The sequence below is a fragment of the Yoonia sp. 72 genome (genome assembly GCF_034652275.1).
Classification (GTDB): Bacteria; Pseudomonadota; Alphaproteobacteria; order Rhodobacterales; family Rhodobacteraceae; genus Yoonia.
The window spans coordinates 57,672-115,342 of record NZ_JAXIWG010000005.1 but is presented as its reverse complement, the minus strand read 5'-3'; the positions used below and the strand labels follow the sequence as shown (position 1 = coordinate 115,342).

At 56.6% G+C, this 57,671-nt stretch carries 42 protein-coding genes and 3 pseudogenes (2 of these 45 cut by a window edge); 19 read left to right on the top strand and 26 right to left on the bottom strand.

Annotated elements, in window-relative coordinates; translation table 11 throughout:
• Both VCK47_RS17625 and VCK47_RS17620 read left to right on the top strand, forming a co-directional pair.
• Window positions 1-1,009, top strand: the 3' portion of a protein-coding gene (locus VCK47_RS17625) for a HipA domain-containing protein (RefSeq protein WP_322890058.1). 299 nt of this gene lie to the left of the window's left edge; 1,009 of the gene's 1,308 nt are visible here — the last part of the coding sequence; its start codon lies off the left edge, out of view; the stop codon is at window positions 1,007-1,009.
• Between the two features lie 45 nt (window positions 1,010-1,054).
• On the top strand, window positions 1,055-4,414 hold the full coding sequence (locus tag VCK47_RS17620; RefSeq protein ID WP_322890057.1) for an AAA domain-containing protein: 3,360 nt from the start codon (window positions 1,055-1,057) through the stop codon (window positions 4,412-4,414).
• Window positions 4,415-5,035: 621 nt separating this feature from the next.
• On the opposite strand, the gene VCK47_RS17615 is transcribed toward VCK47_RS17620, so the two are convergent.
• From VCK47_RS17615 to VCK47_RS17580, 8 genes are all read right to left on the bottom strand, one after another.
• The gene (locus VCK47_RS17615; protein ID WP_322890056.1) at window positions 5,036-8,872 is read right to left on the bottom strand and encodes a hypothetical protein; all 3,837 of its coding nucleotides are present in this window, start codon (window positions 8,870-8,872) and stop codon (window positions 5,036-5,038) included.
• 746 nt (window positions 8,873-9,618) lie between these two features.
• Entirely contained in the window at window positions 9,619-9,876 is a 258-nt protein-coding gene (locus tag VCK47_RS17610; RefSeq protein WP_322890055.1) for a hypothetical protein, read from the bottom strand.
• Window positions 9,876-10,550, bottom strand: coding sequence for a YcbK family protein (locus VCK47_RS17605; RefSeq protein WP_322890054.1), 675 nt, complete (start codon window positions 10,548-10,550; stop codon window positions 9,876-9,878). The genes VCK47_RS17610 and VCK47_RS17605 overlap by 1 nt, the downstream gene beginning before the upstream one ends.
• Before the next feature lie 156 nt (window positions 10,551-10,706).
• The gene (locus tag VCK47_RS17600; RefSeq protein ID WP_322892308.1) at window positions 10,707-11,027 is read right to left on the bottom strand and encodes a hypothetical protein; all 321 of its coding nucleotides are present in this window, start codon (window positions 11,025-11,027) and stop codon (window positions 10,707-10,709) included.
• Window positions 11,027-11,749, bottom strand: a complete 723-nt coding sequence (locus VCK47_RS17595; RefSeq protein WP_322890052.1) for a DUF2793 domain-containing protein — start codon at window positions 11,747-11,749, stop codon at window positions 11,027-11,029. Before VCK47_RS17595 ends, VCK47_RS17600 begins: the two co-directional genes overlap by 1 nt.
• Before the next feature lie 77 nt (window positions 11,750-11,826).
• Window positions 11,827-15,813 carry a baseplate multidomain protein megatron gene (locus tag VCK47_RS17590; RefSeq protein WP_322890051.1) on the bottom strand — a complete coding sequence of 1,329 codons (3,987 nt, stop codon included), beginning with the start codon at window positions 15,811-15,813 and terminating at the stop codon, window positions 11,827-11,829.
• Window positions 15,814-15,816: 3 nt separating this feature from the next.
• Window positions 15,817-16,344: an NlpC/P60 family protein gene (locus VCK47_RS17585; RefSeq protein WP_322890050.1), complete on the bottom strand. Its 528-nt coding sequence runs from the start codon at window positions 16,342-16,344 to the stop codon at window positions 15,817-15,819.
• Window positions 16,341-17,225: a DUF2163 domain-containing protein gene (locus tag VCK47_RS17580; RefSeq protein WP_322890049.1), complete on the bottom strand. Its 885-nt coding sequence runs from the start codon at window positions 17,223-17,225 to the stop codon at window positions 16,341-16,343. Before VCK47_RS17580 ends, VCK47_RS17585 begins: the two co-directional genes overlap by 4 nt.
• Window positions 17,226-17,631: 406 nt before the next feature.
• On the opposite strand from VCK47_RS17580, the gene VCK47_RS17575 reads away from it, so the two are divergent.
• Window positions 17,632-19,308: an AAA family ATPase gene (locus tag VCK47_RS17575; protein ID WP_322890048.1), complete on the top strand. Its 1,677-nt coding sequence runs from the start codon at window positions 17,632-17,634 to the stop codon at window positions 19,306-19,308.
• A gap of 53 nt (window positions 19,309-19,361) precedes the next feature.
• Entirely contained in the window at window positions 19,362-20,183 is an 822-nt protein-coding gene (locus VCK47_RS17570) for a hypothetical protein (protein ID WP_322890047.1), read from the top strand.
• A 372-nt stretch (window positions 20,184-20,555) separates the two neighbouring features.
• On the opposite strand, the gene VCK47_RS17565 is transcribed toward VCK47_RS17570, so the two are convergent.
• The gene (locus VCK47_RS17565; protein WP_322890046.1) at window positions 20,556-21,479 is read right to left on the bottom strand and encodes a hypothetical protein; all 924 of its coding nucleotides are present in this window, start codon (window positions 21,477-21,479) and stop codon (window positions 20,556-20,558) included.
• On the opposite strand from VCK47_RS17565, the gene VCK47_RS17560 reads away from it, so the two are divergent.
• Window positions 21,454-21,726 (top strand): DUF3489 domain-containing protein, encoded by a 273-nt coding sequence (locus VCK47_RS17560; protein WP_322890679.1) that lies wholly within the window; start codon window positions 21,454-21,456, stop codon window positions 21,724-21,726. The two genes, VCK47_RS17565 and VCK47_RS17560, sit on opposite strands and share 26 nt — an antisense overlap.
• A 119-nt stretch (window positions 21,727-21,845) precedes the next feature.
• Here VCK47_RS17560 and VCK47_RS17555 read toward each other — a convergent pair whose 3' ends face one another.
• Together VCK47_RS17555 and VCK47_RS17550 are read right to left on the bottom strand one after the other, a co-directional pair.
• A complete protein-coding gene (locus VCK47_RS17555; RefSeq protein WP_322890045.1) occupies window positions 21,846-22,697 on the bottom strand; it encodes a restriction endonuclease in 852 nt (283 codons plus the stop codon).
• Window positions 22,698-22,841: 144 nt separating this feature from the next.
• Window positions 22,842-23,201, bottom strand: a pseudogene (locus tag VCK47_RS17550) (DNA-methyltransferase); the annotation flags it as partial.
• Between VCK47_RS17550 and VCK47_RS17545 the strand changes: the two are divergent.
• The 7 genes from VCK47_RS17545 (at window position 23,109) to VCK47_RS17510 (ending at window position 37,010) form a co-directional block, all read left to right on the top strand.
• Window positions 23,109-23,753 (top strand): RHS repeat-associated core domain-containing protein, encoded by a 645-nt coding sequence (locus VCK47_RS17545; protein WP_322892307.1) that lies wholly within the window; start codon window positions 23,109-23,111, stop codon window positions 23,751-23,753. The pseudogene VCK47_RS17550 and the gene VCK47_RS17545 overlap by 93 nt on opposite strands.
• Window positions 23,754-23,761: 8 nt before the next feature.
• Entirely contained in the window at window positions 23,762-24,127 is a 366-nt protein-coding gene (locus tag VCK47_RS17540) for a hypothetical protein (RefSeq protein WP_322892210.1), read from the top strand.
• A 185-nt stretch (window positions 24,128-24,312) separates the two neighbouring features.
• The gene (locus VCK47_RS17535; RefSeq protein WP_322892214.1) at window positions 24,313-24,660 is read left to right on the top strand and encodes an RHS repeat-associated core domain-containing protein; all 348 of its coding nucleotides are present in this window, start codon (window positions 24,313-24,315) and stop codon (window positions 24,658-24,660) included.
• 497 nt (window positions 24,661-25,157) lie between these two features.
• Window positions 25,158-34,781, top strand: coding sequence for a PKD domain-containing protein (locus VCK47_RS17530; protein ID WP_322892209.1), 9,624 nt, complete (start codon window positions 25,158-25,160; stop codon window positions 34,779-34,781).
• Window positions 34,741-35,325, top strand: coding sequence for a hypothetical protein (locus VCK47_RS17525; RefSeq protein ID WP_322892208.1), 585 nt, complete (start codon window positions 34,741-34,743; stop codon window positions 35,323-35,325). Before VCK47_RS17530 ends, VCK47_RS17525 begins: the two co-directional genes overlap by 41 nt.
• A gap of 151 nt (window positions 35,326-35,476) precedes the next feature.
• Entirely contained in the window at window positions 35,477-36,697 is a 1,221-nt protein-coding gene (locus tag VCK47_RS17515; protein WP_416236690.1) for an RHS repeat-associated core domain-containing protein, read from the top strand.
• A gap of 7 nt (window positions 36,698-36,704) precedes the next feature.
• Window positions 36,705-37,010, top strand: coding sequence for a hypothetical protein (locus tag VCK47_RS17510; RefSeq protein ID WP_322892207.1), 306 nt, complete (start codon window positions 36,705-36,707; stop codon window positions 37,008-37,010).
• A gap of 189 nt (window positions 37,011-37,199) precedes the next feature.
• On the opposite strand, the gene VCK47_RS17505 is transcribed toward VCK47_RS17510, so the two are convergent.
• On the bottom strand, window positions 37,200-37,880 hold the full coding sequence (locus VCK47_RS17505) for a hypothetical protein (protein WP_322892206.1): 681 nt from the start codon (window positions 37,878-37,880) through the stop codon (window positions 37,200-37,202).
• Between the two features lie 15 nt (window positions 37,881-37,895).
• Between VCK47_RS17505 and VCK47_RS17500 the strand changes: the two genes are divergently transcribed.
• Both VCK47_RS17500 and gspG read left to right on the top strand, forming a co-directional pair.
• A complete protein-coding gene (locus VCK47_RS17500) occupies window positions 37,896-38,438 on the top strand; it encodes an A24 family peptidase (protein ID WP_322892205.1) in 543 nt (180 codons plus the stop codon).
• Between the two features lie 9 nt (window positions 38,439-38,447).
• Complete coding sequence (gspG, locus tag VCK47_RS17495) at window positions 38,448-38,879, top strand: type II secretion system major pseudopilin GspG (protein ID WP_322892204.1); 432 nt, start codon at window positions 38,448-38,450, stop codon at window positions 38,877-38,879.
• Here gspG and VCK47_RS17490 read toward each other — a convergent pair.
• The 8 genes from VCK47_RS17490 to VCK47_RS17455 are packed head-to-tail and all read right to left on the bottom strand — an operon-like array spanning window position 38,876 to window position 45,410.
• A complete protein-coding gene (locus VCK47_RS17490) occupies window positions 38,876-39,460 on the bottom strand; it encodes a prepilin-type N-terminal cleavage/methylation domain-containing protein (protein ID WP_322892203.1) in 585 nt (194 codons plus the stop codon). The genes gspG and VCK47_RS17490 overlap by 4 nt on opposite strands.
• Window positions 39,457-39,813 carry a type IV pilus modification PilV family protein gene (locus tag VCK47_RS17485; protein WP_322892202.1) on the bottom strand — a complete coding sequence of 119 codons (357 nt, stop codon included), beginning with the start codon at window positions 39,811-39,813 and terminating at the stop codon, window positions 39,457-39,459. The genes VCK47_RS17490 and VCK47_RS17485 overlap by 4 nt, the downstream gene beginning before the upstream one ends.
• A complete protein-coding gene (locus tag VCK47_RS17480) occupies window positions 39,810-40,181 on the bottom strand; it encodes a pilus assembly FimT family protein (RefSeq protein ID WP_322892201.1) in 372 nt (123 codons plus the stop codon). Before VCK47_RS17480 ends, VCK47_RS17485 begins: the two co-directional genes overlap by 4 nt.
• Window positions 40,168-41,382, bottom strand: coding sequence for a type II secretion system F family protein (locus VCK47_RS17475; RefSeq protein WP_322892200.1), 1,215 nt, complete (start codon window positions 41,380-41,382; stop codon window positions 40,168-40,170). The genes VCK47_RS17480 and VCK47_RS17475 overlap by 14 nt, the downstream gene beginning before the upstream one ends.
• Before the next feature lie 5 nt (window positions 41,383-41,387).
• On the bottom strand, window positions 41,388-43,388 hold the full coding sequence (gene gspD, locus VCK47_RS17470) for a type II secretion system secretin GspD (RefSeq protein WP_322892199.1): 2,001 nt from the start codon (window positions 43,386-43,388) through the stop codon (window positions 41,388-41,390).
• Window positions 43,385-43,879, bottom strand: coding sequence for a hypothetical protein (locus VCK47_RS17465; protein ID WP_322892198.1), 495 nt, complete (start codon window positions 43,877-43,879; stop codon window positions 43,385-43,387). The genes gspD and VCK47_RS17465 overlap by 4 nt, the downstream gene beginning before the upstream one ends.
• Window positions 43,876-44,415 carry a GspMb/PilO family protein gene (locus VCK47_RS17460; RefSeq protein ID WP_322892197.1) on the bottom strand — a complete coding sequence of 180 codons (540 nt, stop codon included), beginning with the start codon at window positions 44,413-44,415 and terminating at the stop codon, window positions 43,876-43,878. Before VCK47_RS17460 ends, VCK47_RS17465 begins: the two co-directional genes overlap by 4 nt.
• Window positions 44,412-45,410 carry a PilN domain-containing protein gene (locus VCK47_RS17455; protein WP_322892196.1) on the bottom strand — a complete coding sequence of 333 codons (999 nt, stop codon included), beginning with the start codon at window positions 45,408-45,410 and terminating at the stop codon, window positions 44,412-44,414. The genes VCK47_RS17460 and VCK47_RS17455 overlap by 4 nt, the downstream gene beginning before the upstream one ends.
• Before the next feature lie 102 nt (window positions 45,411-45,512).
• Between VCK47_RS17455 and VCK47_RS17450 the strand changes: the two genes are divergently transcribed.
• Complete coding sequence (locus VCK47_RS17450; RefSeq protein WP_322892195.1) at window positions 45,513-47,105, top strand: GspE/PulE family protein; 1,593 nt, start codon at window positions 45,513-45,515, stop codon at window positions 47,103-47,105.
• A gap of 293 nt (window positions 47,106-47,398) precedes the next feature.
• Here VCK47_RS17450 and VCK47_RS17995 read toward each other — a convergent pair.
• A pseudogene (locus tag VCK47_RS17995) lies at window positions 47,399-47,791 on the bottom strand (type IV secretory system conjugative DNA transfer family protein); the annotation flags it as partial.
• Between the two features lie 4 nt (window positions 47,792-47,795).
• Between VCK47_RS17995 and VCK47_RS17440 the strand changes: the two are divergent.
• The 3 genes and pseudogenes from VCK47_RS17440 to VCK47_RS17430 all read left to right on the top strand — a co-directional run.
• Window positions 47,796-48,491: pseudogene (locus VCK47_RS17440) on the top strand (integrase core domain-containing protein); the annotation flags it as partial.
• Window positions 48,492-48,600: 109 nt separating this feature from the next.
• Window positions 48,601-50,355, top strand: coding sequence for an ABC transporter ATP-binding protein (locus VCK47_RS17435; RefSeq protein WP_322892194.1), 1,755 nt, complete (start codon window positions 48,601-48,603; stop codon window positions 50,353-50,355).
• Between the two features lie 26 nt (window positions 50,356-50,381).
• Window positions 50,382-51,254 carry a glycosyltransferase family 2 protein gene (locus tag VCK47_RS17430; RefSeq protein WP_322892193.1) on the top strand — a complete coding sequence of 291 codons (873 nt, stop codon included), beginning with the start codon at window positions 50,382-50,384 and terminating at the stop codon, window positions 51,252-51,254.
• Here the strand turns inward: VCK47_RS17430 and VCK47_RS17425 are convergent, their stop codons facing one another.
• From VCK47_RS17425 to VCK47_RS17405, 5 genes are all read right to left on the bottom strand, one after another.
• Window positions 51,255-52,145, bottom strand: coding sequence for a glycosyltransferase (locus VCK47_RS17425; RefSeq protein WP_322892192.1), 891 nt, complete (start codon window positions 52,143-52,145; stop codon window positions 51,255-51,257). It lies immediately after the preceding gene.
• A gap of 153 nt (window positions 52,146-52,298) precedes the next feature.
• On the bottom strand, window positions 52,299-53,369 hold the full coding sequence (locus tag VCK47_RS17420; protein WP_322892191.1) for a hypothetical protein: 1,071 nt from the start codon (window positions 53,367-53,369) through the stop codon (window positions 52,299-52,301).
• A gap of 29 nt (window positions 53,370-53,398) precedes the next feature.
• A complete protein-coding gene (locus tag VCK47_RS17415) occupies window positions 53,399-54,490 on the bottom strand; it encodes a hypothetical protein (RefSeq protein WP_322892190.1) in 1,092 nt (363 codons plus the stop codon).
• Between the two features lie 14 nt (window positions 54,491-54,504).
• Window positions 54,505-55,620, bottom strand: coding sequence for a hypothetical protein (locus VCK47_RS17410; protein WP_322892189.1), 1,116 nt, complete (start codon window positions 55,618-55,620; stop codon window positions 54,505-54,507).
• A gap of 409 nt (window positions 55,621-56,029) precedes the next feature.
• Window positions 56,030-57,157, bottom strand: coding sequence for a DUF418 domain-containing protein (locus tag VCK47_RS17405; protein WP_322892188.1), 1,128 nt, complete (start codon window positions 57,155-57,157; stop codon window positions 56,030-56,032).
• 77 nt (window positions 57,158-57,234) lie between these two features.
• Between VCK47_RS17405 and VCK47_RS17400 the strand changes: the two genes are divergently transcribed.
• Window positions 57,235-57,671: the 5' portion of a TetR family transcriptional regulator C-terminal domain-containing protein gene (locus VCK47_RS17400; protein WP_322892187.1), read on the top strand. It continues 142 nt past the right edge of the window; 437 of the gene's 579 nt are visible here — the first part of the coding sequence; the start codon lies at window positions 57,235-57,237; the stop codon falls past the right edge of the window.

The window sequence follows — 57,671 nt, the reverse complement described above, 5'->3', positions numbered from 1 at the left end:
TCTGTCCTTCGGGGAGCCCGCTGACAGCAGCCGCTGGTCATATACGCCGCTGACGGACTTCTACGGCACCGATGATCCGCAGGATGCGCTTGACCGCCATTTCGAGGACCTAAGCCGCCGACCGTTTCTGGTTGGTGAGGAAGGGGTGCGCCAGTCGCTGGCAGGTGGCCAGAAAAAATCAGCGCTGGCCTTACTTGGTCCTAACGGTGCACCTGTGCTGCGATTGCCGGCAGCTGGTGACGTGCTCGCAATACCTCTGAACGGCGCACCTTCCACACTGATCGTGAAGCCGGAAAATCTCAACCTTCCCGGCATCACAGAAAACGAGGTCTGGTGTCTGCGGATGGCGCAGGCGATCGGCATCAATTCAGCGCAGGCGACAATCCTGCGGGCGTCAAACCGCACTGCAATTGGTGTATTGCGTTATGATCGCAGGGAGGGGCGCAATGGGCAGCTTTTACGCTTGCATCAGGAGGATTTTGCGCAGGCCAATAGTCTGCCCCCCGGGCGGAAGTACGAGCGTGGCACGTTGCGGGGCCTGGATCTGAAAGCCTTGCTGGAAACGGGACGCTACGTTAGCGCAACAGATGCCTTGGCGCTACTTGATCAGATTATATTCAACATCCTCGTCGCCAATACCGATGCACACGCCAAGAATTATTCGCTCATTGTGCCGGTTGGAGGCACACCACGTCTGGCACCGCTCTACGATGTGTCCTCGGTCTTGTCCTGGCCGCATGTGGTCCAGAGCTATGCCCAGAGCATTGCTGGCAAGAGGCGCACGCCAGACATGATCGCAGGGCAGCACTGGGAAGCGATGGCGCGCGAGATCGGCTACCGACCTACCGATGTGCGAAACCGTGTTCAAGAGTTGATCGACAAGCTGGTGGCGAACCGGGTGAAGGTTACGGCCGAGGTGGTTGCATTGCACGGCGCTACCGAAGGGTATGTCACACAAACTGCCGCCGCGGTTGAGGCAAACGCGTTGCGCATGGCGGGGAGACTGTAGATGGTAACTAATCAAAGCAATTTACTGCGATATTGGCGAACCTCATTGGCTGACGGCGCGCTGGGTGAAGGAAAGTTCACCCAGTCTGACCGCAAGCGCTTTGTTGAGGTCCCAGGCGATGCAGTGAAGTCCGGTGTCCTGCCGCGCGAAGCCATTGAGCGGGTGTTTCGCGGGCAAGCAGCAACCAAGACGATCGGTATCCGGTTCTGGCCTTTGGTCATGGCGCGGAAGTCGTCACACGGATCAGCACGGGCGGGTGGGTTGCCTGAGCTTGTGGCGCCGGTGGTGACCGAGGCGACAGTTGATCGGGATGGGCGGATCACGCCTATGCGAAATGCCTTGGCGCGGGATCTACTGACGCCCTTGCCCTCTGGCGAATTTGCAATCGGAACGGTTGAAGCGCTTGATGTGTTCCTGACCGAAACGCCGCTGCCCGAGATGTCTGGCGAACTTGCTTGGCAGGAGTACCTTGGTCATTGCCGAAAAATGGTCGATGCCGTCTCGCAGGGCTGGCCGCGCGGCGATGCTGATTACCAAGCCATCGGGTCAGGCTTTCTCGAGCTGGCTGAAGATGCAAATGCAACCGTCCGCGGTATTCTGGATCTTTATGACAAGCTGCTGGCTGAGAAACCTGAAGCGCAACTGCTTAGGCAAGTTGCGCGGCCCGAGCGGGTCGCAGCGAACCCGGACCATCGGATTGAACAGGAATTTGCCCGGCGGCTTGGTCATTCCAACTCGACCTTCCCATTAGCAGAACACCAACGGCAGGTTCTGGCCTGGCTTGACGCCTCGACCTCGGGAGAGGTGATCGCCGTTAACGGCCCGCCCGGGACAGGGAAAACTACCATGCTGCTTTCGGCGGTTGCGGGCCTTTGGGTGCGCGCTGCTCTTCGCGGCGAGGCACCACCAGTGATTGTTGCGGCGTCATCGAATAATCAAGCGGTTACAAACATCATCGACGCTTTCGGCAAGGATTTTGGTAAAGGAGAAGGGCCTTTTGCCGGGCGCTGGCTGCCGGAGGTGGACAGTTTCGGGATGTTCCTAGCGTCACATTCCCGACGCCTGGAAGCGGCACGGCGCTATCAAACTGAGGAGTTCCAGGTCGAACGGGAGACAGTCGCCTACGTCCAGCGCGCGAAGGATGCCTATCTCGAAGCGGCAAGGGCGGCTTTTCCCGCGCTCCCCAATCCCGATTTAGCAACCGTGGTAGCAGCCCTGCAGACTCGGTTGGCAGGTGAAGTAGAGAAGCTGGCGCAGATTGATCGTGCCAAAAATAATCGGCAGACAGCTATCTCTGCTTTAAAGACGGCCCTGGGTGTTGATCCTGATGCTGCTGAGGCAAAGTTTGGTGAAGAGGCGGCGACACGACAGGCCGCTGTCGAAAAGCTTCGTGCCGCAAAATCTGCTCTCGACCAGTATCTGGCATCGGAATCGTCGCTGACTGCTGTGGTTGGATTTTTATCATCCGTCAAAGAGAAGCGCGCCTTGCGGGCTCGGCTCGCGATTGGCGACTTGATGCTGGGGCTGGAGACAACCAAGCGGGTTTCAGATATTGAGGACCGGGTTCGGACCGACCTTCGGGCTGCAGAAGAAGCGCTGCAATCCGCCGAGCAGAGACTGACAAAAGCCAGATCTATGCGTCTGAATTTTCAAGAAGCGGAAAGCAACTGGGCTCAGGCGACTGAGGCCTTGGGCGGGAGCGATGATCTGGACGCACTGGAACGCCGGGCCGACCTTGACGTCCGGTTTCCCCTTTTCCTTTTGGCAACGCACTACTGGGAGGGTCGCTGGCTTCTGGCAATGGAGGCCGACCTCGCCGGAATCGTAGCCTCAAAAGGAAAGAACGGAAAAGCGACAGTTATTCCTCGTTGGCATCGCCGTATGATGTTGACGCCTTGCGCTGTGGCAACCTTTGCCAGCCTGCCGGGTAAGATGACCTACACCCGCCGCGACGGGGGCAAGTGGGCGACCGAATACCTCTTTGATTTTATCGACCTCTTGATCGTCGACGAAGCCGGTCAGGTTCTGCCTGAAGTTGCAGGCGCTTCTTTCTCTTTGGCAAAGCGCGCCCTGGTCATCGGTGACACCCAACAGATTGAACCGATTTCATCGGTGCCCCGACCGGTGGACGTGGGCAATCTTCGAGACAGTGGGGTACTCGCAAGCGAAGCCGACATCGATACCCTTTCTGATCGGGGGATCTGCTCTACCACTGGCAGTGCCATGCGCCTTGCACAGCAGGCTTGCCGCGTATCGCCGTATCCGGACCTCGAGAAAGGACTCTACCTGTTCGAACACCGGCGGTGCTATGACGAGATCATCAGCTTTAGCAATGCTTTGTGCTACAAGGGAAAGCTGCGGCCGTTGCGCGGCAATGCCCCCTCAGACGCTGGTCTTCCGGCACTTGGGTACCTGCATGTCGATGGCCGTGCCGTCACTTCGGGGAGTAGTCGGGCCAACCTGCTAGAGGCACAAACCATAGCTGCATGGCTCGATGCCAACCGCTCTCAACTGGAAGCCCGCTATGGCAAGCCCATAGAGCAGATCGTGGGCATCATTACCCCCTTTGGCCGACAAGTTCGCGAGATCCGCGATGCATGTGCCGGTCGCAAGATCGCGGTCGAAGGACGCGAAGGCATGACCATCGGAACAGTCCACGCGCTACAAGGCGCCGAGCGACCCGTGGTGATCTTTTCGCCTGTCTACTCCAAACACGCAGACGGAGGTTTCATTGACGCCTCGCCCAGCATGTTAAATGTGATGGTTTCCCGGGCAAAAGACAGCTGCCTTGTATTCGGGGACATGGACGTTCTGGCAGCGGCTCAAGCCGGATCGCCACGGGCCATCCTCGCCGACTTTTTGTTCGCGTCAGAGACAAACGCTCTTGAGTTTGCGGCTGAGCCGCGAACAGACCTGAAGCAAGGAAGCGGCCAACTTCAGATGTTGCGCGACGCAGTAGGGCATGATGCTTTCCTTCTGGATGCGCTTGCGGCCGGTGGGCGCCGCTACACCATTGTCAGCCCGTGGGTGATCGCAACCACAATGGAACGCGTTGGACTGCTTGCTGCTTTCGAAACCGCAGTCCGGCGTGGGGCCGAGATCGATGTCTTTACTGATCCGCTGCTCAACATGGGCCAAGCTGCTGGTGGAGTGACCCAGATGGAAGCAGTCGAAAAGGCGTTCTCAAAGATCGGTGTAAGACTGCACAAGCTCCCGAAGTTACACAGCAAAATCGTGGCGATCGATGCAGACCTTCTTTGCATAGGCTCATACAACTGGCTCAGCGCCGACCGACACGGCCAATACGCGCGACATGAGACATCGTTCGTTTACAGGGGCCAGCATCTTGAAGAAGAGATTAGTACCATCTTGGGCAGCTTAAAACGCAGGGAGCAGACTGCATGATCGCGTCCTTGGTGACCGCCGTCGTGCAGTTTCGTTAGAAACAATTCGATTGCGTCAAAATTGACAAACGGCCCTTTCCGGACTTTCAGAAGTGTGCAGGTGCTGCAGTGCCGCACCCCAAAAGCAGCCGTTGCTTCACTTGATCTGAATACGCATACTCATTCGCAAAAGAGTATTGGAAGAAAGCATGGCTAAATATGATTGCATCTGTGGATGCGGTGAGAAAACAAAGGGTGGGAAGTTCTGCCCAGGTCACGATCAAAAACTTAGGAAAGCGATAGAGGACGCAGTCGGAGGCTTAGAAAGCTTACGGTCAATCGCTGAAGGCCATGTCGGGAAGCCGATTTCTACTCGGCCTACTGAGTGATGTCGGCCTATTTCAGTTACTCATCTCTGAGTGCGTCGCTGCAACGCGGCGTGCGCATAGCTGCCATGGATGATGGTCAGCCTCGATAAGCCACCATCTCCACAGTTGGGACATCTTTGTTCGATTTAGCCCTGCTTGAAATGGAATTGCTCTGGTTTCACACGCTAATCTGATCTGCCAGAAATCGGGTGTTTTGACGTTAATGGAACTTGGGACGAAGCTTTCTGACTGTGGGTTGATCCTACTCACCTGTTTCAAGCACCCTTTGTTCGTTTATTGACGGCCTCGATCATCGACTGAGGTCGAGATACGTCCAGAACCACAACCGAGAGCTTCTCCCTCAAATGAGGCGGAAGATCATCTACTAACATCGCCTCAAGTGCCTGAGCACTATCGGGACCGTCGGCGCCATCGCTTCTCTTCGGCGCCTTGAACTCGGCACCGAACCAAAAGACGAGATAGATTCCGAAACCGCAGGCGTCCGGATCCGCTGCGTAACCCGCGAGCTGGGTCGAAGCGGCTGTCCAGAGCTCGCCATTGTAGTGCCGTTTCGCCTCGATCGGCAGATTCTTGCCCCCGTGGCTCAGCATTAGGACGTCGGCCCTGGTGTTTTCGCCGCGACGGGCTTCGGGAAGGCTCGCTGCAATTCCGTATCCTTCGAACCGAGGACGAAGCAACTCAAGGAGGCGGTCCCTATCCTCGTTCTCAATCTGTGGTTCGGTCGCTGCCCCGTACTCATCGGTGTTCCAGAACCGCTTCCAGGGCGTCTCACTGCCGGTCCTGAGCGAGCTCTTGTACCTTTCGACCTCTTCGAGAACGATGGCCGAAAGGTCCGATGGTGTCGCCGGTGCGCCATCTGCGAGCGCGCCTATCAGTTGGCTCACCGAAGGCGCCTCGAATTGCGCATCGCGCAACTTGCGGGCATGTTCTGCGGCCGCATGCGCGATATGGGGCGCCCAGGTCGGGTCTACCCTCGGAGCAAGCTCTTTCAGGTGCTCTCCGGCTGCGGCCAAATTTGAAGCTCCGAGACGCCGGATCGCGGCTCTGACAATCCCGCTCACACCATCAGAGTGCCGCCAATCATTGTCGTGTGCAGGGTGTTTTTTCCCAAGAGCGGCAATCCTGATTCTGTCCAGCAGGTCGATGTCTGGGCTCAATTCGTTGAATGTCTTAGCCAAATCTCCGTTCGGAGCCACCAAAGCAGCTTCGAGGTCTTCTTCCGAGAGCCGATCGGAAAGTTCCTCGGGCGTCAGCGCCAGACCGACGAACGACCAAATATTTCGTTGGGTCTGTTCGAGGTCATCACGCTCCAATGTGCGGCGTGCGAGTTCGACTAATTCTCCGATTGTCGAACTGCCGGCGCACGCCCTGATCGCCTGGCTTAGGGCGGGATCTGGCAGCCCCGGCCTATCGCCAAGCAAGTTGAGCATGCACAGAGAGACAAGTGCCGGTTGATCCGCATTCGTAAGGTGATGAATGGCGTCAAGATCATCATCGCCAGCATCAAGAGCGGCGTTCCAGTACCGCAACATCATGTCAGCACCTTGCTCAGGATCCTTGGCAAGGCGGGCGGCTGCCCAAACAGCAATCGAAGGATCGTCGTCGGCACTGAAGTGGGCTTCCCGAAGCCCGACCAAGGCGATGATCAACGGAGAAGCGTCGATGTCGTTTTGACGGCCATGCAATAGCGCTTGGTGCAACCCTGCCGCTACGACATACTCGTGAGGGTAGGTCCCAAGCTTAGCTTGGGCCTCGCCGAGATCTTCGACACCAACCTTGATGTCGGTATTGATTGCAAATTGGACGAAGCCTTCCGCGATCGCCGCGGCGATCTCCTCATTTGTGTACTTGACGATGTCTTGGAACGGCGATTTATCGTTGCTGATCCGCGCGTTACGGTAGTGCCCGGCAGCCCAATTCAAGACGTAATATTGATCCGGTGCGCCACTTGAGATTCTGTCAATTACCGGGGTTAGCTTGGCGATATTCGCCTTCTGCGAGTTTGCCGTTTTCTTTTCCAGGTTGGCTTTTCTCTTCGTCTCCTTCCGTTTCCATCCCGCGTTCGGGTCGGAGAGGAGAGACTTGATGAACCCCTTGAAATCTCGTTCCTGCTCTAGCAGAGACACGATCGGCTTTTGCCATTTCGGCCAGAGTGTTTCGCCCCGGGCGGCATACGCGGCGATCTGAAACATTCGTTTTCTGGCTTTGCGCTCATTCGTTGCTTGAGCCATATCCAACAACTCCCGGATCAATGCGTCGGAGGGTAGCCTTCTTGCGGTCGAGATGTAATCGTTGCACACCATCCACGCGCCTTCTTCGCCGGAGCTTTGGTTCTCGACGGCGAGGAATAACTCCAATTCCCGACGATCCGAATCGCAGTCAATCCACATTCCAATGACTTCAGCAACATCTCTGTCGAGCATGTCCCATCGATGTTCTCGGAGATTGCCGAGCCACGATAGAAGTCGAACGGCGGATATGTCCGGGTTGGCTTTAACTGTGGCGACAAACGCACGATCTAGGAGCGACTGGACCTGAAATTTGTGCCGGCGGGCAACATCGCTTCTTCCAATCCCCTTGTCGAATAAATCCGGTCGCGGAGACCGCGCGATCGCTATGCTCAGAGAGACCAACGAACCAGTGTCGTCGTTGTCCTCCCCATCACGGGTTTTCGCAGGCAAGCTGTCGAAATCCTCGAGCAACGCGTGGATATCCGAGAACTGAACATCCTGTGATGACATGCTCGACAGGACGTGGGCACGGATCGCCAATTGGCCCCAATCCGCCGTCGTGTCGACCAGATCGTCCAATAGATCACGTTGAATTCCATTCCTGTCGCTGGCTTGGGAGACGAGAACTTCAGCCGCTCTCTCCCGCATCCACAGAGGTCGGGTAGCGTCGAGCACGATCTCACTCAGCTTACCCGACATGTGTTTAACGGGCGGACCGTCCGCGAGGGCCTGAAGCACGGTGACCTGCAGATGACTACGGACCTCAGCGTCGAGAATGGTTCTGAAATCGTCAGCGAGATCATCGCCGGCGAGCCCGCCTACGACAGTCGCATCGTCCTGCGAGGCGAGGAAGAACGGGTCATCACGATCCAGGTGATAAAGAATTTCTCGTCGTCCAGCCGTATCGAACGCCGCGGCGTCGCCATACGCCAGCACCGTGGCGGCATCATGCTGAATGAGGCGTCTCGCCCCGCCGGAATCTCCTTCCGATTGCAGGTGGGCAGTAAACCACGCATACAGCCCCCTGAGCTCGCTCGGAGCCCTCTGGTCGTGTCCGGTAATGAGGCTAATCGCCCGCCGCAACGGAAAAGCGAGCGTTGCTCCAGCGCCGACCACCCTTCTTGCCAGAAATCGGCCTGCCAAAAACTCAGCGACCGTTCGGTGAAACGGCGCGAATGTGTGTCCTTCGCCCCTGAAAAGCGGGGTGTCCAATGCGGCTTCGAGAACGCGCGTATCGAGCCCCAGGGAATGCGTAGCTATATATTCGTTTTCAGCTGACCCAAGCGGTAACGCGTTTGAACGCCAGAGCCCTTTCGCCCCGGAAGCGAGGACGTAGAAGCTCATGGCGGTGGCGGCGGAGAGGATTTCGTCCGCTCCAGGTCGCGGGTCTGTTTCGCGCTCCGGGTCGTATTCGTGGGCAAGCGCCGATGTGGCTCTCGCGAACAAGTCAAAGCGCGAGGTCGGCCATACTCCGTTTGAGACGACAACCGAGTAAAGCAATCTAAGACTGAGCGGATTTTCTAGAAATGCACCGGCACCCCGGTTCCGCGCTTCACCGATGAACCGCTCTGGATCGGTTTCTCCCAGAGAGACCAAGACCAATTGCGCTTCATCGTCGTTCAGCGGCAGGAGATGAGCCACAACGATGGGCTCGTTGTTCGCCGCACGCCGCATCGCGTTGATGTCCGCTGTTACGCGCCAGTCCTCAGCGCGGCAGGTGAGGCGCCATCTGCGTGCACTGCTCTTTGAAATCGCGTTAGCGAGACGCAGGAGTTTGTCTTTTCCACCATCACCTGAACGATATTCATCAAGGGCATCAAGATAGGCAGTCCCAGACCCGCCAATCGGAAAGCCGTTCATTACTGCCCTGCAAGTTGCGACCTCTCCACCCTCGGCACGAGCCTCTTGTTCCAGAGCCGTCGATTTTCCCGCGCCGGGCTCGCCGAGCAACACAACATATGGCTGGCCGCGCAAATGGCTCAACGGTTGAACCACAGTCTCGTGATGAACTTGTACGGTGACTCGCCTGTCTAAGGATGCGTTTTCCATTTTGAGAAGATACTGACCCTAGGTTGCTTTGAAAACATGAAACAGTTCCAATTCATAAAGCGAGTCCGACGTCGGCTTTTTCTCAAAACAGCTTGTATCTTGAGGCAGCAGCGAACGTCGGTGACCTGCCCTCTGGGTAGGTCACGCCTGGTTCGGCGGTATGACCCGGGCGGAATGTCTGCTTCTGTGTTGAGGCAAGAGCGCGTTTGCTTATGCGGCGAACGTCCGGAAACCGCCCTTCGGGACAATCATAAGCGAAGCTTTGTGATGTCGAAGGCTAATCGAATGGGCACAATTGTGCCCATTTCACCATGCGGCGAGGCTGGGATCCAGTCGTGGACACTGGTCGGCGGTTGCTGCCTGCGACAGGGTCGCCGGTTACAAAAGCTTGGTTCTATCTTTGCCCGCACTCCCGCACCTGGTCCCGCAACACAGCATAATCCGCCAGCCATTCTGTGATCAGCGCCCTGTCTGGCAGCGCAGCAACTTCCTCCGCCATCTGCGCCTGCTCAGCCCGACTGTATTCCGCAACGGGCGGGCAGGCGCTGGACACTGTATCAAAACCCGCCCCCGCGCAGCCGGTCAACAAGATCATCGCGGTTGCGAGGGCGGCGGGCGGCTGCAACGAGCATTTGGCGTTGGACGGCATTGGTCTTCTCCATCGTCGTGATCCGTTCGGCAGCGCGGCCCGCACGCTCGGCCGTTTGGCGCAGGTTGAGAATGAACAGGGTGATGGTGAGTGCTGCGAGGACGAAACGCGCCACCCGCAGTACGCATGGCTTCGCCAAAAGCCGAGGCAGCAAACTGGCCCACATCAGCGCAGCCCCTTTTTCCAGTCATCGACCCGGGCATGGATGGCCACGACGATACCGGCGAGCGCCAGTGCGATAAAGACCCAACGCAGCGTGTCGAGGTAGGGCACAAGCGGCAGGACCGCGCTTTGTGCCTCGGCCAGAATGTCTTGTGCGACCTCGACCCCGGCTGCGCCGATTGTTGCGACACCGGCGGCGCCGGTTCCGCGCAGGGTGCGGCTTTGTGCCAGTACCTCGCGGGCAAGCGGGGCTTCTGGAGCGAACGGTACGGCGCGAGGCGGAAACCTTGTGCCCCAGCTGCGTGCCGGCCCAAGGTCAATGTGCATGAAGCCGGAGCGGGGATAGTGCCCGATGCCTAGAAACCCGACAGCGCGTGCCGCCGCCTCGGACGTGGCAGGGTCATGATTGGCCATCGCGATATCAAAGGCCGTGCCTTCCATATGTTTGGAGAAAGCCGCCCCGCCGACGGCGCGATTGTGGCTCGGGCTGCGGTAGGCCGACCGGATAATCAGGGGCTTGCCGAGGTGGTCGCGCAGCGCCTGCAGCTTGTCGAGGGCGTCGGTGTTGATCTTGATGGCACCAGTGCCGCGGCAGGCAATTTCGGCGGGCGAGAAGTTGGACCAGCGCCATGCGCCTTTGGGAACATCGCGGAAATGGGTGTAGGATGTGGTGGTCATTGGTAAGTCTCCAGACATAAAAAAACCCGCCTGCTGGCGGGTGAGGTTGGTGTTTTGGTAATGATGTGAGGCATCGCCGGCGGCTGCGGTCGGCGTCCGCATCACGGTGTTCGCGCTTGTGTCGTCGTCGCCGATGATTAGCGCCCTATGTCGCCGTCAGTCCTCGCCCATTTTGCGATCGAGCCGGTCGAGGGTTTTGCCGATGCCGATCAGGCCTTCTTCGATGCGGCCGAGCTGGACGGCTTGCAGGGCAACGGAGGTGGTCTGGATATCGACCTTGGCTTCCAGCTTGGCGATATCGCGTTCATTGGCATTGCCTTGTTCACGGTTCTTGCTCACGCCGACCTCTATCCTTTCCCAAAGGGCGGCAATGCCGAGCAGGAGCGGCCAGACCTCCTGCACTGATTCCCAACTTGGCATCCGGTTGTGCCTCCTGTCTTTCGTCTGTGTGGTGATGTCATAAGCAGCGCGCGCCATCAGTTCGGGATGCCAAGGGTCATGTAATGCACGGAAATGCGCACAGCGCCGCTGGTGAATGCACCGCCCTTGGCGGTCAGGACGATGGGCGTGTCGGCATAGAACGCCTGCGGGCCGATGACACCGGCATTGCTGCTGCCAGCCGCTATGCCCAGCGCTGCCCCGAACTTGTCTGGCTCACCTGCAATCCCGCAATCATAGGATGCAGCACCGGTGATCGCGGTCACAACCCGACAGGCGACGCCGAAGACGATGGCGCGATCCGGGATCCGGATCGTTGTTTCGCGCGATGGTCCTGATAGACCCGCAAGCGTTTCTTCCAGCACCCCGACACTCGTACCTCCACCATGCGGGCTTTGCGCGAGTGTGACGAAATCCCCCCGCAACAGCGACATCCACCCGGCCGCAGTCTGCACATAAAGCGCCTGTTCATCCACGACCCATGCCTGCCAACCGGGCTGTGCGGGCAGCCGCATCCAGGCGCCATCGACCCAGAGGGCGACATCTCCTTCCCAGCCTGCCCAGAGGCCTGTTGCACCGGACGCCACAATGTAGCGGACACCATCTGCTGGCATTGCGGGCGGAGCGGCCAGATCCTTGGCCTGCACGGCGAGCTGCACGATGCCATCGAGCAGGCGCAGGGCTTCGTTATGGGTGACATGCTTTTGGGCCTGCGCTGCCATGATGAATGGCAAAAGCAGGTTGGTCGTGGTGTCCGACATGATGTGTCCTCAAAATGTAGGGTGAAGTAGGGATGATCGGATGCGCCGGTCACGGCAGAGTGCCGGGCGAACGTTTGTCAGAAATGCAGCGTGACAGCGCGCATTGCCCCGCGCCCGAGCAGTGCAGACAACTGGGCAATCCGGATGGTGAGCGTATCGCCCGGACCCAGCAGCCTGCCGAAATCCGCAACCTGATCTGCAGAGGCATAAACCACGCTGGTCGTGCCTGTCGCGAGCACCCGCTTTCGCGTTACCCCGTCCATAATATCGACCTCATAGGCCTCGATCGCTTCTGACTGCGGCACCTCGACGGCGGCCCAGCTGTCGGCAACAAGCGCGCGGTCGCGCCGCGTCCAGCGGAGGATCAGATCGCCGGGAACACGCCCGATCATGCGGGGCTGCGCCACATGCGCCACCGCAAACTGCCGCAGCCCGACACTTGCTGGTGTGAAGCTTTGGTCCACGTAGCTGTCATCGGTGAAGGGCAGGGAGGCCGGCCCGATCCGCCAGTTCCACGGCAGACCAAGGTCGGATTGTGCAACAGGCATGCGTGCTAAGGCTGCATCCAGCACAACGACGCGCGCGCCAGCGGGCACCATGTTGGCGATCGCATATTCCGTGCCGCGCTGCCCGCGCAACAACCGAGTGAGGCGGTACTGTCCTGTGCCGATCAGCTCTGCCCGGCCGGCCTGCACGATCTCCCATGTGCCTGGCGCACTCTCGACGGCAAACGCGTTGGCGCCGCCAAACAGGGCAAGGTCCGTCACACTCTCCAGTGCGCTGCTGCCCATATCCACCACCAGCGCATTGCTCAGATCGAAGCGCGACACCGGCCCGGTGTCAAAGCTTTCGATCAATGTGCCAATCCGCGCGCGGCTGCCGAAGGTCTGGAACAGCGCGAAGGCATCCGCTGATGCGCTGCGCCAGACAGCAATGGTGCCAGGCCATGGACGCGCCGTTGCGGCAATGAGGGGTTGGTGTGCGGTATCTGCATCTGTGAGCTGTGGCAGATCCAGAAACACGACCTGTGTTCCGCCAAAGACCACTGGCGCTGCCAATGTGCTGGCCCGCGGCTGACCTGGCGGCAGGTCATAGATGGCGGCGTCTTGCAGGATGCCGCTGATGGTGCGCGCCTCGTTGTCGGCAATACTCAGGACACGGATATCCACCAGCCGCCCGTCATGCTGCAAGGCCAGCACATCGCCAGGATCAAGGGCCAGCTGCGATGGCGGCAGACGCAAGGCTGCCGTCTCGCGTCCGACCCAAGCCTCCATCAGCGCGCGCCGGCAACGCCGGTCGGCTTCTTCTGGTGGGACAGCAAAGGGAAACATATCCGCGGCGATCCGCGTCGAGGACACTGTGATGCGACGCGCCTCGACCATGGCGGCATCATAGTCTTCATCAGAGCGTGCCAGCTGCCACTTCAGGGCTTGCGGCAGTTCGGTCTCTTGCGCGCGGGTGAGCTCGAACGGTTCGGCATCGGCACTGCCAGTCACAACCAGATCGTCATAGGAAAAGGTTGTGACCGGCCTGCCGCCGCGCATCACGAACCGTAGCACGCCCTCGCTTTCCACCGCATCGTAGCCGAAATGCCGCGCCAGCGTGGTGATCGATGCCCGCGGCGCCTCCAGCGAAGTGATGACGTAGCCCTCAACTGCCCCCCACAGCCCACTGACATCGATCTGGCTCGACGGCATGCCCGCGCGCAAACACAGGGCACGGACCAGCGATTGCAGTGACACCGACCCCAGCCGACCTGCCAGCCAATGCCCTAGCCGCCAGTTGCCACCGTCGGACCAGATGTTTTTCTGGTGCGGAAAGAACGGATAAGGCCGCGCATCCCAGGTCCAAGCGGCGCATTCAGCGACATTGACCATGCGCGGGCCATATATTCCTGAAACCGGATTGTGAGCGGGATCACTCCAGTACGACAATGTGGCCTCCAGATAGGCGCGCTGGATCGCATCATCGCGCCAGCCGCGGGAGTGGTGCGGCACGGCGGTCTCGGAGGACTTGGCATCAACAAAGACATTCGGCTGGTTGGTGCCACGATCGATTGCAGGACAGCCGAACTCGGTGAACCAGAACGGTTTTGATTGTGGCACCCAGACGGTGGGCGTTCCACTCTCGACGCCGCCGATCCGGTTGACGTGCGGGTTGGACCACCAGCTTGCCAAATCCTTGAAGCGGTACACCCATGGCTTGCCATAGGCACCATCCGTGATCGGGGTGCGGGTTTGCTCCGCGCGATCGGCGTCATCGGCGTAAAACCAGTCAAAGCCTTCACCGCCAGTAATGTGCGATTGCAGATAGTCGCGGTCATAGATGGCGGGCCACTGCGCTGCATCGCGATGGTCATTCCCGTCGCGCCAGTCCGACAGCGGCATGTAATTATCGATGCCGATGAAATCGACATTGGGATCGGCCCAGAACGGGTCCAGATGAAACGCCAGATCGCCTGACCCGTCCTGTGGCTGATGCCCGAAATATTCCGACCAATCGGCGGCATAGCTGATCTTGGTGCCGGGCCCGAGAATGGTGCGCACATCCGCAGCGAGCACCCGCATCAGCTCAACGGCCGGATAAACACCCGCAGCAGAGCGGATTTGTGTGAGACCGCGCAGCTCGGAGCCGATGACAAACGCGTCGACGCCGCCAGCCGCTTTGCACAACAATGCGTAATGCAACACCATGCGCCGCAGGCCCCACTCCCAACCGCCTTGCCAAATCACCTTAGTGCCCGAAACCAAAAATTGCTCGACACGCGCTGTCCCGAAAAACTCTGCAACCTGCGCTGCTGCGGCTGCTGTTTTGTCGACGGTGCCTGCATAGCCTGGTGCAGGCGAACACGTGATCCGGCCACGCCAGGGAAAAGCCGGCTGGCCGATCTGGCTGGCATTGTCGCTGTAAGGATTGGGTCGGGTATTGCCGGGCGCTACATCCATCAAGACAAACGGATAGAATGTGACACGAAGCCCGCGGGCTTTGAGTTCGTGAATGGCCTGCACCACTGAGAAATCAGCAGGCGTACCACCATAGGAGGGCCGACCCGGCGCTTGCTGGCTGACCAGATAACCGGTGACAGTGCGCAGCGTCCCATTGACACTCCAGCTTTGCGGTGTTGTCGTCTTGTTGCGCACTTCCACACCTGGTCGCAGCTGGCACTGGTCAGCGCGCAAGTCGGTCCCGAACCAGGACACGACAAGCGATACAATTTTAACTGCAGGCGCTTGTGCGCGCAGCCGGTCCACAGAGACGACGAAATCAGCCTCACCTGCCAGCGCATGGGCGTTCTCGGCTGTCGTTGTGGTGCCATCTGTTTTGCGGATGATCTGGGTCGCATAGGCAAACTCGCCCGAGGCCGGGATCATCGCAACGGCGCCGATCATGCCTTCGGCGCAACCCTGATCGACGAGGGGGCGGAACACCTCAAAAGAGATCTGTGGCAGGCGGTTGCCGTAAGCGGAAAGTGCGAGGTTCTCGAACACCACATAGGCAAGACCGCGGTAAGCGGGTGTTGTCATGGCGCCCATTTTGGCGCGGATGAACGTATCTGGTGCTTGGGTCTCATCCCCTGGATACCAGCGCCAGGTTACACCGGCCATGTCCATGGGCTTGCCATCAGCCCAGATGCGCCCGATCCCCGTAACTGGTCCTTCGCAAAGAGCGACGGCGAAAGAGGCTGAATACAAATACTCGGTTGTTGTGATGGTGCCGCCGCCACCGCCACCACCACCTTTGCCACCGCCGCCGATAGTCTCGGATGTTGTGTTGACGCTTTCGACAAAATCCGTGGCCCAGATGATATTGCCGCCGATGCGCATCCGCCCGAACAATTGTGGGACGACCGCGCCTTCGGTCGACGAGGTGATGCGAAGGGCATCCAGACGTGCGCCCTCGAATGTCTGGTTCGGTGTGGACGGCGCAATCAGCCAGCTGTTGATGCCGGCACCAATTGACGAGCCGATAAATCCACCGATGGCAGCCGCACTGACCCCCAAAAACGAGCCACCAATGCTGCCGCCGACGGCAGTGCCAACGACACCGAGAACAAGGGTTGCCATGGATTACTCCGATTTTGGTGGGATTATGGTCGAAGCCGCAAGGGCAGGGCGCTTCTTTTGCGTTGGGCACTCTGGCCGTGGAAAACGAAAAGCAAAGGCGATGCGCCGGCGCCAAGCATCAGTGAGTGGTTCCTCAACGACGCCCAGACGGTCATAGGCGTGAATAAAGTGATCGGGGCTCGTCAGAATGCCGATGTGCTTGGCGATCGCTGCACGGTGCATCCGGAACAGCAGCAGATCGCCCGGCCCGGCATCGCTGACTTGGACGGCAATCAGTGCTTTTGCGGCCCCTTCGACTAACACTTCGCGTGCACCAGCCTCGCCCCAATCGCGGCTATAAGGCGGGATGGCAAACGGCTCGTCACCGATCACATCGCGCCAGACACCGCGCGCGAGACCAAGGCAGTCGCAGCCAACGCCGCGCAGGCTGGCTTGATCGTGGTAAGGCGTGCCTAGCCAGGCACGGGCCGCAGCAACCAACTTTGTCGGATCGGCGCTGGCCGGTTTTTTGTGGCGCGAAACCCGGGTCAAAGCACGTCACCTTCATGGCCACCGGCGCGTGTGGCATAACGCAGCACAGCGTCTTGTCCGGGGATATGCGGAAAGCCGCGAAAGTTGGCGATATTGCCGAACTTGCCGCCGCAGGTCTCCGCACGCTTGTCGCAGCCCGCACGGATTGTGAAGGCATCGGTGATAGCGACCGGACGCACGGGCACTTCCAATAGTGTGATGGTGACGAGGCCGCCGGTGCGCGCGTGCAACATGACTTCGGCGATCCGGCCGAAGTTGGTGCCCGATGCCCACGACAAAGTACCGCCAGTGAACCAGCTGTCAGCGAAACCGCCAAGACCCGCCGCGTGAAACGACCCCTCGCGCAGAACATTGGCGACAACGGCACTGCCGCGATAGGCGGGTGTATCAAGACCAATCCCGCAGCGCGCATCACCCAGAGCCGCATCGCATGTTGCCTGAAACGTTCGGCCAGTTGTCTGGCCCAACGCATGTGCCAGACTGCGCATCTCGGCCACAAAGGCGAGCCGGCCGCGTCTGATCTGCCCGATCGCACCGCGGCGCATCATGACGCGCTGGGATGTGTCGGCCCAGTTCACCCACCAGACCTCGACCTGCGCATTGTCCCAGCGGCCGTCGCGAATATCCGTCTCGGTGATCCGCTCCGAGGTCAGCACACCGCTGGCGTCTTGCGCGTCCACTGCAAGATCGGAACTGCTGCGGATCTCGGAGGGGATCAGCCCGCTCTCGCTCTCGAATGTGGTGCCATCGAAGGCGAGCGGCCGGTCGTGGTCGGTGAAGCCAAGCACCACGCCATCGTTGCGGGTCAGGCGCCAGCACCAGGCAAGCGTAGTTGTTCCCGCGCGCAGATGCGCGTGCAGGGCAGGGTTCAGGGCTTTCATGGGGGGGCTAGTGGGGATAAGGAGGATGTTTGCTTGTGGACGTCACCAAGCAAAAGTTACCTGATACAAACTGGGCATTATTTTTTGGTGCGGTGTCATTTCATGAACAGTGAGATTGCGCCTCGGCTGGCCCAGTTCAAATGCAGCGGATACATCCTGCAGATCGAGCCCCTTAGCGGACAGTCATGCATGGTGCAGCATTTGTAGTGTCAGCGAAAAACAGGGCGGGAAGCAGACTCGCGGCGGTGCTGCATTGCAGCTCCAATAGCCTATAAGAACAGCCGTTCGGGCGAACCGTAACGAGACCACAGTCAGCTCGCGAAGGAAACAGAATCGACGAAAGACTCGCAATCAGAAGGGTAGTCTGGTTACGGTATCGCTGTGGAATGGCCTCCGGCCTACCACCATGCGCGAGGAAACGATTACATTGGCCATAGCGATCACGCCGCCGTCGAGACAACTGCTTAAGCGCATGGACACGAGGTTCGCGCTTCAGCAGGATGACTGGGACGATTACAGTTTCAGGACCCTTTACCATCTCCATTATCGGAACCAGAAGGACCCGCAGGACGTAACCTATCTGGGTGGGGTTAAGATTCTGCGCAGGGGGCAGAAGGCCAACGGGCAACGGCTTATTGAGGAGCCATTTAACAAGTTATCTGACGAGTGGGTGTCCGTCGGCACCAGCCTCGACTACTACCAGCGCCTGAACGAGCTTCCACCCGTGAATCGGAAGTCAATCATGGATGCTCTCAACGATGCGGTGGCGCACCCCGAACTCGTTGCGCTTTTCGAGGGCGAACGCGGTTGGAAAAAGTCGCTCTTCCGCAACAATTCCGATTGGCGTAGCTTCCTCGACGACGCCCGGGTCCTCTTCGAGGGCAACTTCTCCGCTCTCGCCGATATTGAGGAGACGTTCTCCTACACGCCTGCAGGCGCGGAGGAGCCAATCCATTTCGACTTTAGCTCACCTGAGCCCCCCTTCTACTTCGGTCCCTACCGGCGGCTTGGGCCACGGCAGCGCAAGACACTTCTGCCCAATCGAATCATTGTGCTCGTGGGCCGAAACGGGTCGGGCAAGAGCACGCTACTGTCCCGTCTTGCTCACGTGGCATTCGCGTCGCCACAGGAGCGGACCACTAAGCCAATGAAGGCACTCGGCATCCTGCAGCCAATGTCGATCGGCTTCATGCGGGTGATCACTATCTCATACAGTGCCTTCGACAGTTTTACGGTGCCGGGCTTGGACGCCAAGGAGCTGTCGCAGACGACGGAGGACCTTGCCAGCGGCGAGGGGAGATTCGTCTTTTGTGGGTTGCGCGACGTCGTGGCGGAGGCCCGTGCGGACGTAGAAAGGGGGGAAGCTGTCCAGTCAGATGAGGATAGCGAGGAACGGGTTGAACGGCGCACAACGACTTGCCTCAAGCCGGTCGAACAGCTCGCTGATGAGTTCTCGGCACTGATCAAGCGTATCCACAAGCAGGACAGAACTGAGCTGCTGAAGGCGGCACTTGAGCCCTTGCTCGGGGATCCCTCGTTCGCAGAACTGAAGGACCAAATGGACCGTCTTCTTACGCCGAGAAAGTCGGTTCGATCAGTTTTCTTGGGCTGGAGCACCGGCCACAAGATCGCCCTGCATGTCGTGACGTCGCTGGTCGCACACGCGCGGCCTCGCTCTCTCGTCTTGTTCGATGAGCCTGAGGCGCATCTTCACCCACCGCTAATGGCGGCACTGATGCAGTCGGTGCGTATCGTCTTGACCGAATTGAACGCTCTGTGCGTTGTCGCCACGCACTCGCCCGTATTGCTTCAAGAAACTCTGTCGCGCCACGTCCGACGGGTGCGCAGGACGGGCAAATCGATAGAGATCAAGCAGCCAGGTCTCGAGACATTTGGGGAGAACGTGGGGGTCCTTACCTATGACACGTTCGGGCTCACCGCATCCAGTACCGACTTCCACAAGGTCCTAGACCTGCTTGTTCAAGGCTGTGGCTCGCCCGAAGAGGTTGACGCCTTGTTCGACCCCGGCCTCAGCGCCCAGGCTCGGGCGTACGTTCTCACTCAGTTCGCGCGCACAAGATGAGGAACCTGCCACAGCCTACCCGAGAAACCGACCGGGTCGACCTGCGGACGGCCGTGCGCGAATACCGTTATCGTGGCCAAACCCGCGGCCACGAGATCACAGATGAAGAGGTCGAGCAGATTGTGGCCCTCTACGACCGATACGAACAAAACCGGGGCGCGCCCTGCGTTGAACTTAGGGGCGCGGACCTGCCCGACACGCTGCGCGATACGATCCACGCAGCCTACGCTAAGACGCAGGAAGGGCGCACCCTGCAGCCTTTGAGGGGCCGGCTATTCGAGGGCGTGGACCTATGCCCTGTTTGCGGTATCGATCCCGCCACTGAGCTTGATCATCATCTTCCCCAGTCGGAATTTAAACCGCTTGCCATCCACTCGCGCAACCTCGTGCCGATGTGCCACCCCTGCAACCACACTAAGCTGGCCGGAGTCGACGAAGCTGGCGAGGGCGTTCTTCATCCTTACTACGACATATTGCCGGACCTGGACTTCCTCGTTGCAACCATCAGCATCGACGGAGCGACGCTAATGGTTTCGTTCGCAATCGACCCGATGGCGGCGCTACCTGCTGGCTTCGCCGACAGGCTCACCACGCAGATGGAAGCACTGAACCTTGATGCGCGGTACCAGCAGGAGGTTAACACATACATCGCCTCGCACGCGGCGGCCCTGCACCTTGCGCACCGTGCCGAAGGCCAGGTCGGGGTTCAGCGGACGCTGCGGCTCCAAGCGCGATATGAAACTCAGGCGTTTCACCGAAACCACTGGCGGCCGACTCTGCTGCGCGCGCTGAGCGAACTCGATGAATTCACCGGGGGAGGGTTCGCTGCTGTATTGTCGATACCTGACAACATGCTGGACGACCTCGACGGCTGACACCCTAGAATGAGCCCCACTTAAAGGGGCCGATAGGAAGGTTAGTGCGTTGTAGACCTTTTCTCTGTGGGAATGTTACTTTCGGGTGTCACCGGAAGCTTTTGCGTTGCTGCGGTGCGACACCGAAAGCCCTCGGTTCTGACCGCTATGGGCCGGTAACGTCACGAATGATAGCCATAGTCGGCAGCGCTTTACATTTCGCTGATGCCAGAAAGTCGCCGTTCAGTTCTTATCACGTCGCACCCGCAGCGAACGGCGGCTCGGCAAACCTGACAGTCGATATGTCGGCAGTACGCCGGTCGCTTACGCCTGCTAGTCGGCTGACTTTTGTTGAGTGGCGCCCAAAGTTTATCGGGCAGGTTATGAAGGTGTTCAGCTCACTCCAATCTGGTAGACCGCTTCCCAGTCGATGACGCTGCCGGCGGTGACGGCCGTCGCCCCGCCAACCGGCACAACGCTGAAATACACCTTGTTGCGCGCAGGCACAGCGATGGCATCGATGAAGGCGCCCGCGATGAATTCTGCGCCACGGATCACCTCGATCTCGCTGCGGATACCGGCACCGGTGGTGATCAGACGCGCGGTATTGCTGTTGGGAAAGCCGTGGCCTGCCACCTCGATGTTGACCGGAGCATAATCGGGCGCGGCATAGCCTTCGGTCGACACCGATCGCAGGATCGGCAGCATCGCGAGGTAGGCCGCCTGCAGGGTCATATTCCGTCGCCACGTCAGATGATGGGCCAGCCGCATCTCGCTGCGTTCCCAGACCCAGCGGGCGACCAGATCCGCGGCCAGCACATTGGCCGCATTATCCACCTCCCAGAGCTGCGCTTTCTGGATCGCTTCAATGCGCCGCGCGCGCAAAGCGGTACTGCCGTCCGGCACAACGCGTTGCCCATCGACCAGTAGGATCAGCGGGCGGGTCTCCTGCATATCGCCATGCGTGCTGCCGCCCATAAAATCTGATTTCCCGACTTCACGGATGGCCACCTCGAACTCACCGCTGTCAGTGAGCGCGATCCCTGTGGAAAACGAGGTCTCACCCGTGCGACTGACCGTGGTCAGCGATGTCAGCCGCCGGCCCAGAGCGCGGGTGGCGGGATCGTCGTAGCGGGTCAGCGACCAGCGGATGTATTTGGCTTGCTCGCCTGCGCGCTGCGCGATCTGGATCGCACCCGCACTCTGGGTGAGGACCAGTTCATCGTCGGGGAATGTATCGGCGGCAGGGGCGGGCAGACGGGAAGGGATCGAGCCGGTGGTCGAAAAGACGATGGCGGCGATCCAGTTACATGCCACGAAGCAGTCAGATGCCAAAACCCCTCGTGTCCGCAGTGGCACAAAACAGGCACAGGTCATTGCTCTCCTACAGCGGCCAGAGGGCGCGACCATTGCTGAAATTGTCGAGGCGACGGCGTGGCAAGCGCACAGCGCGAGGGGCATGATCTCGGGAGCGCTGAAGAAGAAGCTGGGGTTGGCGGTCACTTCGGCCGAAGTCGACGGAAGAGGAAGAGTGTACTGGATCGGAGCATTTCAGCATTGTTGAACGTTCAGTCAGAACGCTAACGCTCTTTTCATTCCGCGCCTTTGCGTTGAGTGAAACAGTTTGTTTAATGACGGCGTTGTGGAAGTTGGACTGGTTCGTGGGGTTAAACTTGTTTACGATCAGTCAGCTGCATGCACGCGCTCCGGGCTGAGTGCGCTAGCCACATCGACGTAGGTTACCAGCTTCACTCCTGTAGACGCAGCAAGATCATTCGCCGCTCGCGTGAACGTTGAATTTGTCACCACAGCCGCATAGTCCGCGCGGTAGTGGTCTCGTGCAGCGGCGATTTCCTGGACAGCCTTGTTTCCGACGGGCCGACCATATAGTTTGCACTGCACTACGAGGGTCTCGTCCTCGAAGGTCGCAACGATGTCGGCCCCTTGGTCACCGCTATTCTTTGTTGTCCTCGCATCCCAGCCGGCCTCTGCGAGTTTCTCGACGCAGAGTACCTCGAACCCAAGCGGCGTAATCCCCTCCAGATCGCGTGATGTATTCTTGAGTTCGGCGACTGCGCCTTCAATCATCTGATGGATGGCGCGACCAAGAACATGCTTGCTGCGATCGGGGTACTCACCGAGTATATCGCGATACGATGGTGATAAAGGCACGCCTGCACTGAGGCATTTTCCTGGGAGGATGAACCGCCAATAGTTGTCCCATTCCGAAAACCAGCGACCTTGGTCTACTACACCATAGTCGTTCTTTGAGGAGAGCTGGAATTTTTTCCGCGCTAGGACGGCTACGTCCTTTTGAATGACATTTAATAGCGCCTGTTCGAATAAGTTGACCTCAGTTCTAGGTCTTGCCCACTTAATAAACGCGATACAGCTTAGAATTAGGAATATACCCCCAAATACTAAAGCAGTCCAGAAAACGAATCCAGCCAAGCCAGGAAATAAACCCAAGGCTCCCAGACCTTTGGCTACGATAGCTGCAAAAATAGAACCAATAAACCATACAAAGTTTTCCAAGCTCGAGACCTTCCCAAGGTGCATTAGCATTATAGCAGAGCAGTATCGTATTTTATATAAACTACAAGTACTTAAGGGTGGTCGTTTCAGCGCGTCGAGCCGGTCATGGCCATGTGTAAAATCCGCTTGGCGTGACTGGCTCAATCAAGCGACCAGACCCCTTGCCTTCCGATCGGCAAAGGTCTCGCCCGTATTTGCCAGTCTGGCGCTCATTCCTGTGAACTGCTGCCAACGCTCGATTGCGACATCGACATAGCCCGGGTTCAGCTCGATGCCGTAGCAGACGCGGCCGGTGGTTTCCGCTGCGATTAGGGTCGTCCCTGATCCCATGAAGGGCTCAAACACTGCCTGTCCGGGGCTGGAATTGTTCAGGATTGGTCGGCGCATGCATTCGACCGGCTTTTGTGTGCCGTGCACAGTCGTGGCATCCTGATCCTTGTTCGCAATTTGCCACAGCGTTGTCTGCTTGCGATCGCCAGCCCAGTGCCCTTTGCCTGTTTTGCGTCCGCAGGCCCCAACCCTGACCTCCGTTTCCCCGGCCAGTGGTTCCAGTCCGAGACTGGCTTGCATCAGAACTGGATGCGGGACTACGATCCAACCACAGGGGGGTACATGCAGGCCGACCCACTGGGGTTGGTCGACGGGGCGAGCGTCTATGGCTACGCCCTGCAGAACCCGGGGCGGTATGTCGATCCTACCGGTGAGTTCATTCCAGTTTTGATTGGGATTGGTATTGGTTTCTTACTGGACACCGCTATAAATGCGATTGAAGAATACTGCGGTTGCGAGCCCGGTATTCTGCCAAGCAACAAGTATACGGCTGCTGGAGGAGCTTTTGGTGGAGTAGGACCATTTGCGACAAAGCCACGGGGTGGGATCGCAGGAGGGGGAAAATCGGGAGAGCGGACCAGTTGGACTAGTACCGGCAGCTTTAAGCAACGAACACGATTCGGAAGGGACGCCGGACCACGCTTCTCGTGGGGCATCCCAATCATGGGTGCCGGCTTTCTTTTGTATAATGCTTATAGGCTTTGGCATTGTCTTGAGCAGAAATGACAATAGATATGAACATTGAAGACATCAAGGCAGTTATGGATAGGTGGGAGTTAAAGCCATTACGTCCTAGTCATCAAATATCGCTCGATTCAAGGCTAGTTCACGATCTTGGTATTTCAGGAGATGACTTTGATGAGTTGCTTAGATGTTTGGGGATAGACGATTTAGAAAACGATAGATGGTCTCCAATCAAAAGATACATACCAACTGAACTAAGTTTCGAATCGTTCTTCATCGCTATGGCTAGGACCAAGCTAGCAAGAAAATTTCCGTTGATACGGGAATTTTATCTCAATCAGCTGAAATCACCAGATTTATCTGTAGGAGAGTTTTTAGAGTTAGCCGGTATGGCAAATATCAGATGCTGTAAATGATGATCTCTTGCCCCAAGCGGGGCAGACGATCCACTCCCTGCATGACATGGGTGGCAACCGGATTGCCGAATATCTTTATGACGCAAGCACCGGCTCCAGCAGCCTGATCCGCGAGTATATCTGGGCGAACGGACTGGTCGTAGGCGTGGCCGAGGCGGGGGTGCTTTACTTCGTGCGCACGGACCATATCGGGCGGCCGGTCTTCGCCACCGACGCGGGGGGGCGAGGGTCTGGGAGGCGAGCTATCTGCCGTTCTGAGGCGTTCAGGCGTCCGCGGGCTCCAACCTTGGCCTTCGCTTCTCGCTCGGCGGGGAAACGGTCCCCCGGACCGTTTCCTGTTCCGCCTCGAAAAGTGGTTCCAGTCCGAGACTGGCTTGCATCAGAACTGGATGCGGGACTACGATCCAACCACAGGGGGGTACATGCAGGCCGACCCGCTGGGGCTGATCGACGGGGCGAGCGTCTATGGCTACGCGCTGCAGAACCCGGGGCGGTATGTCGATCCAAAGGGGGAGCAGGTTTCCGCGTGGTGACCGGTGCCCCCTTAACTCCTGAACGAGGTCCAGTTGGCAATCATCAGGACGCGAAAACGCCGACTGGCCGACGATATACAGCCAAACATGTACCCCGCAACTAGGTCGGCAACAGCAATCATGAAATCCACCAGAGGCGACTTGAGCGCCCCAGCGCGGGCTTGAAATCGCTCCAAACGAAAGGAGGCCGTGCGTCATTCCCTCAGTTTATGCTTGGCCAAGTCTGCTCACGCCATTCGTATCAGATCACGGACCGACGTGTGAAACTTTCATGGCCAGATTTCTGCAAGAGCGCCATGGGAGTGGCGCAATACAAGGTGAAAAACGTATCTTGAAGTAGGAACTTTTGGTTGACGCACGTTAAGCGGACATTAATGTAACCCCTGATTGAGTTGACCTTTCGTTGTGTCAGCTAGCTCTCTCGACTTGAAGAGGAGTTCTGGCTGCCTACGACTACTTCTTTACCTCGTCGTAGGCGCAGACATACTTGCATTAAATTGGAGCTTTTCATGCGGTTCGTTTCTACATTTTTGGCTGCCTTGTTTACTATTTTTTGGGCCGCTGCCGCATTTTCTGACAATTTGACCAGTCTGGGCCTTCGCGACGACGGAGTAACCGCTTGGCGTCTGCAGAATGATACTTCCGCCACGCAGGACGTCACACTCGGGCGTTACGGTGGGGGCTTCGAAGAAATCTTCAGCGTACCACCGGGACGCACCGTAGTCTTTGGAGGTGATCCGGGCACTTACATCGCGCAGTTCGCCACCAGTGGCAGCACAAATACAAAAGCTTCAGGACCCCAGCCATTCGATGCCTGCTATCATCTTGGTCAATGCATCGACGTAGAGATAAAGAGCGGCGTTGCAACACCAATCAAAGCGACGATTGGGCAGACGATATTGCTGGATCCGACAGCCGGACTGGATCTGTTGGACGGAAAAACGCTTCGTGCTGACTGGGTGTGGTCTGATCGGCCTGCCACGAGTGTTGCGGCTTTCTCTGATCCTGCTGCCTTGCGACCAATGGTGATCATTGACGTAGCAGGCACATATCTGGCGCGGGTCAATTTTTACGATGCATCAGCATCATCAGCGGTTGCGCCGCTGTATGCAGCAACTGTCGAAATCAGTACCGAGAACCTGCACCCGATAGCGAAAATCGTAGGGCGCAGTACGCCTGGAGTTGATGCGCCGTTTATCTTGGACGGTAGCGACAGCTTTGACGTTGATGGCGACTTGCTGACTTATGCATGGGCTGTCGTCGAAGAGCCATCTGTTGGCAGCGCCATGATCGCTGATCCGAGCGCACCTCTTACAGCAGTCAGCTTTGCCGACTTCGGGCAATATCAGATCACACTTTCTGTCCAAGATTCGACAGGGCGCGTGTCTGAGCCTGCAACGTACCTAATCGACTTTGCTGGCGATACCGCTGCTGCACTCAGCCTAGGCGAGACGCTTGGCACTTTCAATCTGGTGACAAACGCTTTGACTAGTACGCAAACTGTGCAGGGTCGCAGCTACATTGGCAGCACGATGACCGGCGTGTCAGGTCAGTTCGGGACAAATCTGCCAAACGATGGTGCCAATTTTGCGACACTGTCGATTGACGGTGATTTGCAGAATTCCAACATCAATTTAGTGCAGGGTGCCGAGGCCCGTATCACCGGGCTTCGCGTTCAGTCCAATGTAAATAACGGTGTTCTCATCGAAGGCGTGACTGACCTGCCGATATTCGACTTCGAAGAATTCAAGGCGACTTCGGCATTCTTGGCAGGTTTGACAGGTTCAGCACCTAATTTGTCGGATCAGAACCACAAGCGTTTTGGAGGTGCCGCCAATATCGATCCGACGCAGGCTGTGTTCGGCCCGCGAACGCGCGTTGTTACGACGAGCATGCAAGACCTGCTGACAGGTGGATACTCGGTAGACGTCAGCAACGTGGATACTGTGATCATAAACGTGTCTGGGACAACCGGCACTTTCCAAATAAATCCGCTGGGTGGCACCGCGTGGGCGCCCAAGGTTATCTGGAACTTCTTTGAGGCGACATCGCTGAACATAAACTCTGTCGTCGCCGGACATATTCTGGCACCGCATGCGGAGCTTCGCGGGTTCTCTGGTGGATCAGAGGGCAGTGTAATTGCGCAATCTGTGCAGCTTTCTAACGGCCCATTGCGGCAGCGCGCATGGCTTGGCGATGTTCCAACATCTGATGACGGAGTAAGGCGCAATGTCGCACCACGGGCAGCGCTGTTTTTTGCACAGATGCTCGGTGAGGGCTCCTTTACGGCCAGTGCGCACGACAGCACGGATCTGGATGCCGATCCTCTATCACCGTCATTCGACATCGTATTTGGCCCAGACGTGTCCTTAACGTCTGAAGAAGGATTTGCCAGCATTGATTTAAGTGGGCAGGACGACGACCTTCTCTTGTCGCTACGGGTTAACGATGGCTTGATGGCCGATGGTGATGTATTACTCATCGCTCCCGCTGGCGGGGCTGTGCGGCCAAAGGCGATGATCAGCTCACCAGTTGTCGGAGTTGGTGGCTCAATCACGTTGGATGGAACACAAAGCTACGATCTCAATGGCGACTTGTTGACCTATGAATGGGCGCTGATCGCGCGACCTTCGGGAAGTGCGTCAACGTTAAATGCAACTACGCCATTTGCTGAGTTCACCGCCGATGTCGATGGCACATATATTGCCCAACTCACGGTCAGTGACGATATCGCGGCATCTGTCCCGGCAACTGTGATCATCCAGACACCAGTCGGTTTGCCTACTGCGAATGCAGGTCCTGACGCGCTTGCCAGTATTGGAGGTGTGGGATTTGTCGACGCCGGTTTGTCTGTTGCAGACCAACCAAGTTATCTGTGGTCACCAACGAATATCACTGGTGCCTCCGGACTACTTGGTACGCCAACTTCGGTCGGAACTGATGTGACTTTGGAGGACGACAACGCAGGGGGCTTTCTGTCCTCGGCAGTACAGTTGTTCGTGACCGACACGCAGGGCATCGCGAGACCGACAACGGTTTTGGTCAGCGATGGCAACCTGCGCCCTATAGTGAACCGTGGGACCGAAGTAGCAGCGCAGAGCGGTGCTGCCGTCACGTTGAATGCGTCCAGTTATGTCAACGACCCCAATGCCGATTTGCTCTCTTTCACTTGGTCTTTGCTCTCGCGTCCTGCCGGTAGCTCTGCGGCTATAGATCCCAGCGCACCGGATGTAACGCGCGTTTCAAGTGATCAACTCATCTTCACAGCTGACGTCAGTGGACTTTATCTCGTACAGTTGGTAGCACAGGACGCTCAGTTGGTCTCGCGGCCGGCCGTTCTGATCGTGCGTGTTGAAAACAGCCCACCGACGGCGGTTGTGGGTACGTTGTCAGAGGCTTTCGTTGGTGAGACTGTCGTTCTAGACGGGACAGCGTCGTTTGATCCGGATGGAAATGCGATCAGCTATCTGTGGAGCGTAACGAACCGCCCCACCGGTAGTACCGCGTCGATCAGCAATGCCACGGGAGCCGCCCCTTCATTTACACCTGACGTAAAGGGTACGTATACCTTTGCGTTGGTCGTATCGGACTTTGAGCTAAGCTCAGCGGTAGCCACGACAACCCTGACAGTACCCAACCGAGCCCCAGAGCTTGTCGTTAACGGCCCAGATAGCGCTATTCTGGGGGAGGTTGGTGTGTTCGATGCGTCAAACTCATTCGATCCTGATGGCGATGAATTAGCGTTTTCAATTGAGGTTTTCGCTCCAGCTGGCAGCGCAATTCAGACCGAGGAACTGCCGGGTGGCGTGTTTGGTGTGCTGTTTGATGTCACCGGAAGCTATACAGTCACAGTAACGGCCACGGATGGAAGTCTATCGACATCCGAGACTCTGACGCTTGCAACAGCAACACGAAACAGGCCACCTGTCCTTGGCAGTCTTCGCGACGACTATACTGTCGAACTTGGGCTGGAACTGGCGCTTGAACTGACTGCAGTGGACCCTGATGGAGATGTCACGACCTTCTTTGCCAATCTGTTGCAGTTACCGGCCGGGGCCAGCCTTGATGCGACCACGGGCAGTCTGAGATTCCGACCTGAGGCCGGGCAAGAGGGCAGTTATCCACTCACACTCGGTGTGTCCGACGGTGCGTTAACAGATCAGGCGACGATAACGATCAACGTTGTTGCCGGTACCGCGAGTGATACGTCGGTCTTCGGTTTTGTGCGAGATGCTATCGATTTCGCCAATGGCGTTGATACCCCACTGACTGGTATGCCGGTCAGACTGGATGGTGCTGCCCTCGAGACTTCAACAGATTCAGATGGGCGCTTTGCCTTTGGCAGCCTGACCGCAGGACGCGACAAGATCCGGATTGATCCGGATGCAGTCGGCGGACCGGGGGGGTATCTGCCGTTAGAACGCCTCATCACCGTCACCGCAAATCAGGACCGTGATCTTGCGCCCGACTTTTTGCTGGTGCCGCTGAATGAGGGTTGCGCCGAGGTCATAGCTGGCCAGGCGACTGCGCTGACAGGGGTATTGACCGGGGTTGAGGTAACGATTCCTGCCGACACCATTCTCGCTGCCGATGGCAGCGCGTTTACAGGCGAAGTTTGTCTGGGAGCCTTGCCTCAGCAAACGCCATTACAGGGTTTCCCTACTGACACGCTGGCGTGTCAAGTCTATGGCCTGAGTGCACCGGGTGCAATTTTCAGCTCGGGCGCATCTATTGTTGCCCCGAACTACGACAACTTGCCCGAAACGACTCGACTGACCTTATGGCAGAGCACGAACGGTGCAAGTTTTCGTCGTGCAGCAAATGCCGACGTTGATGTAGGTGCTGCCACTGTCAGCAGCCAAAGCGTGCAAATTGCAAGCGGCAGCTTTTTCAGCTTTCTACCGCAAGCACCGCGGACGGTGCGCTCTGGTGATCAGGCAACAGGAAACCGGCAGTTAAGTCCGTTCGAGGGCAACCTGAACGAGGTGTACACGCTGCCGGGCTACTTCGCCTTCAATCGACAACAACAGGTCGGGCTAAGCTATAACTCTGCAGCGGCCGACCCGACAATTATCGTTGCAGGTGACGTCACCGTAGCTGACGATGCATCCTTGCCAGTTACACTGAGCACGCGGATCAATGTAAGGGGGCTGTCGATAGCCTCTGACGTGCGCTGGACACCGCGTGAGGCTGCGAGCGGCACTACTCCGGCCCTTGTCGGGCAGGCTCTGAGTTTGCGCCAGTCAATGCCGGTGGATGCAACAGGGTTGGCTTCAGGGAGATATCCGTATGACTTCATTGCGCAAGCGAACTACGAGTGTTCGACCGTCTCAGCACAGCACCAAGCAAACCTGTACGTACAAAACGAGACAAACAGTCCCTACGGAACAGGCTGGTCAATCGATGGGCTGCAGAAACTGACGCAAAACCCAGACGGGTCTGTCGTGATCATCGATGACGACGGGATTGTCGTCTTCAACCCGCAACCGACTTTCACCGAATTTGAAGATGAACCCCTAGTGTTTCCCGCACGTGGACCACAGGACATCAAGGTAGCAGATATTGATCTGGATGGAGATCTTGATGTCGTTTTTGGGAACAGCGGGACTGGCACGATCAACGTTTTGATTAACAACGGTGATGGTACCTTTACCGCGCAGGAGCCAGTTCAAGTTGCCGATCCCAACAATGTTCCCGCGACGGGTACGTATGCACCAAATCTTGCTTCCATCGATATTGGCGATCTGACGCAAGACGGAGCAAGCGACGTTGCCTTCGCTTTGCAATTGCAAACCTCCGTCGGCTATGTGGAAAATGACGGATTTGGCAACTTGGTCGAAGGTAACCGTTTCAATAGCGGGCGGGCCGCGCTTGCGCTAACTGTCGCTGACATTGACGGTGACGGCCTTGACGATATTATTACTGCACAACGTGGTGGTGGGCTCGTTAGTCGAAACGAGGTCTATGTGAACTACGGTGGACCAACACTGGGCGACCAGATTCTGATTGCATTGAGATCAATTTTTTCACTTGGTGTTGCACCGCTGGAAGTATTTGTTGCCGATATTGACGGTGACGGCCTTTTAGATGCGGGATTTCGTAACAGAGCGGGCATCTATGCCGTCTTTAACCAAGGCAACAGAAGCTTTACAGCGCTACAGACCATCGTCACCATCAACACTTCTGATACGTTAGGGAAATATGCCCAGTTCGCTGACTTTAACGGCAACGGAAGGCAAGACCTGGTTGTAAGTGGTACGACTAATCTCGCTGTGTATCTCAACAATGATGGTCGGCGCTTTGCTACAACGCCAATCATACTGCAAAGACCACCGACTGTATCAAGATCCGAGCCAGTTTTCGCTATTGATGCAAATGGCGATGGTGTTGTCGACATAATTCTTCGAAATGCCGATGGGGTTTCCGTTTACGAGGGCCGCGGTGACGGTACGTTTCTACCATTCCGAGATGGATTTCTTGATTATCCACTGACAACAATTGCGATCGCTGATCTTAATGGCGACGGCAGCCTTGACCTGGTTTCGACGCAACGGTTCACGGTCACGGTTCACTTTTCCAAGCCAACAGAAAGTGGTGAATTTCGCGCAGCGGCTGGCGAGTTTTCTCAATTGAGCCGCCTGTCCGATGGGTCTTGGGAAAGGCGCTACAAGGATGGAATGATCGTCATTTTTGACGCGACAGGCTTGCAAACGGCAGAAATCGACCCGCAAGGAAACCGCCGCCAATTCACCTATGCCGATGGTGGCCGTCTGGCGGCAGTGACCGATCAGGTTGGGGGGGTCACATCGTTTACATATGATACGTTTGGACGGATGGCGTCGACGACTTACCCCGACGGACGTACGACGACATTTACCTATGACGATGCTGCAGGGACACTTGATCAAGTGACCGAGCCGACGGGAAGCAAAGTCAGCTTCGCCTATGACGAAGACGGCCGTCTTGTGTCGACCACCAATCAGAACGGCAATAGTACGGCCTATCGTTTCGACGCGGTAGGCCAGCTAAGCGCGGCAACGCTTCCTGATGGATCAAATATCGCCATCAGTATCGCCAAAAGCCTGGGCTTAGCGGATGGCTTGGGCAGCACTGGGCCCCTGTTTTTTGTCGCGCCGGAGGATCGCGTAACAACTGTGACGGACCGCAAAGGCGAAATCACCGAAATCATCGTCAATGAGTTCGGGGCGCCCGTCCATATAACGGACCCGCTAGGGCGCATCACACGCATAATCCGCGACGAAAACAATCTGGTCACGCGCGTCGAACGCAATTCTGATGTGATCCCGGGCGGCGTACGTGTGGATGAAATCACTTATGATCTGCGGGCCAATGTAACCTTGATGACCGAAGCGGTAGGGACGCCACAGGAACGCACGACGCGCTATACCTATGAGCCAGTCTTCAACCGTGTTCTATCCATGACCGACGCGGACGGATTCACAACAAGCTATGCCTATGATGCATTTGGTGAAGTGACGCAGATCACGGACCCTGAAGGGGGTGTCCGCCAGATGGTGTATAACCCCGAAGGTAAGGTGACATCGCGCATCGATGAGAACGGCAACGAGACGACGTTCATCTATAACGCGAACCAGAACCTCGCTCAGATGACCTATGCCGATGGGTCAATCAGCACGATGATCTATGACGCGCGCGGCAACACGACTGCGGTAAACGAGGCTGTGGGCACATCCATAGAACGTCAGATACAGCGAACTTATGATGCCTTGAACCGTGTCCTGACGGTCGAAGTGACCGGCGCGGACGGGGTCCAGATCGACGGTATCACGCAGTACAGCTATTTCCCCGCAGGCAACCTTGCGACTGTCACAGATGAAACCGGGTTGGTCACATCGATGACCTACGATCGGCTTGAACGCTTGGTTGCCCTTGATGACCCGGCAGAAGGGCTCATCCAGCGGACCTACAACGATGCCGGTGAAGTCACCTCTCATATCAATGGCGACGGGGACATCCACCAATACGCCTATGACGAGGTCAGCCGCCTGATCCAGACCATCGACCCCGAGGGCTTTGTCAAATCCTTCGGCTATGACAGCCGCAACAACGTGACCTCGGTCACCGACGGGCGCGGGGGTGTCACAACCTTCGGCTTCGACCCGCTTGACCGGATGACGACGCGGACCAACCCCATCGGCCAGACGATGACACGGGCCTATGACCGGCGCGACAACCTCGCCTCGCTCACGCGCGAGGATGGATTGACCGAAACAGCGCTCTATGACGGGCTGGGACGCCGGACCGAAGTGGTGACACCGGATAACCGGCTCACCTATGCCTATGACCCACGCTCGAACCTGACAGAGGCCGCCGATAACGACAGCCGCGTGACCTTTGCCTATGACGAACGCAACCGGCTGATTTCCACAACGACAGACGGCACGGTCGGCCCGCAGCCGGAGGTGACGATCACCTATACCTATGACGAACTGGACCGGCGCCTGTCCATGTCCGACAGCCTTGGCGGGACCACCACCTATGCCTACGACGTCGAGGACCGGCTGGTTGATCTGACCGCCCCCTGGGGCACGGTCTACAGCTTCGGCTACGACGGCGAAGGGCGGCGGACCTCGCTAACCTCGACCTCGGGGCGCAACACGACCTATGGCTATACCAACGGCCTGCTGACGGCGCTCAGCCATGTGCAATCCGGTGTGGCGCTGACCGATCTGGCCTATGATTACGCCGTTGACGGCCAGTTGACTGCGATCACTGATAATCTCGATCCGGCGCGGTCGCTGGCGATCAGCTATGACGACCTGAACCGTCTGGTGCAGGTGGCCCGCGGCGCGCCGGGCGATGTGGGCCTGCCGGTCGAGGATTACGCTTATGACGGCGAGGGGAACCGGACCGCCTCGCATCTGTCGTCGCTTTATGCGTCGAACGCGCATAACCAACTGCTGGAGGATGCCCGCTATACCTACGCCTATGACGCGCGGGGCAATCGGATCAGCCGGACCGACAAGGCCACGGGCGCGGTCGAGACCTACAACTATGACAGCCAGAACCGACTGATCGGCTATGCATCGGACACGACGACCGCCAGCTACGCCTACGACGCGCTCGACCGGCGGATCGCGAAAACGGTAGATGGGGTCGCAGAGGCCTTTGTGTACAACCCCTGGGATACCTACCGATCTACCTCATCAGACGTAGTGCTCGACTTCGTCGATGGTTCGCTTGCCAAGCGCTGGTTGCGCGGCACTCGGGTCGATGAACCGCTGGCGTTCGAGGCTTACAGCGCGACAACAGCAGGTGGCTCGGGCGAAGCCTACGAGCTTTACGCCGACCGCCTCGGGTCAATCCTGCATGTTGTAGATGCAGCTGCCGGCCTAATAGCTGCGGATTATGGCTACGATAGCTTCGGGGTGCGGAATCAGTCAGGTGTGCTGGAACAGCGCTATGGCTTCACCGGACGTGAGATCGACGGTGAAACGGGCCTGATGTACTTCCGCGCACGTCATTACGATCCGATGATCGGGCAATTCATTCAGCGTGACCCAATTGGGTTCTCGGGCGGGGATTTGAATGTCTATGCCTATGTTGGGAACAACCCGCAGAACTTCATCGATCCTACCGGGTTACTCAAAGGACACGCGAGTTTCAATCTACCTGGACCAAGCACGGCAGAACATCAGGTTGCGCTCAAAAGAGACGCTGCTATCCGCACAGGCGCTCTCGTGCCAATTATGGGCCGTGTTGCTGCCCTGACAGCTTACACCGTAGGTATTCTCGATGCGATTGACCTTGGGCTCGATCTGGAGGAGGGATTGCCGGATGAAGAACCTATGCCAAGCAGCCAAGGCAGTGGTGGGAACCATAATCACCATTGCCACCCCACCGCTTATGGTGGCGCAGATGAAAAAGGCAACATAGTTCGAATCAGTATTGTTGATCACAAAAGGCTACACAGTTTGATGCAAGCACGCTTTAAACAAATCATCGATGATGTGACGGGCAGATCTATGGCAACGAGCGGCAGGCGGGATGGCGCATCGGTTATCAGGGACTTCGGTCTAGATCGGATTAAGGAAGAACTTGAAAAATTCTACGCTGATTTTCCAGAATTTGGATGTTAACCAAATGGCATTTGTTCTTGGTACAGATTTTAACGGGATTGACCTTTTAAAGAAAGATGGATCGGTACGGTGTTGTGTAAAATGCGGTCAACCGACGCACAAATACTCCGAACCGATCGATACGCGAAAAAAGTCGAAGTGGGATTTTTCCGTAAGCCGTGACGGTTTCTATATGGTATCCGAAAGGGTAAAATCACTGTTCGAAGAGAACGACTTCCGGGGCTGCCGTTTCATTTCACTTTCAGGTGGAGACTACGTATTGATGCCTGAACGCTGTGTCGACCTCGACCTAGACGCGATGGCGACATGCGAAGCTCGGATCTGTGACGCTTGTGGTCAATTCATAAAGCTGACAACGGACTCTGAAAAACCAAAACTGGCAGCGAATCGAAGCCCCATTGCAAAGAATGAGTTTGTCCGTAGCTGCCAGGAAACCCCGATGGTCGTTGGCTGTGATTTTTGGTTGATCGCTGGGCAGGCAATTGTTGCTTGCCTAAAGAAACACTGTATTCAACGCGTTGTTCCACATAAGCTCTTAGATTGATTGTGCATAGCATTTTACAAATGGCATTTTGCTGCTGCCTCGACAATCGCTAATACGGGAGTGACAGAGCAGAACTGACCGAGACTATCAGGATAGAGCCTATGACGCCCGCGGCAATCGGATCAGCCGGACCGACAAGGCCACGGGCGCGGTGGAGAGCTACAGCTACGACAGCCAGAACCGGCTGATCGGCTATGCCTCGGCCACGACGACCGCCAGCTACGCCTACGACGCGCTCGACCGCCGGATCGCGAAGTTGGTGGATGGGGTCACCGAGGCGTTCGTCTTCGACCCCTGGAACCCCTACCGGCCGGTCGCCAATGACGTGGTGCTGGACTTTGTGGCAGGCGCGCTGACGCGGCGCTGGCTGCACGGGGCGCAGGTGGACGAGCCGCTGGCCTTCGAGAGCTACACCGGCACGGTGGTCGCCGGGACCGGGACGGCCTATGACCTGCACGCCGACCGTCTGGGGTCGATCATCAGCGTCGTCGATCCCGCCACGGGGACGGTTGCGGCCAGTGCGACCTACGCCAGCTTCGGGACGCGGACGCAGAGCGGCCCGGTGGAACAACGCTATGGCTTCACCGCGCGCGAGCACGATACCGAGACGGGGCTGATCTACTACCGCGCCCGGCACTACGACCCGGCATCAGGGCAGTTCATCCAGCGCGACCCGATCGGCTTTGCGGGCGGAGATCTGAACCTCTACGCCTATGTCGGCAACGATCCGTACAACTGGACCGATCCGAGCGGGTTGTACTCCTCCTCTATCGAAATGCGGAACTTGGCGCGCGGTGTAGCAGTGGGATCAATGGCTGCGTTCGCACAAGCAACACGGGCGTGTTTGGCAAATCCTGCTTGCCGGGTTGCGACCAACAACGCTATGCAGGCCGGCGTAGGTGCGCTGGCAGACGCGTTGGAGATCGGGCAACCGTCAGGCGCATCCCCCGCGAATGGCGCAGCCCAAGGCGGGCTAGGCGGCCTGTTCGGCGCGATTGTGGGGCTTGGCCAGAAGATTGGGCAGGCACTTGAAGATCTGGGGAATGTGCTCAAGAGCGAGAGTGAGGGTGGAGAAGGTAAAGGAAAAGGTCGAGATGAAGAGGCAGACAATGAGTCGGATGTTCAATTTGGTGACCCAAATGACGCAAATAAGCAGCACCATATTGATAGGCACCTAGATGGTACTGGTATCTCGAGAGACGATGTAGAAGACGCGATTAAGGGCCACATAGAAGGTGCACGTGCGAACGGTGAGCTACAAAATAAAGGTGATGGTTATCGCGGGAACGTAACTGTTGACGGACAGGAATTTGAGTTCAGAGCTCACAACATTGGAGGCAGGATAAATGTTGGGACCATCTTCCCAATCTAGGACTGTAATGAGCCAAGAGTTCAAGCTTGCTATTGCATTTGTCAAAAAGGCGGAACTTAAGTGGGAACTAGCACCTGATTCATTTTTGACCTATCCCGGTAGAGGAACAACAATTATAAAAACACAGAGTAATAAGGGTAAACGCAAGATGTTGAGTGGCTACTTTTTCGATCCAAGTGATAATAAGAAAGTCCATGTTGATATGCTGATTGGTTCTGAGGTGGCTGAATTAGAGATCTGGCTTTGGAAACCTGAACCGAGCGATGATCCGATCTGTGTTCCCAAATCACCTGAGGTTATGTTTGACCCATAAGTAACTGATGTCGTCGGTTGATGGTGCAATCTTTTCCCCAAATGGGGTGCGCCGATTGATTGGGTGCGTTCTCCTCTCTGCGACAAGCTATTGCAACTCTAGGTTTTTGATCCCATGGTTCAAAGGTGCGATCCTTTCGTTAGATTGGGGGCGCTAATCGACGTCGTGGGTTCTCGGTTCTGCGACAAGCTACCGCAGTTCAAGGATCCGTCCTTGGGTGCCACTACTAGGATAGCTTATGATCCCGATTAGTCTCTCGCGTCCATTGCTCTGCAAAAAGACAGCGAAGTTCGCCTGCGAAGGCGCTGTCTGTGGGAGCCCCGCCGCGAGAGCACGCACGTTGTCTTGTGCGACAGCATCGGCAACACCGTTACGTCCCGAATGAACAGTTGCCATCGCGAGGAGCGCCTCGCGTTGTTCTGTATCAATATCGGCAATGCGGATTAAATCTTCTACCCGTTGCAGCCTTCGGCCGTCACGTCGCCAATCCCAGAAATTAGCGGCAGCGGTGTTTGGAGCATTAAGGGCGGAAAACAACCGTGCCAGCAACTCTGGGCGGCCAGTGTTCAGGTCAATCAACCCGCCGACATCCTGTATACGCAGGCCGACTCCGTCGAACGGGTAGGGTAGGCTGACTACATCAGATAGACTTGAATCAAGATCAATTGAAATCAACAGCGTCAGGATCTCAGCATTCACAAACTGTCTTAGAGAAAGTGTACGTTCGCCCGTCTGCATCTGAATTTGCGCGAAGCTGCGGTTGCTGGCGATAGCGAAGACCGTGGTAAGTATCAGGAGCGAGGCAAGAACAACGATGATTGCAAATCCAGCTTGCCTTGGGTGCCCCTGTTGTCCAAGTGCGAAATTCATTCTAGTCCTTTTCTCATGCTAGAAAACAAACCCTCTCGCAACGTGCTAGTTGCGCTGCATCTTGCAGTTTACTCCGGCTTTGCCCTTTGGGGAAACGGGTTTCAGGTTGTTCATCCAATCTTTGCTCCGATCCTCGCTGCTTTGCTTATCTGGATCAGCGTGATCGATATCATACGGTTTGAGATTCCTGACCTGGGTGCTGGGCTGCTTGCGTTGACCGGGGCCGTGTTCGTCGTAGTCTCGGATGCCATCATTCTGGACCATGCGCTTGGAGCCATGATATGGCCGCTGCTGTTTTGGTTCGTGGCCACCGGATATATGAGAATGCGTGGCTGGCAGGGGCTTGGGTTCGGCGATGTAAAGCTGATGGTTGGAATCGGTGTCTGGCTTGGGTTTCATCAGGCAACGCAGGTAGTTTTTGCAGCAGCGCTATCAGGTATCCTGGCGGTGGTTGTATTTGGGCTTATGAAAAGAAAATCATTTGCCGATATTGGCTCACGCGCTGTTGCTTTTGGTCCATTCCTTTGTCTTTCTGCTTGGGTGACTTGGGTTGTATGAGGGGTTGTCATGAAATCCACAAAGAATCTCAGATGGACACCAAAGTCCGGTATTACGATTCTGGAAGTTTTGATTGTACTGTCGATCATCGCCCTGATCGCTGCCGTCGCCGGACCACGGTTAATCGGGTATCTCGGTCGCGCGAAGACAGAAACAGCAGAATTGCAAGCAACACAGCTTCGCCAAGCCGTACAGTTATTCTACATTGATGTGGGTCGCTACCCGTCTGACAGTGAAGGCTTGCGAGTGCTAACAACGGCGCCGCCCGGTGAGACATCTTGGGCCGGTCCTTATCTGGAAGCGCCGTCCGCGTTGATAGATCCGTGGGGTCGCGACTATATCTATATCGCACCTGAGGTGGGCCGCGATTTCAGCATCATCTCACTTGGTTTGGACGGTCAGCCCGGAGGCACAGGCGAAAACGCCGATGTTGGACGCTAGCGTTCTTGTGCAAGAGCTAGTCTGACCGTAAATTCCGGCCATTCTGGAGTGCTTGCCTCATCAGCAACTATTCGAACCAAAATTGGCAACTTGTTGGGATCATCCCAAGTCCCACGCCAACCATCGCCCGTAGGGTCATCCGTATAATAGCTGATAGACAGGTTCGCCAAATCTTCTGCAAGGACCCGTTCATATGTGGTGATGGGGATGCCCGCGTCATCTACGCCAGTGACAAGGAGTCGTAAGTCTTTTCCTGCCACAAATAAGTTCACCTGCAGTGCTGCATTTTCTTCGGCAAATTGCGTCGGGGACAAGGTGGTGAAAGTCATGCTCGTCGCATCGCCTGTCAGGCGTGTATCGAAATTCGCCAGCACTGAAGGGGGGGTGGCGGCGGTCAGCCAGTGCCGAAGGCGTGTGCGGAGCGCAATCTGTGGATTTGTCTGATCGAGCTTGTCTGTCCGGTCCAGCACTTGCACACCAAGATTGGTTGAGGACGCAATTCCGACTGCGATCACTGCTACTAAGACAAGTGACACGAGAACTTCCAACAGGGTCATACCGCTGCGTTTGTTCCAGGTCACGGGATTGCTCTGAGTGTTTTGACCTTCGCCATCTGCCTGTTTTGCATGTCGCGGATCGTGACGGTGATTTGAAATATCTCTGTCACGGTAGATATCATGTCGCTGGCCTGCACATCGATTATGACAGACCAATCGCGGTAGCGATCTTCGACAATGCCAAGGGCCAAGGGCTCGGCAGTACCCAAGAGTGCTATGCGCGACAAAGCATAGTCATGTGCAAGGGACTGTTGTTCCTGCATGGTCGCACGTATCAACAGTTGCGATTGGCCTGGGATCAATGCCGCTAGTATTACGGTGAGGATCACAAAGGCGATCAACACCTCTAATAGTGAATATCCGGCGCGACCCTTCACTTGTTGTCCAAAAGAGAAAGCTGCGCTGTAAGCGGATCAAGCCGCACGTGCTGTTCCACGGTACCGACGGTCAGACAGATATCTGCTTGCTGTGCTGTACCATCGGCAAAAAAAGTGAGTGAGGTCAAGCTGCCAGAGCAAGTTGGCGCGGTGAGGTGGATCGTGTGTGGGATGTTTTCAACAACGGCGACGCTGCGGGCGGAGGCTACTTCTTTGTGCAACTCACTTATATGCGCCTTGAGTTCGAGTGACGGCGATCGGCCAAGGTCTGTTGCCGTGAGAGTAGCTACGGTCAAAGCTAAAACAGCTAGAACGACGAGCATCTCCAACAGGCTGAACCCGGCTTTGCGCTTCTCAAAGAACCGCATCGTTCAGATCCATGATTGCAGAAACAGTCGAGAGAATGATGGCCCCCACAGTCGTACCGATAATTAATGTCAGGATCGGTGTCAGCATTTTTGTAAGCTGAGACATCATCTGGGATGTCTCAGCTTCAAACCTTGCAATTGCCGGTTCGAGAACCGCCACCAATTGGTCGCTCTCCTCGCCCGTTTGCAGGATATTGCGAGCCATCGGATCGATACGTGGATCGTCCAAGAGAGCTTCACGCATACTTTGCCCAGCTTCAATGGCCTTTTTGGCATCTGCAAGCATAGTTTTCCAGCTAGGGCTTCCTACAGTTGACGCCGCGGTTCCTATGGCATCGGTCAACTGGCCGCCACTGGCAAGTATCAGATACATGGTTTGCAAAAGAGACAGCGTTTCACGCTTTGATCGAAACTGTCGCAGGCCTGGCACGCGAGGCAAAAACCATTGCCAGCCAGCACTGATCCGGAAGCGCGCGAGAAATAGAGCAAGCAGAATGACCATCAATGTGCCAAGAACTATGGACCAATGGGCCGCAGCAGTTTGCTGTATCCTCAGCATGACTGAGATTATCATGGGCGGTGGCGTATTCGCAGAGGTGAAGACGGGCGCGAGAGTTGGCGCAAGATAGAAAACAAGTACTGCCATGACTAGAACAGACATGGCTAGCAAGATAATCGGGTAGACGAGTGCCTGCCTCAGATCGCTGCGTAATCGCGCCTCAGTCTTAAGCATCGTTGAAGTGCGTGCAGCCACCTGATCGAGCGTGTTTGAAACCTCCCCCAGTCGGATAACCTTAGTCAGTCGTTCCGGGAAAGCGACAGGGCCCCTTGATAGAGCATCTGAGAGTGACTGACCGTCTTCGACAGCTATAATTGCTGTACGCAGTGTACTCTTCATCGTCCGGTCACTGGCAATATCCCTACAAAACTGTAAGGCGCGCGTTAGGGGAACCTTTGCTTCCAGCATTGCCGCCAATGACCCGAAAAACTTTTCAGTTTCTTTTGGGTTTAACTGCCGTGCTCCAAACACCTCTAAATCGCGGTTCCACCAAGGCACCGTGCTCGCCTTGTCGGAGATGCTGATAGGTGCAAGCCCCTTGGCCGCAATTATGTCCAGTGCCGCTATACGATCAATCGCAGATAATTCGCCTGAAATCGGAGCGCCAGTTTGATCGATTGCTCTGTAGGTAAAGGTCGGCATGCGTACTATTGTAAAATACGGTGGCCCACCGTCGGTGTAGAAATCCCGTTCGTGATAAGACCGTCCACTCCTCCGATCCGCTGCCGCAACTCTTCGGTGACATTCCGCGCCTCTTGCCCGTTGCGGATGACGCGCGGCGTGATCAGGATCAAAAGCTCGGTCTTTGTCGTTGTATCTGACCGGTTGCGGAACAACGCACCAACGACCGGGACGTTACCGGCACCAGGTACCTGCGCATTCGTGCGATTGCTGCTTTCCTGAATCAGCCCGCCAAGGGCTATAGTTTGCCCGTCGCTGACGATCACAGATGTCTCTATCCGCCTCTGTGCAATGGTAGGGCTGTCGATTCCGGACGTTGTTGTATTCGACACACTGCTGACCTCTTGCTCAATTTCCAAGATCACCTGTCCCCCACTCGACACACGCGGTTTCACACGTAGGATGATACCGGTATCACGAAACGAAATTGTATTGACGACAGGTGAGTCAACCGACCCGGTATCCCGGACCTGCTGCGTTGCGATCGGCACCTCATCCCCGATTTGAAGGGTGGCTTCCTGGTTGTCGAGAACGAGCAGGCTGGGTGAGGAAACAACATTTACTCTGGTAATGGAATTCAAAGCATTCAGAGCAACCATTGGCGATGCGCCGTTGAAAACAAAGGATAGACCAGGAAAATTCGACGCCACAGATCCGTTAGAGGCATCGCTAAACGTCCCAGTCGTGTTGCCGTTTTCGAAGAACCACCGCAAACCGAATTCCAGTTCATCGTTGAGTGACACTTCAGCGATTGTTGCTTCAAGCAAAACCTGCACGGGCGTACTGTCGAGTGACGCAATCAACCGGGCCAGGCTTTCCTGCTCGGTATCATTGCCCCAAACGACAATGGCATTCTTTGTGTCATCCGCCACGATGCGCGCAGTTCCGGACACGGCCGATGTACCCTCGGCTGCAACTTCCTGCAGCATCTCCGTCAAAATAGGGGCCAGTTCAACTGCACCTCGGTTCTGTAAGTTGTACACAACAGGCCTTCGGCTGGCCCCTCCAGCACTGCGATCAAGATCACGGATCCAGCCTTCGGCGTCTGCAAGATATGCCTGTCGCGAAGTCACCACCAGAACAGCACTCAGGCGTGTCGAAGGCACAAAGGTTATGACGTTCTGCAGGCTACCGCCCTCGCGTGCTTCGAAAATCACGTTAAGTTCCTCAACAACGGCTTCCGGCTCCGCCGCGCGCAAGCGAAACAATCCGACAGACTTACCTTCAAGCACATCCACATCGAAGAGGTTTACAGCATCGATGGCTGCGTTAATCTCATCTCTCGTTCCCGCAATTAGAAGGATGTTGCGTTGCGGGATCGGCTGCAGGCGGACCGCGTTACCAATGATGGGCTCCAACAAGCGAACCATTTCAGCCGTCCCTATGAATTCTAACGGGACTGCAACAACCCGCGCACCCAATTGCTGCGGATCACCTATGCGACTGACGCGTTGTGTTGCACCTGCAGCCGGAACGATGCTGATCAGACTATCGTTCACTTGCATGACGGCACCGTTCAGTTCCAAGATGGTCTGAAATGTCTCGAGCAAGGCGCGCTCCGAGAGTGGCCTTGTCGTTTGTAGGGTTACGGTGCCCGTGACTTGCGGTTGCACGGTGTAATTGCGCCCTAAGGCTTCTCCCAAGACAGCACGAGCTGCCTGTTCTATAGGCACATTGACTAGGTTGAGCGTAAATTCACCTTCGGACGAGGTTTCAATTAGCGCGGCATTTGGGTTGCCGGTAGCAGACAGGAACTCGTCCGTTCCGAGGACACGACGCTCCGGTGCAGGGCTGTTCAGCATGGCCTGAAATTGCTCAATCGCAGTCCCACCAGTTCCGGCGGCATTCGTCTGATTAGCCAGAAGCCGCGTGCGTTCCCGCTCGGCGGCATCACCACAGCCGAAAGCAAAGATCAGGGATAAAAGTGCCAACGCCCGCAACTGAGTGCAGAAATAAAAATTTGTCATTCAAAGAGCTCCAGGCGAAAGCTGTCGTTGCCGTCGGTGAGTGTGATTGCATCGGGCCCGATGTCGGTGATAGCCCAACCTTCGATCTCGTCATTTGTCCTAAACCACTCACCTTCCAAGCCCCCAACCGAAATGAATGCAGATCGGCTGAGTGTACCGTCCAAAACACCAGACAGGACGAGATTATCGGGTCGCCGGATTTCCTGCACTTGCTCCGGTTCCTCAATTTCCAGAACTTCCGAGATCATGTTGGGGCGTCGGGACGGCGCGAAAAGGGGCCGGTCGGTAATGGCGTCGTAAAACACATTGGGGCGCGGTGTGGGAAGAACACTGGGTTCGCCTTGTTGCGGCGATGTCATTATCGCTATCTCCTGCGGAACTGGGGGCATATCTGCTGCACGGGAAGTGAAGCTATTGACCGCCAAAAAGGCAGATGTGGCGGCCCCCGCCAACAGGATAAACGAACCGAACAAACCTAAGACGTTGCTCATTCAGACGGCTCATCAACAAGTGTAACCGGTGCTGCTATGTCGATTTGCACCAGTATGTCCGGCTGGCTGCTAACATCATTAGGTCGAACAAGACGACGCAAACTCGCGCGGGATATGAGTAGAACTGGTTGGTCGTACTCTACTTGTTTCAGAAATGGAACCAGTTGGTCGAGGCTTGCCTCAAATTCGAGACGAAAAGCGACTTCGTTGGATTGCCCGTTGATAGGAGCAATAGAGCGCATCGGGATTCCATTGCGGCGCGCAATATCATTGAGTGCTGATTGAACGCGAGCTGTCGCTTGGCCCATTTGGGATGCCTGCCACATCACTCCGGTGAGATCTTCGCGCGCAAAACTGTCACGTTCTGCCTGCAGACGCATGATGCTTTGCGACAGCTCCTCTTTTTCAGATTGTACTAATAGGAGGCTCGAAGTGGTATCATCTCGCCATATTGATAGCGGAGCAATGATCAGAAAGTAAAATACAAGAGAAAAGCCCAAGATCATTGCGGTAAAGGGCAGTTGCGCGCGGATCATTGACGAACCTCTTGGGGACGAAAGACCAGGCCAAAGCGTTCTTTTCCCTCTGCCGTACGGGAGACGGGTCCAGTCAATGCTGGCACATAAGACAGATTGGCCTCTGTCAGTGCCAGCACAAGATCGGCGGCTGACTGCGACGTTTCTCCACTCAGTGTAATTTCGCCCGATGCGATTGACATGTCCGAGGCCCAGACATGGTCTGGTAGGGCGACGGAGAGTTGGCGCAGAGCATCGACAACGCGGTCACGCCGGATGAAACTGTTCACAAACTGAGTGCGTTCGTCGTCGACACGCTTGAGAGCCTCAATCTCGGACCGAAGAGCCACGGCTTCCTCAAACAAAGCGGTAACTGCCTCCGTCTGGCGGGCCATTTCGGTCCGTGCCTGCCAGGCCGGCTGGAGCCAAACCGAAAGCAAAGCCAGGACTATGACACCAGCAGCACCATAATTGATCCGACGTTGAAGCTTCGCATGCGGCGCAATGTCTGCAGTAAAGTCTGCCAGAACCGAAGCACTTGGGTGACCAGCTATCAAAAACCGACGCACGCGAAAGCCGTGAGTGGCCAGAGCGGATCGAAAACTTACGATATCGGACCTCTTGGCAACCCATTGCGTGTATGTATCGGCATTTCGGTCTGTGTTAGCACCAAGCGTCCAGTAAACCTCATCCAACGCGAAAGGGGTGCGCCTGAGAAGATCAAGCTCTGCCAACGCCTTACGGTTGATCTTGCTGGTGGCGGGCATCCTGATCGTTCGTGCCAACAGCAGGGCGGTTGGCACCAAGACGTCCACAACTTTATGTCCACGGACTTGCCCGCGAGTTGTCAGAACGGACTCTGGCTTTGCCATCGCTCCCTCTGGTGGTGTCTCGCCGATATAAAGCAATCTGGCGACCGGTTCTGCAAAGAACGCTACGCGCAACCAAGACGGCACACTTTCGTAGAGTGCATCACTGATCTTTCCTGTCAGTTCTGATAAAGTGCCTACTGACATTGTCTGCCCTGTCAATGCTACACGCTTAAGTTTTCGTGTAGTGTAGACCACTACTTATAGTATGCATACCGATGATGAACACAAACGGACTAAAAATTTCATATGGATCAGAAAGTGCGTCCCTTCGATGAGATTAGTTTTCTCAACCTGATCGCAACGAGGTCAGCGTTGCCCGATCAAACCATTCGGCGGATTGCCACAGCTGTGAAAGAGACAAGTATAAGTGTTGAGCGTGCGATACTTGAACTTGGTATATTGGATGAGGAGACGGTATTTCGTGCACTAGCAGACTACTTCGAAGTGCCGTTCATCACGCTAGACATGATTGAACTCGGTAAGTTGGAGGCAGACTTGTTGCGCCCGGATTTCATGAGGCGAAGTCTCGCTGTGCCAATAGCGCACGATGAAAGGGGCTATGTCATTGCGATGGCAAATCCGGACCCCGCAGACCTGCTGGCAAGTATCAGCTATCTATTGGAGGCGCCGGCTACATTCGCCATCGCAACTCCGACGACAATTAAAGCAGCGCTCGACCTGCTTACCTTGCAGGATCAAGTTGCAGTCGAAAGCGCGACACAAAGCGACGTTGCCCGTCTCGAGGCACTGGCGAACGATGGCCCCGTCATTACGCTTGTCAACGACATCATCGGTAAGGCGGTAGCTATTGGTGCATCAGACGTGCATGTTGAGAGCCAACAGCAAGGGATGCGCCTACGATACCGCGTAGACGGTGTGCTCCAAACAGATCGGTTAATACCGGACAATTTGCGTCATACAATCGCATCGCGCCTAAAGATCATGGCCAACCTCAACATTTCGGAAAAACGACGGCCCCAAGATGGTCGAGCTGAACTGGTAGTACGAGGGCGCACGATTGATATCCGGATGTCCACCATTCCGACCCAACACGGCGAAAGTATCGTTTTGCGCTTGCTGGATAGGAACCGTATTCAACTGGATTGGAACGCATTGCAGTTTCCTACCGATCGTGTTGTCCAAATCGAAAAGCTAGTGGGGAGCCCCAACGGGATTTTTCTGATCGCCGGGCCAACCGGCAGCGGAAAAACAACCACACTTTATACTGCGCTGCGCGGTATAAACACTGACGACCGCAAGATCATGACGGTTGAGGACCCGATTGAGTATAGCTTGGAAGGTGTGAACCAGGTGCAAGTTGAGCCAGCGATTGACATGTCGTTTGCAAAGGCCCTGAGAGCCATTCTCCGCCAAGATCCCAATGTAGTAATGGTCGGTGAAATCCGTGATGAGGAGACCGCCGATATTGCTGTCAGGGCAGCCCTTATCGGTCGCCTAGTTCTGTCGACAATTCACACCAATGATGCGATCAGTGCTGTCGACAGGCTCCTTGATCTAGGGGTGGCACCTTACCTTATAGGTGCAACGCTGCGCGGTGTGTTGTCTCAACGTTTGGTGCGAAAAACTTGTCAGCACTGCGTGGGCGGCGGGTGCAGCGAATGCAATGATACGGGACGACAAGGTCGTATGGCAGTTTCAGAGATCGTGAAAATCGGCCCAAAGATCTCTGAAGCCATTTCGCAAGGTAAGCGTGGTGCATCACTTTTGGTGGAAGTTGAAAAGACAGGATTTGTGGGGATTAAGGCACAGATGCAGGAGCTTGTAGACACCGGTAAGGTCCCATTGGACGAAATGCAGCGTGCGCTGGGAATTGACTAAGTTTTTAGTTCTGCATTTTCGGCCATATGGTCACAGACTACGTCCTTAGCCAAACTCCGCGATGATCGCCCGCGTCGTCTGCACAGCTGTTGCGAGTTGAGTCCTGTCGGCCTTCGTGAGCCCCATTCCGCCAGATCGACCGACAACTGACCTGACCCACCGCCACCCGCTGCAGCGCGTGCTGCTCGGCCGCGCGCCCGACCTGAAAGCGCGGGCTGCGGATCCTGCGTCTCCGTTGCGGGTGCTTCAACCGTCATCGACGAGGACACAGTCCCAGACCCCTGCGCTCCTGCAGCAGCCCTTGCCTCCTGCAGTTCCTGCTTCAGCTTTTCCACGGTCTCGCGCGTCTCGGTCATCTGCCGATCGCGCCGCAGCCCGTCCTCATCGGGGTACGGGAAGCTCGCCGCTTGACCCGCATGCAGAACCTTCAGCGCCAGGTCGTCGAAGTATTTGATCCGCCGCGCCCGGATCGGCATCTGCGCGTCGATGACGAGGATCACTTCGTCCAAGTTCATCCGCCGGGCCTGATCTTCGGTCAGCAACGGCGTATCCTCGGTCCGCTCTGAGACGCTGCGCCCCTCGAAGGGATTGCGCCCGACCACGCGGGACCGGGTGACCGCGCGCTTGGTGGTCTTGCCAACAGTCTGGCTCAGCTCCTCGATGGTTTTCTGCTCGGACGGGGTGAGGCATGTGCGGCGCCGGGGCGGGCGCAAACGGGCGATCGGCACGCGGGCCCCGATGATGCTGCCGCTGATGCCGAACCAGCGCTGGTCGTTGGACTTCGTCTCGGACCAGTTGACCCCTCTCGGCAGATTGCTTCGCAATCGCCTGCCGGGCAGTGGATGGCCGCCGGTTCCGGATCTTGACCGTGGTCGATGACTGCACGCGGGAATGCCTTGCCCCGATCGCCGATACGTCGCTGTCCGGCGCAAGGGTGGCGCGGGAACTGGCAACCCTGTTCGATACCCGGGGCAAACCCGCAACGGTGGTCAGCGACAATGGGACCGAGTTCACTTCGAACGCGATCCTGACCTTCGCCGATGACCGCAATATCAACTGGCATTACATCGCGCCCGGCAAGCCGACCCAGAATGCCTTCATCGAAAGTTTCAAAGCCGCCTCCGGGACGAGTTGTTGAATGAGACACTGTTCCCATCCCTGCACCATGCCCGCGCCACGCTGGCTGCCTGGCGCACGGACTACAACACTGAACGCCCCCATTCGCGCCTCGGCTGGCAGACGCCTGCCGCGTTCGCCCAAACCCTCACCCCGCGACGGGGCCTGACGCTGCGCAATCCGCAAAGCTCCGCGCCAGTCCCGTCCTGCGGACCCCAACCCGCCCAAATGGGCAAAACTCAGGCCCAGAGTCTCGCTCACGCTGGATAAAAGTTGGAGCAACGTCACTAAGCTTGAAGATTAGATGCTTCCTTGATAGCCGTTGCTTCTGATCCTGCGGCAAAAACAAAGAGATGTTATCTGTGACTGATACCTGAAGATGGCGAAATCGGACGACTCCGGGCAAACCGCCTTTTCGGTTGCCGTCAAACTGCTTCGCGAAGCATTGCCGACACGCGGTAAACTGCTGGCCCTTTCGCTGTTCAGCATGGTCGGCGTCGCAGCATTCACGGCGGCATTGGCTTATTCAACACGGCTTATCGTGAACGATGTGTTTGTTGCCAATGACTCTGGGGCGGCCGTGCAGGTCGCGCTTCTTGTTGTGGGTATCACGCTGGGCAAGAGCGTTTTCGGCTACATGAACTCGGTCGTGACCGAGGTGTTCATGCGGTCGGTTTCCTCCAGATATCAGAAACTAATCTTTCGGAACATCATTCTAAAAGACGTGCGGCATTTCGTTGGCAGGCACGCATCCCGTCAGATGGCTCAGGTTCGCTTGTTCGGTCAGGCCTGCGGCACGGTCGTGATTGGCATTTGTTGCAAGTTGCTGACCAACTTACTGACGGTGATCGCACTTGTCATTGTGATGTTCCTGCAAGACCCTTTGATGACACTTGCAACGGCAGTGTTGCTGCCTTTGATCATCCTGCTTGTCTCGACCCTCTCAAAGCGCGTCCGCCGGATTGCCAATGCTGAAACAGAACTTACTGGCGCGTTCTTTTCGATCGGCGCAGAGGCCTTTGAAGGCATACGAACAGTAAAAAGCTATCAGCTAGAGGAAAAATCGATCAGCCGCTTTGACGGGGCGGTCAATAAGCTGCAGGACCGACTTTTGAGAATTGCGCGCGTTAACGCCGCGACGCTTCCCCTTATGGAGATTCTCGGAGGAATTGTTCTGGGGTTGTTTGTGATCTATGCCGCATGGAAAACAATCGTCCAGGGCCAGTCACCGGGGGAATTTACGGCGTTCATCACTGCTTTTCTCATGGCATATCAACCCGCAGAGCGTGTCTCGAAAACATGGGTCGAGCTACAAAAATCACTGATGCATGTGGGGCGCATGTACGAATTGCTGGATGAGCCGCTGGTTCCGCCGACAAAAAAGAGCCGGTCGTTGCAAGCGGTAGAGCCCAGCATCCGTTTTGATCAGGTCAGCTTTCACTATACCGCCAACACGCCTGCTTTGACGGATATATCATTCGGAGTATCAGCAGGCGAAAGCATTGCCATTGTCGGGCGCTCTGGCGCGGGCAAAAGCACCTTGATTGACCTTGTGCTGGGCTTTTACAATCCAACTGATGGCAAAGTATTCATTGGCGACCAGAACCTTCGCAAAGTAAGCGAAGAGTCGCTGCGTCAGACGATCGCGTTGATAAGTCAGGACGTGTTTCTGTTCGATGGCACCATCCGCGACAACATCCGAGACGGCAATCCTGATGCGACTGACGGGGACATAGCAGAAGCCGTGCGTATGGCGCAGCTGGAAAATGTGATTGCTGCCCTGCCCGATGGGATCGACAGCGTGGTCGGCCCCAATGGCACAAAGCTTTCAGGCGGGCAAAAACAGCGGGTCGGCATCGCACGGGCGTTGGCAAAGAAAGCAAAAATCTATATCTTTGACGAAGCGACAAGCGCCCTCGACGTTGAAAACGAGCGGCTGATAATGGAAATGATCACGCAAGACCTAGAGGGGGCGACGCTTCTTTTCGTCACACACAGGCCTTCGACATTTCAGTATGTTAATAGGGTGCTTATGCTGGACGCAGGACGTCTGGTCGGGTTTGATCACTTTGAGGCTCTCAAACGCGAAAACCATCAGTTTCAGACCTTGTTTGATCTGAAAGCCGGTCCGTGATCCGGGAAGTTCAATAGGTGGCACACATGCACGCCTCCGTTATTATCCCTACCTATCAGGACTGGTCCAGACTTCAGACCTGCCTGAACGCTCTTGCCGCGCAGACATTGCCGCAGGACGCGTTCGAGGTGATTATTGCCAACAATGATCCAGCAACGCCACTACCCGATAACTTTGCGATCCCGCAAAACGCTCGGATCATCGATGTGATTGAACCTGGCTCTTATGCGGCACGCAACGCCGCGCTGCAAATTGCCAATGGGCCCATTTTGGCCTTCACCGACGCCGATTGTATCCCTGACCCACAGTGGCTTACTGAGGCAGTAGCGTTTTTCGATGCACAGCCTGAAATCCAGCGCATTGCTGGCAGCATACACCTTTTTGTAGAAGACGGTATATGGACCGCGGCTGCGCTTTACGACCGCACATATATGCTCAGGCAGGATAAGTTTGTGTCAAAGGGCAAGGCAGCAACGGCCAATGCCTTTATGCGCCGGGAGGTGTTTGACGCGGTTGGGCCATTTGATCCAAAGCTGCTGACGGGTGGTGACCACGAATGGTCAATGCGGGCCGAACAGGCGGGGTATGCGCTTGGCTATTGTCCAGCAGCAGCCGTCAGACATCCGGCACGCAGCCGATTCGCGCAGCTCCTGCGCAAAGCGCGGCGTTTTGCAGGCGGGACAATCGCAAACAAGCGCGCAAAGGGCCAACGCATCATTCTGCCCCATTTCGATAACCTGCTGCTTCCGATCCGTCGCGGGGTATTGCTGTTGCGATCAGACGATCTGACACTTTGGCAGGCAATCCGCGTATGGGCCGTGCTTTACGCAATTCGTATCGCGATAGTCGGCGAACAAGTGCGATTGACTGTTTTTCGAGGTGAAGCGGAACGACGCTGACTACCGAAACGATTCAGACACGCGGTAGCCCAGATAAAACGCAGCGAGCTTCAGCCTTGTTCTTTTTTGAGGTGTTTTCGACAAGGCGTTTCGCGCCTCCACACCCCATCCTGCCCGCAGGGCATGTTTGATCCACCGCGCATAGATAAATTCTGAAGCGCCTGCATCATGCGCCATAAGCTCGCGATGGGTTTCCGCAATCAGCCGAAATGCTGTGGCGCGGTCCGCAGACTTCGTGCGGCTGGTCACATTCTTCATTTCATCGTTGTTATGCGGATAGACGACAACCCCCGGCTCGGGCGAAAACCAGCCCCGCAACTCAGAGGCGTAAAGCCGACAGCAATATTCCGTGTCAGAATTGGTTGCGAGCCGTTCGCATATCGCGCCCACTGCTTTATACGCATCCCGCTTCATCCAGAAGCCCGCACTGAACGGGAATGTCCGACGCGCGAAATCGGTACGGGCGGATACAAACCCATGCGGCAACCCACGATCTTCAATCCGACAGGTGCCGCTATCCGCTTTGGCATATTTTCTGGCGGCGAACCCAAAATCCGCCCCGTCGGCGATGGCCGACGTCAGAATGCGGTCGTAATAGTCCGGCAAAACTTCATCATCGTCATCCAGAAAGAACAGCACGTCTCCGGTTGACTGCTCAATTCCCCTGTTGCGTGCCGGCGAACCCCCGCCGCCTGCGGGAACGTCATTTCTGACCACCCGGATGCGCTCGCACAGTGCATCCTTAAGAACCTGTCCCGCCGGAATATCGCTCGCATCATCCACTACGACGATTTCCGCCTTGCGCGGTAAGCCAGCCAAAGCTGATGAAACAGCACGCAACAAAAGTGATGGACGGTTACGGGTGGGGATTATGATCGAACAGCTGGTCATGCATGCCCCGCTGCACTTGTTTCGTATCGCGGCTGACTCGAACGAGGCAGCTGGCTTAGTTTTTTGAACCTAAGTGAGTTTTTTAGCACTCCGCGCACCGTCCTTCAACCCAGGATGGTACAGCGTCACTTAGGCGGGAAATCGCCTTTTGGGTTAAGCTCGTAACTTCCTTAATCGGTCTTTCCAGACTTGCCACCTTGAACGCCCGCCCGCCAATGCTTTCAAAGCTCTCGCTTCAAGCAGATCACGCCTTTGTTTGTTGACGGTGCAAGCGTCTTCCACGGACTGAATTATAGGCACATCATCGCCGGGGTCTTGCCCGACGAGGCTATAGTCGATGTCCTTAAAGTGAATGTCATACTGATCACGAAGCCCGATAAGATCAGTGTTCAGTTTCGTGATATATGCCGCGACATTCTCATGGAGTACCGGCTTAGTCGGCTCTGGTATTCTCTCGTCCAACCTCTTGACGACTTTGGTAAGCCGACGCTGCGCCTTTAGGCTGGCCATGTCAGAAATTGCAGCGTCGGGTGCCAGTCGATGAAGAACTGACATCGCCTCGGCAGAGATGGACGTATTTTCCTCTTCCACAGAAAACTGTGGCACCAGTTCAGGATGTCCGATCCACTCCGCAAAATCTGAAACCACATCGTAGTTGATCAATCTGTCGCGCTGAAATGCGCGTAGCTCTACCTCAGTGCCTAGACAGTCTTGAAGCGCCGCAACTGCATCGAGCCTCCTATACTTGCTAGGCTGCTTCAACAGACGTGCCCCCTTAAGTCGTTGTTGTTGAATTGACAGGTAGTACAAAGTCGGGCTTCGCACATACCCTAATATTCGGGGTGGGTCGTTCGAAATCCGCTGCACAAATTCTCTCATTTTCTCGGGCCGAGCATTCAAAAGGGAACCGAAAAGTCCCTCCGAACTCAATATAACGGTTTTTGGCCTCGCCTTGGCGACCTGTTCAAGAACGGACTCACATTCCCTAATGGATGTTTGAAGCGCCTTTTCTTTGGTGCCCCCAAGCCGGGCATTCAGAACACTATCGTCCGTATAGTCATAAATGGCTGGCCCCAGCACACGGTGATTAAGTTTCGTCAATTTTGTCTGTGGATAAAGGACACCTCTCTCAAGCAACCAAGGTCTTGCAGCAGAAAGGGTATTCTGAATCGAGGTTGTGCCGGTCTTTGGGTGGCCGATGTGAAGTATTAACTGCGGCTTCAACTGAGTCTGCCTTTTTGCTCTAAGCTGTTTCAAGGACCGAGATACGGACCATCCGTAGGGACCGACGTTATGAGTTCAGCGAACTCAGGTGCCGCCGTACCATAAAGCTCATTCAGTTTGCCAACAGTCGTCAGTATAGCAAGATTTCGTGACTGGTGGCGCTCTTTGTGTGCGTGCTTGCGCTCTAAACCGTTGCCGCCCGACGAAAGGCGAAACACAGCTCCGTGGGTATAGCGATACTTGTATTTGTCACCAACGCGTTGTTTCTGGCTTGGCATCCACGGCGGCTTCGGCCAATTTTGCCAAGCGCCGGGAACACCCAAATTCGACAACAAAGCTGTTTTGCATCGAATACCATACGGGAACCTCTCATCAAAAGCACCCTGTGCCGTACAGTGGAATGCGATCTGCGGCTCTTCGGTGCTTTTTGGATCAGGCTCCAGCCGCCCGAAATCGCCGTTGTCTTCCAGCCTGTGCATAGGGACGATCTTGTAAGCGGTGAACGGCCTGCTCTGACAGTCCTTGCGAAACTGTTCGAACGACGCTTCGGTGAAAACACAGTTTCCGTCCAGTACAGCCGTCCACTCTGCGCGTTCCTTGCCTGCCGTGATCCCGGCATTGCGTGCACCGTTCACTCCCATAGCGTAGCGCATTTTGGGGCCGCAGGCCCATATTTTCATGCGCATTTGCATTTGACGACCGTGCCCGAAAAACTCGGGCGAACTAAAAAAATCTGCTGAACCGAAGGGTTCAATATCCCAACCCAATGCGGCGTATTCGTCGGGAACAAAGGGCAGAACAAGCGCCTCTGCGTCATGATCTGCGATCAGCTGCAGGGCCTCACTTTGTAGCGCTTGGTCAAACAAACGGTTCAAGATGAACAGTTTGATAACGCCGGGAAACTTCGGTTCATTCTCAAGGATGAACCGCAAATTATTAAGCATTTGCCCTTCGACATGTCGGGGATAAAGGTCATTTCCGATCACGCGGGCGATCATGATGGTGCCCCGCAAGTTGTCAGGCACATCGGGGCGTTTGTAACCCTTCAGCAAGGCAATTTTTTGCTTCAACCGAAGCACTAGATCCCGACGGAATCTCTTCAAATATCCTTTGGGAGTCATGTAGAATCCTCGCTTTAGAACCGCAGAAGCGATTTGATCTGTTGAAACAGGCTGGAAGGCTTCTCTGATAGCATCAGAGCCCGGTAATGGTCCAATGTTCTATCGAAGTCATCAGGCATAAAAATTGCGGCGCTCTTAGAGTAAACCTCGAAGTCTGACTCGAAAAGTGCTGGGCGAGAAAGGCGAGAAGCTAACGTTGCGTTACTCGCAGCAAAGTTTTCCAAAAAGGCAGCGGCGTCATCTGCGATTATCTTCCGAGGTGGACCAGCCAGCTCTTCTTCAATTTGACGCTTCAGTTTTCTAAACGCCTCGTTGCGCCGCCCCGAGGGCAAATGCGACGGGAACTCTGCATTCAATGCTGAAATGATGTATTGCGCCGTCAGGCTCATGGAGCTGTTTAGCGACAACGCGTTGGTGCTGGTCTCCAGTTGAACATGCAGGAAACTGCCCATGCGGGACGCCGTATCCAGCCTGCGACCATTGTCCTCATAATGCCAGATATGAAAGTTCTTTGCCGGAACATGGTTTTTAAACCGCTCTAGCAACGCAGCATAGTCATAGTAGTGTTCGAAATCGGATATGTGTCGATGCGGAGGTAGAGCGACATAGGCATGCGCGTGGATGTCTTCAAAAACATCATCGACGCCCCGATGACCCGCGCGTATTGCTGTGCTGAATCGACTGACCGCAAGTTTGTCCTGGCGGCGAAGCACTGCAATGATATGCACTTCGTCGACATGGTCAGCAAAGTAAGAAAACAAGCGGTCAATTTCTGTCGGAGTGTGCAGGCGACTATGGATCAGCTCGGAACTGAGCAAGAGCGTATGCCAGTCTGGCCCCCCGGTCATCTCCCGGAGCAGATCCGTGCAAAAATTCGACCTCAGCGCCGGTTCATCCTCGCGTCGGGCAGCCATGATGTGTGCCTTGGTATTGTCGACCACATGGTCATCGAGAGAGGCCGCTACTAGTCTGGTATGGTTCTTTGATCCTGCCGACAGAGGGTACAACACGCCCGCATCCCGAAGCACGCCACGGTTCGACGCGAGCAGTTGCTGTAAAGAGGTTGAGCCGGTTTTCTCAGTCCCAATATGCAAAACGGCGCGCCGTCGAGAAGTTGTGCCACTACTCATTTAAGTAAAGAACTCCTTCTAGGCTAATTCGACCTCGGCAAGCGTCAGTTCAATACGCAGCAAGTCGCTTTCTTTCACTTCCAGATCAAGCCCTAACTAGTCCGCGATTGACGTTGGCCCCAACTTTTACCCAGCGCGAGCGAGACTCCGAGTTTGAGTTTGAGTTTGAGCTTTGCCGTTTTCGGCGGGTTGGGCAGCTTAGACAGCGCAGCCGACCTTGGTGCATCACGCAGCGACTGTCGGCTCTCCGCCTCCTCGGGACGGGGGGGCAGTCTCGCTGCCAGTATCGGCCCAGAGTTGACGTGCATCGTAATGAGCTTTTTGTACTACCGCGACACCGAAGCTGCCTTTGGTCCGTTCTGTAGCATTCTCCAATTGTAGATAGTCGAGCCTTCGTTCCGGCTGCTCCTCACGTTCGGGAACCGGACCTGCTCAATCTTCTGACCACCGCGCGCAGGGCGGCGTCGAGCGGGCCTCGCTCCCAGTTTCGCCGCCAGAGTGTGGCGGCGAGCGTGACAGCCCCCCAGATCAGAAACGCCACGCCCAGAAGCGCTGCATTCCCAAGCGTTCCGAACAGCCCAAGCCCCCAGCCGTGGAACAGCGCGCCCGCCAGAAGCCCCTGCGCGACATAGCCTGTCAGCGGCATCGACCCGGCCGGGGCCAACAGGCCCAGCCGCGGCGTCAGGCGCAGCACCGCAACGACATAGACTGCGGCCAACGTGGGGGCGCCAAGTGCAAGCGCCGCATAACCAAGGGTCGTGGGCCAGCCGGCAGAGAGTATCCCCAAGGTCGCCGCTGCATAAAGTGCGTTGGTCGGCAGGGCCACCGCCAGCAGGACAGGCACCCGTGCGGCAAGCGCGCCTTGCACTGGGGCTTCGGGCTCAAAAAAGCCAGCTTTTTGCGCCGCCAGACCAAGGCAAAAGGCCCCGAAGGCAAGCGGCCCGTTGAACAGCACGACAACCGCCATAGCGATGGGCCAGTCGGCCATCCGCTGCATCACCGCGTCCATGAAGCTGCCCTGATACCCCAGCCCGCTCAGGTCGACAGTGCCTTGGGCCATGTCTTCGGCAGAAGCGTCAAGAAGCGCGAGTGCCGCAAATGCCAGAGAAGCCAGTGGCACCATCGCCACTGCGATCTGGGCAAGACGGCGGGGGGCGGTTTCGCGCAGCGCCCAGAGCCCGGCCCCCAGAACGGCATAGGCCAGCAGGATGTCACCGTGAAAGACAAGCACCGCATGCGCGACCCCGAACAGCCCCAGCGCGATCAGACGCGCCCGGTATTGCGCTGCTGCAGGCACCCCGGCACGCGCGGCCGAGGCCAGCTGCACACCGAACCCCCAGCCAAACAGGAAGGAAAACAGGACAAAGAACTTGCCCTCGACTAACAGGCTGACAATGGCCTTGCCGATCAGATCAATGACGCCGTCAGGGGATTGAAGCGCCGCCGCCATGGGCAGCGCCAGATGCGGCAGGTTGACGATGCCGATGCCCAAAAGGGCAAAGCCGCGCAGTATATCAACAGAAGAGGAACGAGTCATAGGGTGATTCCTGATTGAGCATATGCTCAATTTACTAGTCATTGAGCATATGCTCAACCCGTGATATACGGCCAAACATGACCACCGACCGCCGCGCCGCCATCCTTTCCGCCGCCGCAGACCTGATCCGCGAAAACGGGGTTGCGGCTGTTCGCACGCGCGATGTCACCGCCCGCGCAGGCGTCGGCATCGGGCTGCTGAACCATTACTTCAAATGGGGTGAACTTCGTGCCCTTGCGGCGGCGCAGGCACTCTGGACCGAGATTGACCGCGTCGCGCCCGATGCGCCGACGCCGGACCGGCAGCTGCATGTCTTTCTGGCTCGCGCATTTGGCGAAGACGCCGACCCGCTCTGGCGGCTCTGGATCGAAGTGACCGACCTTGCCATGTCCGACCCCGACATGGCGCGCGCGGCCGAGGGCTGCGCCGAGGGCATTCTCGACGAACTGGCAGCCATTTTGGAACAGGGCGCTGCCAAAGGGCACTGGCACTGCCGCGTACCCCGTGCGTCGGC

Coding starts and splice junctions, on each gene's coding strand:
- VCK47_RS17505 (WP_322892206.1), bottom strand. CDS start 37,880: ATGAATTTCGCACTTGGACAACAGGGGCACCCAAGGCAAGCTGGATTT.
- VCK47_RS17455 (WP_322892196.1), bottom strand. CDS start 45,410: ATGTCAGTAGGCACTTTATCAGAACTGACAGGAAAGATCAGTGATGCA.
- VCK47_RS17415 (WP_322892190.1), bottom strand. CDS start 54,490: ATGACTCCCAAAGGATATTTGAAGAGATTCCGTCGGGATCTAGTGCTT.
- gspD (WP_322892199.1), bottom strand. CDS start 43,388: ATGACAAATTTTTATTTCTGCACTCAGTTGCGGGCGTTGGCACTTTTA.
- VCK47_RS17450 (WP_322892195.1), top strand. CDS start 45,513: ATGGATCAGAAAGTGCGTCCCTTCGATGAGATTAGTTTTCTCAACCTG.
- VCK47_RS17615 (WP_322890056.1), bottom strand. CDS start 8,872: ATGAACGGCTTTCCGATTGGCGGGTCTGGGACTGCCTATCTTGATGCC.
- VCK47_RS17560 (WP_322890679.1), top strand. CDS start 21,454: ATGGCGGCGATCCAGTTACATGCCACGAAGCAGTCAGATGCCAAAACC.
- VCK47_RS17430 (WP_322892193.1), top strand. CDS start 50,382: ATGCACGCCTCCGTTATTATCCCTACCTATCAGGACTGGTCCAGACTT.
- VCK47_RS17435 (WP_322892194.1), top strand. CDS start 48,601: ATGGCGAAATCGGACGACTCCGGGCAAACCGCCTTTTCGGTTGCCGTC.
- gspG (WP_322892204.1), top strand. CDS start 38,448: ATGAAATCCACAAAGAATCTCAGATGGACACCAAAGTCCGGTATTACG.
- VCK47_RS17425 (WP_322892192.1), bottom strand. CDS start 52,145: ATGACCAGCTGTTCGATCATAATCCCCACCCGTAACCGTCCATCACTT.
- VCK47_RS17540 (WP_322892210.1), top strand. CDS start 23,762: ATGAACATTGAAGACATCAAGGCAGTTATGGATAGGTGGGAGTTAAAG.
- VCK47_RS17605 (WP_322890054.1), bottom strand. CDS start 10,550: ATGACCACCACATCCTACACCCATTTCCGCGATGTTCCCAAAGGCGCA.
- VCK47_RS17610 (WP_322890055.1), bottom strand. CDS start 9,876: ATGTGGGCCAGTTTGCTGCCTCGGCTTTTGGCGAAGCCATGCGTACTG.
- VCK47_RS17465 (WP_322892198.1), bottom strand. CDS start 43,879: ATGAGCAACGTCTTAGGTTTGTTCGGTTCGTTTATCCTGTTGGCGGGG.
- VCK47_RS17595 (WP_322890052.1), bottom strand. CDS start 11,749: ATGTCGGACACCACGACCAACCTGCTTTTGCCATTCATCATGGCAGCG.
- VCK47_RS17510 (WP_322892207.1), top strand. CDS start 36,705: ATGAGCCAAGAGTTCAAGCTTGCTATTGCATTTGTCAAAAAGGCGGAA.
- VCK47_RS17500 (WP_322892205.1), top strand. CDS start 37,896: ATGCTAGAAAACAAACCCTCTCGCAACGTGCTAGTTGCGCTGCATCTT.
- VCK47_RS17580 (WP_322890049.1), bottom strand. CDS start 17,225: ATGAAAGCCCTGAACCCTGCCCTGCACGCGCATCTGCGCGCGGGAACA.
- VCK47_RS17575 (WP_322890048.1), top strand. CDS start 17,632: ATGCGCGAGGAAACGATTACATTGGCCATAGCGATCACGCCGCCGTCG.
- VCK47_RS17480 (WP_322892201.1), bottom strand. CDS start 40,181: ATGCGGTTCTTTGAGAAGCGCAAAGCCGGGTTCAGCCTGTTGGAGATG.
- VCK47_RS17460 (WP_322892197.1), bottom strand. CDS start 44,415: ATGATCCGCGCGCAACTGCCCTTTACCGCAATGATCTTGGGCTTTTCT.
- VCK47_RS17410 (WP_322892189.1), bottom strand. CDS start 55,620: ATGAGTAGTGGCACAACTTCTCGACGGCGCGCCGTTTTGCATATTGGG.
- VCK47_RS17590 (WP_322890051.1), bottom strand. CDS start 15,813: ATGGCAACCCTTGTTCTCGGTGTCGTTGGCACTGCCGTCGGCGGCAGC.
- VCK47_RS17600 (WP_322892308.1), bottom strand. CDS start 11,027: ATGGCGCGCGCTGCTTATGACATCACCACACAGACGAAAGACAGGAGG.
- VCK47_RS17475 (WP_322892200.1), bottom strand. CDS start 41,382: ATGCCGACCTTTACCTACAGAGCAATCGATCAAACTGGCGCTCCGATT.
- VCK47_RS17405 (WP_322892188.1), bottom strand. CDS start 57,157: ATGACTCGTTCCTCTTCTGTTGATATACTGCGCGGCTTTGCCCTTTTG.